The organism is Streptomyces cellostaticus (assembly GCF_001513965.1).
Lineage (GTDB): Bacteria > Actinomycetota > Actinomycetes > Streptomycetales > Streptomycetaceae > Streptomyces > Streptomyces cellostaticus.
The window spans coordinates 1-57,671 of the sequence record NZ_KQ948048.1; the positions used below are offsets into that span (position 1 = coordinate 1).

The 57,671-nt window shown below is 71.0% G+C and carries 43 protein-coding genes (1 of these 43 running past the window's edge); 15 read left to right on the forward strand and 28 right to left on the reverse strand.

Annotated elements, in window-relative coordinates; translation table 11 throughout:
• The first annotated feature begins 130 nt into the window (after positions 1-130).
• Positions 131-2,965 (forward strand): glycoside hydrolase family 3 C-terminal domain-containing protein, encoded by a 2,835-nt coding sequence (locus AQI88_RS37130; RefSeq protein WP_067008629.1) that lies wholly within the window; start codon positions 131-133, stop codon positions 2,963-2,965.
• Between the two features lie 243 nt (positions 2,966-3,208).
• Here AQI88_RS37130 and AQI88_RS37135 read toward each other — a convergent pair whose 3' ends face one another.
• The 6 genes from AQI88_RS37135 to AQI88_RS37160 form a co-directional block, all read right to left on the reverse strand.
• Complete coding sequence (locus tag AQI88_RS37135) at positions 3,209-3,541, reverse strand: hypothetical protein (protein ID WP_067008632.1); 333 nt, start codon at positions 3,539-3,541, stop codon at positions 3,209-3,211.
• 493 nt (positions 3,542-4,034) lie between these two features.
• Positions 4,035-4,229 carry a hypothetical protein gene (locus AQI88_RS37140; protein WP_067008635.1) on the reverse strand — a complete coding sequence of 65 codons (195 nt, stop codon included), beginning with the start codon at positions 4,227-4,229 and terminating at the stop codon, positions 4,035-4,037.
• Positions 4,230-4,389: 160 nt separating this feature from the next.
• A complete protein-coding gene (locus AQI88_RS37145; RefSeq protein WP_067008639.1) occupies positions 4,390-5,769 on the reverse strand; it encodes a S53 family peptidase in 1,380 nt (459 codons plus the stop codon).
• Positions 5,770-5,969: 200 nt separating this feature from the next.
• Positions 5,970-7,415 (reverse strand): aldehyde dehydrogenase family protein, encoded by a 1,446-nt coding sequence (locus AQI88_RS37150; RefSeq protein WP_067008642.1) that lies wholly within the window; start codon positions 7,413-7,415, stop codon positions 5,970-5,972.
• Positions 7,416-7,632: 217 nt separating this feature from the next.
• Positions 7,633-9,234, reverse strand: coding sequence for a PucR family transcriptional regulator (locus AQI88_RS37155; protein WP_067008645.1), 1,602 nt, complete (start codon positions 9,232-9,234; stop codon positions 7,633-7,635).
• A gap of 148 nt (positions 9,235-9,382) precedes the next feature.
• Positions 9,383-11,803, reverse strand: a complete 2,421-nt coding sequence (locus tag AQI88_RS37160) for an ATP/GTP-binding protein (protein ID WP_067008648.1) — start codon at positions 11,801-11,803, stop codon at positions 9,383-9,385.
• A 249-nt stretch (positions 11,804-12,052) separates the two neighbouring features.
• Here AQI88_RS37160 and gabT point away from each other — a divergent pair, with 249 nt between their 5' ends.
• Positions 12,053-13,387, forward strand: coding sequence for a 4-aminobutyrate--2-oxoglutarate transaminase (gabT, locus tag AQI88_RS37165; RefSeq protein WP_067008651.1), 1,335 nt, complete (start codon positions 12,053-12,055; stop codon positions 13,385-13,387).
• Between the two features lie 384 nt (positions 13,388-13,771).
• Entirely contained in the window at positions 13,772-14,521 is a 750-nt protein-coding gene (locus AQI88_RS37170) for a phosphatase PAP2 family protein (protein ID WP_067008655.1), read from the forward strand.
• A gap of 56 nt (positions 14,522-14,577) precedes the next feature.
• On the opposite strand, the gene AQI88_RS37175 is transcribed toward AQI88_RS37170, so the two are convergent.
• The 8 genes from AQI88_RS37175 to AQI88_RS37210 all read right to left on the reverse strand — a co-directional run bounded on the left by AQI88_RS37175 (position 14,578) and on the right by AQI88_RS37210 (position 22,840).
• Positions 14,578-15,030: a hypothetical protein gene (locus tag AQI88_RS37175; protein WP_067008658.1), complete on the reverse strand. Its 453-nt coding sequence runs from the start codon at positions 15,028-15,030 to the stop codon at positions 14,578-14,580.
• Between the two features lie 117 nt (positions 15,031-15,147).
• Positions 15,148-15,513, reverse strand: coding sequence for a hypothetical protein (locus tag AQI88_RS37180; RefSeq protein WP_067008661.1), 366 nt, complete (start codon positions 15,511-15,513; stop codon positions 15,148-15,150).
• A 143-nt stretch (positions 15,514-15,656) separates the two neighbouring features.
• Positions 15,657-17,087: an NAD(P)/FAD-dependent oxidoreductase gene (locus AQI88_RS37185; protein WP_067008665.1), complete on the reverse strand. Its 1,431-nt coding sequence runs from the start codon at positions 17,085-17,087 to the stop codon at positions 15,657-15,659.
• A 22-nt stretch (positions 17,088-17,109) separates the two neighbouring features.
• On the reverse strand, positions 17,110-17,910 hold the full coding sequence (locus tag AQI88_RS37190) for an ABC transporter permease (protein ID WP_067008668.1): 801 nt from the start codon (positions 17,908-17,910) through the stop codon (positions 17,110-17,112).
• On the reverse strand, positions 17,910-18,839 hold the full coding sequence (locus AQI88_RS37195; protein ID WP_067008670.1) for an ABC transporter permease: 930 nt from the start codon (positions 18,837-18,839) through the stop codon (positions 17,910-17,912). Before AQI88_RS37195 ends, AQI88_RS37190 begins: the two co-directional genes overlap by 1 nt.
• 2 nt (positions 18,840-18,841) lie before the next feature.
• Positions 18,842-20,008, reverse strand: coding sequence for an ABC transporter ATP-binding protein (locus AQI88_RS37200; RefSeq protein ID WP_067008673.1), 1,167 nt, complete (start codon positions 20,006-20,008; stop codon positions 18,842-18,844).
• Entirely contained in the window at positions 20,005-21,252 is a 1,248-nt protein-coding gene (locus AQI88_RS37205) for an ABC transporter substrate-binding protein (RefSeq protein ID WP_067008676.1), read from the reverse strand. Before AQI88_RS37205 ends, AQI88_RS37200 begins: the two co-directional genes overlap by 4 nt.
• 52 nt (positions 21,253-21,304) lie before the next feature.
• Complete coding sequence (locus AQI88_RS37210; protein WP_067008678.1) at positions 21,305-22,840, reverse strand: gamma-aminobutyraldehyde dehydrogenase; 1,536 nt, start codon at positions 22,838-22,840, stop codon at positions 21,305-21,307.
• A gap of 208 nt (positions 22,841-23,048) precedes the next feature.
• On the opposite strand from AQI88_RS37210, the gene AQI88_RS37215 reads away from it, so the two are divergent.
• The gene (locus tag AQI88_RS37215; RefSeq protein ID WP_067008681.1) at positions 23,049-23,606 is read left to right on the forward strand and encodes an NADAR family protein; all 558 of its coding nucleotides are present in this window, start codon (positions 23,049-23,051) and stop codon (positions 23,604-23,606) included.
• Between the two features lie 57 nt (positions 23,607-23,663).
• On the opposite strand, the gene AQI88_RS37220 is transcribed toward AQI88_RS37215, so the two are convergent.
• Positions 23,664-24,395 carry a DUF4190 domain-containing protein gene (locus tag AQI88_RS37220; protein WP_067008684.1) on the reverse strand — a complete coding sequence of 244 codons (732 nt, stop codon included), beginning with the start codon at positions 24,393-24,395 and terminating at the stop codon, positions 23,664-23,666.
• Between the two features lie 145 nt (positions 24,396-24,540).
• On the opposite strand from AQI88_RS37220, the gene AQI88_RS37225 reads away from it, so the two are divergent.
• Together AQI88_RS37225 and AQI88_RS37230 are read left to right on the forward strand one after the other, a co-directional pair.
• Complete coding sequence (locus tag AQI88_RS37225) at positions 24,541-25,662, forward strand: adenosine deaminase (protein ID WP_244184499.1); 1,122 nt, start codon at positions 24,541-24,543, stop codon at positions 25,660-25,662.
• Positions 25,663-25,724: 62 nt separating this feature from the next.
• On the forward strand, positions 25,725-26,411 hold the full coding sequence (locus AQI88_RS37230) for a glycerophosphodiester phosphodiesterase (RefSeq protein ID WP_067008690.1): 687 nt from the start codon (positions 25,725-25,727) through the stop codon (positions 26,409-26,411).
• 32 nt (positions 26,412-26,443) lie between these two features.
• Here the strand turns inward: AQI88_RS37230 and AQI88_RS37235 are convergent, their stop codons facing one another.
• The gene (locus AQI88_RS37235) at positions 26,444-28,132 is read right to left on the reverse strand and encodes an RNA polymerase sigma factor (RefSeq protein WP_067008692.1); all 1,689 of its coding nucleotides are present in this window, start codon (positions 28,130-28,132) and stop codon (positions 26,444-26,446) included.
• Between the two features lie 274 nt (positions 28,133-28,406).
• On the opposite strand from AQI88_RS37235, the gene AQI88_RS37240 reads away from it, so the two are divergent.
• Positions 28,407-29,552, forward strand: a complete 1,146-nt coding sequence (locus AQI88_RS37240; protein WP_067008695.1) for a serine hydrolase domain-containing protein — start codon at positions 28,407-28,409, stop codon at positions 29,550-29,552.
• On the opposite strand, the gene AQI88_RS37245 is transcribed toward AQI88_RS37240, so the two are convergent.
• Both AQI88_RS37245 and AQI88_RS48675 read right to left on the reverse strand, forming a co-directional pair.
• Positions 29,531-30,055, reverse strand: coding sequence for a hypothetical protein (locus AQI88_RS37245; protein ID WP_067008698.1), 525 nt, complete (start codon positions 30,053-30,055; stop codon positions 29,531-29,533). The genes AQI88_RS37240 and AQI88_RS37245 overlap by 22 nt on opposite strands.
• Before the next feature lie 57 nt (positions 30,056-30,112).
• Positions 30,113-35,935, reverse strand: a complete 5,823-nt coding sequence (locus AQI88_RS48675; protein WP_067008701.1) for a WD40 domain-containing protein — start codon at positions 35,933-35,935, stop codon at positions 30,113-30,115.
• A gap of 101 nt (positions 35,936-36,036) precedes the next feature.
• Here AQI88_RS48675 and AQI88_RS37255 point away from each other — a divergent pair, with 101 nt between their 5' ends.
• Entirely contained in the window at positions 36,037-37,314 is a 1,278-nt protein-coding gene (locus AQI88_RS37255; RefSeq protein WP_067008703.1) for an ArsB/NhaD family transporter, read from the forward strand.
• Here the strand turns inward: AQI88_RS37255 and AQI88_RS37260 are convergent.
• From AQI88_RS37260 to AQI88_RS37270, 3 genes are read right to left on the reverse strand one after another with little or no spacing between them, the layout of a single operon-like run.
• Positions 37,265-38,158, reverse strand: a complete 894-nt coding sequence (locus tag AQI88_RS37260) for an inositol monophosphatase family protein (protein WP_067008706.1) — start codon at positions 38,156-38,158, stop codon at positions 37,265-37,267. The two genes, AQI88_RS37255 and AQI88_RS37260, sit on opposite strands and share 50 nt — an antisense overlap.
• A complete protein-coding gene (locus tag AQI88_RS37265; protein WP_067008709.1) occupies positions 38,142-38,813 on the reverse strand; it encodes a hypothetical protein in 672 nt (223 codons plus the stop codon). Before AQI88_RS37265 ends, AQI88_RS37260 begins: the two co-directional genes overlap by 17 nt.
• 28 nt (positions 38,814-38,841) lie before the next feature.
• Positions 38,842-39,804, reverse strand: a complete 963-nt coding sequence (locus tag AQI88_RS37270) for a hypothetical protein (RefSeq protein WP_244184500.1) — start codon at positions 39,802-39,804, stop codon at positions 38,842-38,844.
• Positions 39,805-39,984: 180 nt separating this feature from the next.
• Between AQI88_RS37270 and AQI88_RS37275 the strand changes: the two genes are divergently transcribed.
• The 3 genes from AQI88_RS37275 to AQI88_RS37280 all read left to right on the forward strand — a co-directional run bounded on the left by AQI88_RS37275 (position 39,985) and on the right by AQI88_RS37280 (position 43,209).
• Entirely contained in the window at positions 39,985-41,001 is a 1,017-nt protein-coding gene (locus AQI88_RS37275; protein ID WP_159050485.1) for an effector-associated domain 2-containing protein, read from the forward strand.
• A 102-nt stretch (positions 41,002-41,103) separates the two neighbouring features.
• Positions 41,104-41,301 (forward strand): hypothetical protein, encoded by a 198-nt coding sequence (locus AQI88_RS46265; RefSeq protein ID WP_159050486.1) that lies wholly within the window; start codon positions 41,104-41,106, stop codon positions 41,299-41,301.
• A gap of 39 nt (positions 41,302-41,340) precedes the next feature.
• On the forward strand, positions 41,341-43,209 hold the full coding sequence (locus AQI88_RS37280; RefSeq protein WP_159050487.1) for an HEXXH motif domain-containing protein: 1,869 nt from the start codon (positions 41,341-41,343) through the stop codon (positions 43,207-43,209).
• A 52-nt stretch (positions 43,210-43,261) separates the two neighbouring features.
• On the opposite strand, the gene fxsT is transcribed toward AQI88_RS37280, so the two are convergent.
• The 7 genes from fxsT to AQI88_RS37315 form a co-directional block, all read right to left on the reverse strand.
• Positions 43,262-47,035 (reverse strand): FxSxx-COOH system tetratricopeptide repeat protein, encoded by a 3,774-nt coding sequence (gene fxsT, locus AQI88_RS37285; protein ID WP_067008717.1) that lies wholly within the window; start codon positions 47,033-47,035, stop codon positions 43,262-43,264.
• 325 nt (positions 47,036-47,360) lie between these two features.
• Positions 47,361-48,872 carry a VMAP-C domain-containing protein gene (locus AQI88_RS37290; protein ID WP_159050489.1) on the reverse strand — a complete coding sequence of 504 codons (1,512 nt, stop codon included), beginning with the start codon at positions 48,870-48,872 and terminating at the stop codon, positions 47,361-47,363.
• Positions 48,873-48,951: 79 nt separating this feature from the next.
• Positions 48,952-49,260, reverse strand: coding sequence for a trypco2 family protein (locus AQI88_RS37295; protein ID WP_067008723.1), 309 nt, complete (start codon positions 49,258-49,260; stop codon positions 48,952-48,954).
• A gap of 622 nt (positions 49,261-49,882) precedes the next feature.
• Positions 49,883-50,146, reverse strand: coding sequence for a hypothetical protein (locus AQI88_RS37300; RefSeq protein ID WP_067008725.1), 264 nt, complete (start codon positions 50,144-50,146; stop codon positions 49,883-49,885).
• Between the two features lie 56 nt (positions 50,147-50,202).
• A complete protein-coding gene (locus AQI88_RS37305) occupies positions 50,203-50,958 on the reverse strand; it encodes a hypothetical protein (protein ID WP_067008728.1) in 756 nt (251 codons plus the stop codon).
• A 242-nt stretch (positions 50,959-51,200) separates the two neighbouring features.
• The gene (locus AQI88_RS37310) at positions 51,201-52,346 is read right to left on the reverse strand and encodes a polyamine ABC transporter substrate-binding protein (protein WP_067008730.1); all 1,146 of its coding nucleotides are present in this window, start codon (positions 52,344-52,346) and stop codon (positions 51,201-51,203) included.
• A gap of 235 nt (positions 52,347-52,581) precedes the next feature.
• The gene (locus tag AQI88_RS37315; RefSeq protein WP_067008733.1) at positions 52,582-54,021 is read right to left on the reverse strand and encodes a gamma-aminobutyraldehyde dehydrogenase; all 1,440 of its coding nucleotides are present in this window, start codon (positions 54,019-54,021) and stop codon (positions 52,582-52,584) included.
• A gap of 178 nt (positions 54,022-54,199) precedes the next feature.
• Between AQI88_RS37315 and AQI88_RS37320 the strand changes: the two genes are divergently transcribed.
• The 4 genes from AQI88_RS37320 to AQI88_RS37335 form a co-directional block, all read left to right on the forward strand.
• The gene (locus tag AQI88_RS37320; RefSeq protein ID WP_067008737.1) at positions 54,200-54,718 is read left to right on the forward strand and encodes an Lrp/AsnC family transcriptional regulator; all 519 of its coding nucleotides are present in this window, start codon (positions 54,200-54,202) and stop codon (positions 54,716-54,718) included.
• Positions 54,703-56,085, forward strand: coding sequence for an aspartate aminotransferase family protein (locus AQI88_RS37325; protein WP_079058051.1), 1,383 nt, complete (start codon positions 54,703-54,705; stop codon positions 56,083-56,085). The genes AQI88_RS37320 and AQI88_RS37325 overlap by 16 nt, the downstream gene beginning before the upstream one ends.
• Positions 56,086-56,340: 255 nt before the next feature.
• Complete coding sequence (locus AQI88_RS37330) at positions 56,341-57,084, forward strand: ABC transporter ATP-binding protein (RefSeq protein WP_067008743.1); 744 nt, start codon at positions 56,341-56,343, stop codon at positions 57,082-57,084.
• On the forward strand, positions 57,066-57,671 hold the 5' end (the start) of the coding sequence (locus AQI88_RS37335; RefSeq protein WP_067008746.1) for a hypothetical protein. 819 nt of this gene lie beyond the right edge of the window; only the first 606 of its 1,425 coding nucleotides appear in the window; the start codon lies at positions 57,066-57,068; the stop codon falls past the right edge of the window. The genes AQI88_RS37330 and AQI88_RS37335 overlap by 19 nt, the downstream gene beginning before the upstream one ends.

Consider the following 57,671-nt stretch of genomic DNA (forward strand, 5'->3'; position numbering starts at 1 on the left):
ATTCCCCCTTGCCATGTAGGTGAGAAGTCGGCTTTCCTTCCGCACAGCGCCTTGACAGCACAAGGGGCGTCGAATGAGCATCGAAGCGCTTCGAAAACGTCTCGTCGTTCCATCGCAAGGGGAACCGCCCGTGACCGTTCACTCGCCGACCACGCCGCCTTTCCGCGATCCGCATCTGCCCTTCGCGAAGCGCATCGACGACCTGCTGGCGCGGCTCACCCTGGACGAGAAGGTCTCCTTCCTCCACCAGTACGCGCCCGCCGTGGAGCGCCTCGGCATCGCCGCGTTCCGCACCGGCCAGGAGGCACTGCACGGCGTGGCCTGGATGGGCCCGGCGACGGTCTTCCCGCAGGCTGTCGGCCTCGGCGCGACCTGGAACCCGGACCTCGTACGGCGCATCGGCGAGGCGGTGTCCAAGGAGGCCCGGGCCATGCGCGCCCGCGACGACCGGGTCGGCCTGAACGTCTGGTCTCCCACGGTCAACCTCCTGCGCCACCCCCTGTGGGGCCGCAACGAGGAGGGCTACTCGGAGGACCCGAAGCTGACCTCGGCCATCGCCACGGCATACACGCAGGGCCTGCGGGGCGACCACCCGACCTACTGGCGCACGGCCCCCGTCCTCAAGCACTGGCTGGCGCACAACAACGAGACGGACCGCGCGACGTCGTCCGCCTCCGTCCGCCCGCGCGTGCTGCACGAGTACGACCTGCGTGCCTTCAAGAAGACGGTCGAGGCGGGCGCGGTGGCCGGCGTGATGCCTGCCTACAACCTGGTCAACGGCCGCCCCAACCACCTCTCCCCGTACCTGCGCACCCACCTGCGCGCCTGGACCGACCAGGACCTGCTGGTCTGCTCGGACGCGGGCGCGCCGACCAACCTGGTCGACGCCGAGCACTACTTCGACACCCACGAGGAGGCGACCGCGGCCGCGCTGCTGGCCGGCGTGGACAGCTTCACCGACCACGGCACGGACGCCGCACAGATCACGGCACGGGTCAAAGGCGCCCTGGAACAGGACCTGTTGGCGGAGGCGGACATCGACACGGCGGTCCGCCGCCACCTGTCGGTCCGCTTCCGCCTCGGCGAGTTCGACCCGCACTACGACCCCCACCGGGGCACCGGCGAGTTCGACACCCCGGCTCACCGCGCCCTCGCCCAGGAGGCCGCCGAACAGGCCGTGGTCCTCCTGAAGAACGACGACGACCTGCTGCCCCTCGCGCCGGACACCCGGCTCGCCGTGGTCGGCCTGCTCGCCGACGAGTGCAAACTCGACTGGTACAGCGGCAGCCTCCTGCACCGCTCCACTCCTCTGGAGGGCCTGTACGACCGCTTCGGCGCGGAGCGGGTCGACTTCGCGGAGGGCGTGGACCGGATCCGCCTGCGGACACCCTCCGGCGCCTTCCTCCACGTACCGCCCACGGACGCCCCCGACGAGGCACGCGGCACGGAGGCCGCCCTCGATCCGGCCCTCCTGTCCGGCCGCACCGACCTGCCCCCTCTCACCACGGATCCGACGGGCACCGAGTTCGCACTGGCCGACTGGGGCGAGGGGATCCTGACCCTGCGCTCCCCCGACGGCCGCTACCTCTCCGTCGCCGAGGACGGCTACGTCCGCGCCTCCGCGGACCAGCCCGGCGGCTGGGTCGCCCAGGAGACGTTCCGCCTGGAAACCCACCAGAACGGTCACCTCCTCAAGCACCTCGGCACGGGTCGCCACATCTGCGTCGCCGCCGACGGCGTGAAGGTTGCCGAAGCCGGCGATTTCTTCGAGGTGATCACCATGGAGCGCGGCGAGGAGGCGGTGGCCCGGGCGGCCGCCGAGGCGGACGTGGTCCTGGTGGTGGCGGGCAACGACCCGCACATCAACGGCCGCGAGACCGAGGACCGTACGACCCTGTCCCTCCCCGCCCACCAGCAGCGGTTGCTGCGCGCCGCACGAGCGGCCAACGCGCGCACGGCACTGATCCTGGTCTCGGCGTATCCCTACGCGGTGGACGTGTCCCGGCTACCGGCCGTCCTGTGGACCGCGCACGGCGGCCAGGCGGCGGGATCGGCCCTGGCCCGGGTACTGGCCGGTGACGTCTCCCCGGCGGGCCGCCTCCCGCAGACCTGGTACGAGTCGGACGCCGACCTGCCCGAGCTGCTCGACTACGACGTGATCGGCGCCCGCCAGACGTACTTGTACTTCGAGGGCACCCCCCTCTTCCCCTTCGGCCACGGCCTGTCGTACGCGTCCTTCTCCTACGCCGACGTATCGGCCCGGGCGGCGGACACCGCGGTGCACGTGTCATGCACGATCACCAACACGGGCGACCGGCCGGCCGCCGAGGTCGCCCAGCTCTACACCCGGGCGGCGGACCCTTCCGTGACCCGGCCGCGCCGCGAGCTGCTCGACCACCGCCGAGTGACACTGAGCCCCGGCGAACGAGCGGAGCTGGCCTTCGAAGTCCCGCTGCCGGCTTTCGGGTTCTGGGATGTGCGACAGGGGCGGTGGCGCCTGGAGAACGGCCCGTACGACCTCCTCCTCGGCGCATCGAGCGAGGACATCCGCCTCCACACGACCCTGATCCTCGACGGCGAGCCCCCGGCGCCCCGCGCGGTGACCCGACGCGGCCTGGAGGCGGCGGACTTCGACGAGCAGTCCGGCATCGCGATCGTCGACCGCACGAAGACGGCGGGCGACGCGGTGACCCCGACGGAGGGCGGATCGGCCGAACTGGTCTACCGATCCTGCGACTTCGGGAACGGCGTGTCCGAGGTGACAGCTCAACTGGCCGGCGAGGGAGTCCTGGAACTGTCCCTGGACGGCGGCCCGGCACTGGCCGAGCTGACGCTGCACACCCCCACGGCAGACGCCTACGCCTACACCACCTTGGCCGCCGACCTGGCCACCAAGGGCCTCCACGACGTCCACCTCAGACTGCGCGGCCCCTTGCGGCTCGCGCACGTCGGCTTCTCCGGTTGAGGGTCCGGAGAAACCGACGCAGGGAAGGGGCCCGGCACCGGAAGGCAGCGGTGCCGGGCCCCTTCGGAGGGGAGGCTGGCCTGCGCCAAGGCTCACGATATATGGAAATGGTTCCCATTACCAGTGGGGCGCGCCGGGGACGCGGCTGCCCTTGGCGTACATGGGGACCTCGCAGCCGGGGCCACTCTTCACTGAGCCCTCGGGCAGTTGCTCCCAGTCGGCCCAGAGGCGCTTGCCCCACACTCAGCGAGCGCGAAAGCTATTGAGCGTCTTCCCTGCGCCGCTGGCCGACTTCAGGTACTCGTTCTCCGCTGCCAACTCCGCTACCTGTACCACCAGTCCGGCAGCCAGAGACTGGAGTGCCTTGTACTGGACTGTCTTGTAGTTCCAGGCGAAGACCCCGGTGGCGAAGGTGAGAAGGCCCACGCCCACGCCGATCCCAGCCGCGACCCTGCCCTTGCCGGACTTGCCTTCGGTTGGCCCGGCCGGGTCGTGGCCCGTCTGGATCGAATGCTGTCGAAGATCATCGAGATCCTCGCTCCCATAGGAGCACGACCCGCATCGGTAATCAGTCACCGTCAATCCTCTCCCTCAGGAAGACCAAACTGCCACAGATCGCGCGCTTCCGGCGGCCACTTGGTCAGCTCCGTCCGGTTGCGCTGGACGGCACGTCTGGTGGCGCCGGGCTGATCAGCCGGATGGGCCGCCGGAAGTCTGCCCGGTACCGGAGCTCTTCCGCTGACATCCGAGTTCATGGCCTATCTGTGGACCGGGACCGGCCGACTCCACCCTGAGCGGGCCCTCACCAGCGAGTTCGGCAGATCGCAAAGGGCCTCCAGAGCCGTTTCAACGACAAGCCCGACGCGACAATGCAGGCACAACTGCTCGACCGAACCCGTGCCTCTCACTCCGGACAGCCGTACGCGGCAGCCCACCAGACCCCTGGTCGAAGCCCTGCAACACGAGGGCGCCAAAGATCAGCAGGGTTCCCGCCCCTCGTGCCAGCAGGGCACATCCCCGCTCGTCGGCGCCTTCTCCAACCCGGCAGGATGAGACAGGCGCCGGATCGCTACCCCTCCCCCGAAGGAATCCGCACCGCCAGTTCCGCTGCGAAGTGCCGGGCCCGCGCGCCCCAGTCGTGGTCGGTCGTGCCGAAGTGCTGGAGGACGTCCAGCAGTTCGTGTGCCTCCGGCAGGGTGAAGAGTGGCAGACGCGGCTCGCACAGCTCCGGCACTCCGTGTGCGGGATCCAGAAGTTCGCCCATGTCGAGGGCAACGGATATCGGCGGCGCAGGTTACGGGCACTGCGACCAGGGGCCGCCCTGAAGCCATGGCTTCGGCGGACGGACAAGAGCGGACGGCCCGGGTGTGGAACCCGGGCCGTCGTAGGGGTCGTGGCAGCAACCCCGTTGCAGCAGCGCCGCGTCAGCTGTGGTGGCCGGCCGCTGCGAGGGCGGGGACGAAGCGGGTGGCGTCCACGGTGCCTACGCCGGTGGCCATGTCGTAGCCGTTGACGGCCTTGTAGCCGGTGACGTCCTTGTAGCTGTTGTTCGTGCCGTCGTTGACGTCGACGATGCCGGTGCGCCCGGTGTGGCGGGAGGACAGCTCGTACAGCGCCTTGTTGATGTTGCCCAGGCGGTGGCCGGCCGCCTGGTCGGCGAGGGCGACGATGCCCGAGAAGAGCGGGCTGGCCTCGCTGGTGCCGCCGGAGACGTCCCAGCCGGTGGCGGTCGGGTCGTAGCTGGAGTAGACCCAGGCGCCGCCGTTGACCGCGGCGGCCATCGAGATGTCGGGGGTGCCGCGGCGGGCGCCGACGATGTTCTTCACGCCGTTCTGGAAGGCCGGCCGGGTGAAGACGTGGGACTGGCCGCCGCCGCCCGCGCCGTAGTCGTTGTAGACGCTGTCCGGCTTGACGCGGTCGCCCTTGTCGTTCAGGTGGAGCTGGGTGCCGCCGATGGAGGTGACCAGCGGGTCCGAGGACGGCCAGGAGTTGACGCGCTTCTTGTAGTAGGTCTTGCCGTCCGCCTCGAGGTCGGTGGCGCCGCCGTCGCCGGAGGAGGCGAGGACGGTCACGTTCTTGCGGTTCGCGGCCTGGAAGGCGTAGCGCAGGTTCTTGATGCTGGAGAAGTCGCCCCGGGAGAAGCCGGGGAACGTGTTCTCCGTGGCGCCGAAGCTCTGGGTGATGACGTCGCCGACGCCCTGGTCGATGAGGTGCTTCTCGGCGCTCATCATCTCCGGCAGACCGGTGGTGCCCTCGGTCTCCGAGACCGCCGTCTCCACCAGGACGATCTTGGCGCCGGGCGCCACGGCGTGGGCCATCTCGACGTCCAGCGTGGTCTCGCCGGCCCAGCCGGTCATGTCGGAGTTCTTGGGGTCGAAGGCGGGGACGTGACCCCACTTGACCACCTTGACCTTGGTGCTGGGCAGGCCGAACTGCTTGCTGTAGACGTCGAGGTCGTGCTGGACGGTCGGGGAACCGAACGAGTCGACGATGACGATGGTGCGCCCCTTGCCCGTGATGCCCTTGCGGTACAGCGGGTTGAGGTTGTACGCGGTGCGGTACTGGAGCGGGTCGTAGCAGTTGATGTGCCACTTGGTCTGGCACTGCGCGATGGGGAGCGGGCTGGACACCCCATGGACCAGGGTGTGTCCGGCGATGGCCGGGACCGCCTTGGTGTGCGGTACTGCGGCGGGCGCGGCGGCGGTGACGCCGGCCTGCGAGGTGGTCGCCAGTGCGGCGGCGACGAGGGCGGCAGTGGCTGCGGCGGATGCCGCGACGCCGCGCCCGGTGCGGGATATGTGCATGAATTCCCCTGAGTGGCCCTGAGACGTCCTGAGTCGGACGAAGTGGTCATGCGCATCCCACCGGGCGAGTCATGCACAGGACAAGGTTATTGAACTGTCGATGTCGAATCCTTTACCAGGTCAGTACCACCGGAGAACACGAACGGCCGCAGCCCCCGCACAGTGGGCTGCGGCCGTGGTGCTGACCTGTCCGTGGCAGGTCAGAGCGCGAGGCCGGTGAGGACCAGCACGCGCTCGTATGTGTAGTCGTCCATCGCGAACTTCACGCCCTCGCGGCCCACACCGGACTGCTTGGCGCCGCCGTACGGCATCTGGTCGGCGCGGTAGGACGGGACGTCGCCGACGACGACACCGCCGACCTCCAGGGCGCGGTGGGCGCGGAAGGCGACCTGCAGGTCGTGGGTGAACACGCCTGCCTGGAGGCCGTACTTGGAGTCGTTGACGGCGGCGAAGGCCTCGGCCTCGCCGTGGACCTTCTGCACGGTCAGCACCGGGCCGAAGACCTCCTCGCAGGAGATCGTCGTGCCGGCCGGTACGTCGGTGAGGACGGTCGGCGCGTAGGAGGCGCCGTCGCGGTCGCCGCCGGTGTGGAGGGTGGCGCCCGCCTCGACCGCTTCCTTCACCCACGCCTCGACGCGCTTGGCGGCGTCCTCGCTGACCAGCGGGCCGACGTCGGTCTTGGCGTCGCTCGGGTCGCCGGTGACCTGGGCCTCCACGGCGGCCACGATGCGGGGCAGCAGGCGGTCGTAGACGGAGGCGTCGGCGATCACGCGCTGCACGGAGATGCAGGACTGGCCGCCCTGGTAGTTGGAGAAGGTCGCGATGCGGGTCGCGGCCCAGTCCAGGTCCTCGTCGGTGGCGAAGTCGGCAAGGACGACGGCCGCGCCGTTGCCGCCCAGCTCCAGGGTGCAGTGCTTGCGCGGCACCGAGTCCATGATCGCGTAGCCGACCTTCTCGGAACCGGTGAAGGAGATCACCGGCAGGCGCTCGTCCTGGACGAGGGCGGGCATGCGGTCGTTGGCGACCGGGAGGATCGACCAGGAGCCGGCAGGCAGGTCGGTCTCGGCGAGCAGGTCGCCGAGGATGAGGCCGGAGAGCGGGGTGGCCGGGGCCGGCTTCAGGATGATCGGGGCGCCGGCGGCGATGGCCGGGGCGACCTTGTGGGCGCACAGGTTCAACGGGAAGTTGAACGGCGCGATGCCGAGGACGACGCCCTTCGGGAAGCGGCGGGTGAGGGCGAGGCGGCCCTGGCCGCCGGCGTCGGTGTCGAGGCGCTGGGCCTCGCCACCGTTGAAGCGGCGGGCCTCCTCCGCGGCGAACCGGAAGACGGAGACCGCGCGGCCGACCTCGCCGCGGGCCCACTTGATCGGCTTGCCGTTCTCGGCGGAGATCAGCTGGGCGATCTCCTCGGTGCGCTCGACCAGGCGCTTGCTGACGTGGTCGAGGGCGGCGGCGCGGACGTGGGCGGGGGTCGCGGCGAAGTCCTCGCGGACGGCGTACGCGGCGGCCACGGCCTCCTCGACCTGGGCGTCGGTCGGCACGCTGACCTTGCCGACGAGCCGGCCGTCCCATGGGGAGGTGACGTCGAAGGTGTCCTCGCCGGTGACCTGGCGGCCGGCGAGCCAGAAGGCGTGGGTGGAAGTCATGTTGTGAGTCCCGGCCCTTCCGCGTTGGGGGTGTTCTTACGGTTCGTGGTCCACGGTAGGGCGGGGGCGGGCGGGGGTCGCTTGTCCGAGTCGTAGTGGTGGGGCTGGGTGATGCTCCGGTTTGGCGTGGTGAGGTTACTTCTCCTGTGCCGGAGGGGCTGAATTCTCGCGGCGCCTCTCAGCCCACCGAGTCGGGGGTGGGCGGGCTGAGGTGTGGCTACTCCGGCGACGTCGCCTTCAGAGCCAGCCACAGCTCCATCCGGACGTCCGGGTCGTCCAGGGAGCGCCCCAGGATCTCCTCCACCCTCCGCATCCGGTACCGCAACGTGTGCCGGTGCACCCCGAGATCGGCCGCGGCCGCGTCCCACTGACCGTGCCGGGACAGCCACGCCCTCAGTGAGGCGACCAGGTCCCCGCGCCCCGTCGCGTCGTGCTCGTGCAGTGCCCGCAGCAGACCGTCGGCGAACGCCTTCACCGCGTCGTCGGCCAGCAGCGGCAGCACGGACCCCGCCGCCAGCTGCTCGTGCTCCACCAGGACCCGGCCCCGCCGCCGCGCCACCGACAGCGCCTGCTCGGCCTGCTTGTAGGCCGCGGCTGCGGCGATCGGTCCGGCCGGGGCCGACAGGCCGACGACCATGTCGTCCTCGTCCCCGGCCGGCTGCTCGGGCACGGACCGCGCCGCCTCCAGCGTCGCCGCGTACGCGGCACACGCGGCCACCGCCGCACCCCCGTCCGCGGCCAGCACCACCAGCCGCTCCCCCTCGGGTACGACCAGCACGGCCTCGCCGGCCCGCGCCGCCGCCGACTCCGCGGCCTCCGCGATCCGGCCCAGCGCATCGCTGTCCGCCTCGGCCTGGGCCCGCGCGGCCGAGCCGGGCAGCGACTCCGCGACGATGATCCGGAAGGGCGCGTCGAGCAGCCCCCCGTACAGGTCCCCGGCGACGGCCCGGGCGTGGTCCGGCTCGGCGGCGAGCAGCATGCGCAGCACCGCCGCGCCGACCCGCTGCTCGGCCGCGTGCAGGGAACGGGAGCGTTCGGTGGTGAGGGTGAGCAGGGCGATAGCGGAGTGGACGGCGTAGCGCTCGGCGGTGCCGAGGGCGGCGGCCGTGCCGACGGCGAGCGCGGCGCGCGGGCGCCGGCCCGTCCCCAGGGAGTGCAGCTCGATGCGGTCCTCGTTGTCGGGTCCGCCGACCACCGCGGAGGCCGGTGCGGGCCGCTCCCGAAGCCGTTCGACCTCGGCGGTGAGCCGGGCGGCCCGGCGCCCGGCCCACTCCGGTGCGGTGGCGACCACGGCGCCCGAGGCGTCGTAGAGCGCGGCCCACCCGTCGACCTGCACGGCGAGCGCAGTGAGCAGGCCCTCCGGGCCCGCGTTCAGGGCCTGCTTGGTCAGCTCGCGCTGAGCGGCGAAGCCCGCCGTGACAGCCCGGTACTGGTCGGCCGCGATTGCGGCGGACACGGCCTTGCTGATGGCGAGGAAGGGGGTGCGGCGGGGCACCTCCAGCAGCGGCAGCCGCTCCTCTTCGGCGGCGTCCACGAGGGCCTTGGGGATCTCCTCGTAGTTCACGCCGACCGCGAAGCCGAGCCCGACGACACCCGCTCCGACCAGCCGCTTCACATACCGCCGCATCGCCTCCGGATCCTCCGCGTCCAGCTTGAGCGCGGTGATCAGCAGCAGTTCGCCGCCTTCCATGTAGGGCACGGGGTCGGCCAGCTCGCTCACGTGCGCCCAGCGGACGGGCACGTCGAGACGGTCCTCGCCCGCGCGCACGGTCAGCTTGAGCGCGGTGTGATGGACGAGCGAGGCGAGGGTCGGGGGCATGAGGCCTTCAGGGAGGGGAGAAGCGGGACAGCAGGTGGGGAGATCCGGTGATCACTGTGATCAATTGGCCGCCGCGTATGAACAGCCTATGCCGATTCTGCCTCACCGTACGGTCCCGGGACGCCCCTTGCCCGGACGCGGCCCTGGGTCAGCCGCGCAGATCCACCAGCAGCGGCGGAGCGTGCTCCCCCTGCACGGTCGTCAGCGACAGCACCGCATGTCCCGCCGGCACCCCGTGCGCGAGCTCGGAGGCCGACCAGCGTTCGCGTTCGACCTTGCGCACGGTCACGGCGTCCGTGGTGACCGGCTTGCCCGTGCCCAGTTTCCGCACGGCGTGGATCAGCCGGGTCAGCGGCTGGTCCGCGAACACCGTGTGCTTGGCGATCTCGGTGGTCTCGACCCACTCGGTGCCCCACACCTGGGCGAACAGGGCGCCCTCCCAGGTGGTGACGCCCGAGAAGGCGACATGGCAGCCGACCGCGGCGAGCAGCGGCTGACGCAGCTGCTCCGGTACGTCACCCAGGGCCCGGAGGTTCAGCAGGACGCCGGCGTTGCTCTGCCGCAGCCGCCGCAGGGAGCGCACGGACTCGGCGGTGATCGCGTGCGTGGCGTCGTCCAGGACGAGACAGGCGAACAGGGACCGGTCCTGCCGAGCGGTCATGGCGGCCGTGAACTGGACCAGCAGCAGCCGGGTCAGCAGCTGGGCGGCCTCCGGGTGCGCCCGTTCCGGCAGGTCGACCCTGACCCGCAGCGGGTGGTCGAGGGAGCGCAGGGTGAAGGGCCGGGCGTCCGGGGAGGTGTCGAAGAAGCCCGCGAAGGCCGGGCGGTCGAGGCAGGCGATCCGGTCGGCGAGAACGATCCCCGGATCCCCGGGCAGGCCCGCCTGCCGTGCGCGTGCGTCGAGTTCCCGGTGCAGGGCCGGGTGCGTCTCGGGGTCGAGCATCGCCCTCAGCCCGTCCAGCGCCGTCGGCACCCCGTCCAGCAGCTCCCGCAGCTCGCCCACGGCCGGGAACCGGCCGTGGGCGGTCCGGAAGGGGCCCAGCAACTGGGCCAGTATGGTTCCGGCCCGGCGCAGATCGACCTCGCCCAGGTCTCCCACCAGGGCGTCCGCGAGGAGCGCGGCCGCCTCGTCCGGGTCCTCGGACCCGCCGTACAGGTCGAGGTCGTACTCCGACGTCTGGTCTCCCGGCCGCACCACGATGTCGTAGGCCTGGTCGGTCCCCAGGGGAGTTCCGGCGGCGGACACCACGACGAGCGCCGCCTGCCCGGCCAGCGCCTGGAGCGCGAGGGACTCGGCGACGGGCCGCACCAGGCGCTCGGTCTTGCCCGAGCCGGAGGGGCCGACGGCCAGCAGGGAGGTGCCGAGCGTGCCGGGGTCGACGGCGGCGCCCACGTCCCGGCGGGCCGGTGGCGTGCGCTCGGCGTCCGCGTACCGGCCGATGCGCACCTGGGAGGTCAGCAGGTCGTGGACGGCGGTACGGGCGGGCAGGTCCCGCTGCCCGGACGGGTGCGCACAGGCCTGGGCGCCCTCCCGGAGCACGGCCGAGCTGAACGCGTCCAGGCGCGAGGGGCTGGCCACCACGGAGGTCCAGGCGCGGCGGATCCGTGCGCAGTCCACGTCGTTCATCCGGCCGGTGCGCACGTCCTCGGCCAGCCGCTCGGCCGCCGCGTCCTGTCCGAGGGCGCGCAGCTCGGGCCAGTCGGCCGGGGTCGCGGCGACTGCTTCCCGAGGGGTCTCGGCCCCCGCCTGGGGACGGCGCAGTCCGCTCAGCAGCCCCCGCCAGCCGCCCGCCACGGCGAACGGCCACAGGCCCAGCAGGGTGAGCAGGGTGTTGAACACGCGCAGCCGGTGCACGGTGCTCACGTCGGTGGGCCCGAAGAGCCAGTCGGACGGGGTGAGGCTGACGGCGAGCCGCTCGTACGGCAGCAGTTCGCGCCAGACGACCAGCCAGACGACCAGTGCCCCGAGGACGGCGGCGCGCAGCGCGCGGGAGGGCTGCGGACGGGCGATCACATACCGCTGGGCGACCTCTTTCCAGTTGCCGACCCGCCCGAAGTAGTAGAGGGCCAGGGTGGCGAAGAGGCTGTCGTACACGGCCCGTGCCGTGAGCGCCGCCCGGGGCTGCTCCAGCCCCCACCAGTCGGACGGCGTCACGAGTTCCAGCAGGATGTTCTTGTGGGGGACCAGGTTGTTGTCCCAGAGCGACCACACGAGGAGTGCGGCGAGCAGCGCACCGACCGCCCCGGCCAGCAGTGCCCGGTCGGACACCCGGTCGGGGGCGTCCTGGCTTCGGGGACGGTGGCCGTAGCGCCACAGCCCCGGCTCGGCCTCGGCTCGCGGGGTGACCAGCCAGGCCAGCAGGCCGCCGGCCTCCGTGCCCGGTGCCGCTGTCTGCCCCGCGCCGGGCTTGTGGGTGGGGCGCGGCGGCAGGGACGGTGCCGGTGGATACGCGGCGGGTCCCGACGGCGGGAGGGCGGCCTCCCGGCCCGGGGCGCTCGGCGGCGCGGAGGGCCGCGGCACGCCGTGCCGCCGCGTGCCGCGTGTGTCCTGTGTGCCGTCCGAGTCCATCGAGCCTGCCCCTTGACCAGCCGTTCCGTGCACCGTCAGCGAGTCAATCTAACGCCCCGGCAAGGGGAGTTCACCGCTTACGCGGCCGAGAGGAGGGTGCGACTGGGCGCACTCCTGCCGCACTGCTATGTCCACCACGGACAACCGGCCTTCCCGACAACGCCCACATGGAGCATGCCCACCCCCCACACCCCGCCTTAGCCTGCGACAAAAGAAGGTAAGCGTCCGTAATACCCCCAGGAGCCCCGCATGACCGCACTTCCGCAGGAGCGCCGCGTCGTCACCGCCATCCCCGGCCCGAAGTCGCAGGAGCTGCAGGCCCGCCGCACCGCCGTGGTCGCGCAGGGCGTGGGCTCCGTGCTGCCCGTGTTCACCGCGCGTGCGGGCGGCGGCATCATCGAGGACGTCGACGGCAACCGCCTCATCGACTTCGGTTCCGGCATCGCCGTGACCTCCGTCGGCGCCTCCGCCGAGGCCGTCGTACGCCGCGCGAGCGCCCAGCTGGCCGACTTCACCCACACCTGTTTCATGGTCACCCCCTACGAGGGCTACGTGGAGGTCGCCGAGGCCCTCGCGGAGCTGACCCCGGGTGACCACGCCAAGAAGTCCGCGCTGTTCAACTCCGGCGCCGAGGCCGTCGAGAACGCCGTCAAGATCGCGCGTGCGTACACCAAGCGCCAGGCCGTCGTCGTCTTCGACCACGGCTACCACGGCCGGACCAACCTCACCATGGCGCTGACCGCGAAGAACATGCCGTACAAGCACGGCTTCGGTCCGTTCGCCCCCGAGGTCTACCGCGTCCCGGTCGCCTACGCCTACCGCTGGCCGACCGGCCCGGAGAACGCGGGCCCCGAGGCCGCCAAGATGGCCATCGACCAGATCACCAAGCAGGTCGGCCCTGACAACGTGGCCGCGATCATCATCGAGCCGGTGCTCGGTGAGGGCGGCTTCATCGAGCCGGCCAAGGGCTTCCTGCCGGCGATCAGCCAGTTCGCCAAGGACAACGGCATCGTCTTCGTCGCGGACGAGATCCAGTCCGGCTTCTGCCGTACCGGCCAGTGGTTCGCGTGCGAGGACGAGGGCATCGTCCCCGACCTGATCACGACGGCGAAGGGCATCGCGGGCGGCCTCCCGCTCGCCGCCGTCACCGGCCGCGCCGAGATCATGGACGCCGCGCACGCGGGCGGCCTGGGCGGCACCTACGGCGGCAACCCGGTGGCCTGCGCCGGTGCGCTCGGCTCCATCGAGACGATGAAGGAGCTGGACCTCAACGCCAAGGCGAAGAACATCGAGGCGATCATGAAGTCCCGCCTCACCGCCATGGCCGAGAAGTTCGACATCATCGGCGACATCCGTGGCCGCGGCGCCATGATCGCCATCGAGCTGGTCAAGGACCGCGCCACCAAGGAGCCGAACCCGGAGGCGACCGGCGCGCTCGCCAAGGCCTGCCACCAGGAGGGCCTGCTGGTCCTGACCTGTGGCACCTACGGCAACGTGCTGCGCTTCCTGCCCCCGCTGGTCATCGGCGAGGACCTCCTGAACGAGGGCCTCGACATCATCGAGCAGGCCTTTTCGCGCATCTGAGCGAGGGTTCCGCACCTGTGAAGGGCGCCTGCGGCAGGCGGTGTGAAGAAGGTGTGCGGGGTGGATGGCGGGACGCGATTCCGTCTGCCCAAGCGCCCCGGGCTGCCGTAGGTTCTACCCAGATGAGAGATACACCCCGCCCACAGGGGACTGTGGGCGATCTCAGGCCGGGGCCTCCCCAGCTTCGACCTGGTCGTGCCCTCGCGCACACAACCGGGGCCTGACGGCTCCGGGATCTCCTCACCGATCGGACGGTCGCCGCCCCAAACCCCCCGGGGCGCGCGACGTCCCGATCCGGTCGGCCGCCTCGGAACCACCCCCCCTGTTCCGGGGCGGCCGACCTCCTTCCTCACTTTCCGGTCCGGACCTGCGAAGCTGGGGCCCGTGTCGACCTCACCGGATCCGCGTCTCACACACGCCCTCCTGGGCCTCTTCCCGGCCGTCCTGCTCGCCCTGATCACCTGGCAGGTCGTCGTCCACGGCCCGCTCCTCGGCCTGGACGCGCGGCTGAGCCGGACGCTCGTCCACCCGGACCGGTTCTCCGAACTCCTCTCCGACCTCGGCAACGTCCAGATCGCCGTGCCGGTGCTCGTCGTCGCCCTGGCCCATTCCGCCTGGCGTGGCCGTGCCACCGGGACGGACCGGTGGTGGCTGCCGCCCGCCGCGGCCGCCGTACTGATGGCGCTGGTCCCGGCGATCGTCGTACCGCTGAAGGACTGGACCGCCCGGCCGGGGACCCCCGTGATGCCCCCGGCCGTCGGTTACGGCTACTTCCCCTCCGGCCATACGGCGACGGCGGCGATCGCGTACGGCTCCGCGACCCTGCTCCTCCTCCCCTGGCTCCGTTCACCCGCTGCCCGCCGGGTCCTCGTCGGCGTCTGCGCGGGCCTCGTGCTCGGGGTCTCCTACGGTCTGGTCCGCCGGGGCTGGCACTGGCCGCTGGACGTGATGGCCAGCTGGTGCCTGTGCACGGTGCTGCTGACCACCCTGTCCTTCGTGCTCAGCCGGAGCACGCGCCGGAGTTCTTCTCAGCCTCCCGGTCCGAGTACCGGCCCCGGTTCACCGGCCACGTCATCAGGCAGCGCAGAGCGGGCCACGTCCCGCAGTTCGTCTTCGTCGGCCGGGCAGGTGTAGCCGGACGCGGTGGCCGAAGTGCCGTTCGACATCCCCGTCGTCAAGGTGTGCGGGTGCTACCAGCTCTCGTCCCCGGCCGGCCCCGCCGCCGCCTCGTGCATCGCCAGTTCCAGCAGCGCCGGGTCGGTCAGCGTGCCGGAGCCGTCCGGCGGCACCAGCCAGCGCACACCCTGCGTCGCCCGGCCCGGGTACGGTACGACGATCCAGGTGCCGGGTCCGGCGGTACGGATACCGGTGCCGAGCCAGCGGGCCGCGGTGCCCGGCGGCACGAAGAAGCCCACCCGGTTGTCCCCGAAGTCGGCCAGCACCGGGCCGGGCTGGTCGAGGACGCGGGTGAGCACGTCGAGCGTGGGATAGCCGAGGTCGCCCGGCAGGATCAGCACGTCCCAGGCCTTGCCTGCGGGCAGCAGCGCGATCCCCAGGGGGTTGCGCTCCCACTCCCAGCGGCAGGCCTCGGGATCCGGTGCGACGGATGCCAGCCATTCGACCGCCGTCTTCGCCCCAGTCATGAGAAGGCCTCCCTTTCTCTCGTGAACACGGTCGCGTCACGAGGGAGAGGGAGGCCTTGCGGGGGCATTACGCGGGTTCCGGCCGCTCTTTCAGGTGAGCTGGGTCACACGATGCCGCTACTTCCCTACTTCGTGGCCGGGCCCGGTGCCACCGGGGGGCGCGGGCGGCGCCGGGGGCGCGGGCGGCGCCGGGGCCGGGGCCGGGGGCGCCTTCGGGTCCGTCTTGCAGTAGATGTCCCCCTTGTAGAGATGGCAGCCGGGCATGTTGTTGATGTTCTGTGGGTCGTTCTTGTGGGCGTGGCCGTGATGACTGTGGCTGACAGCCATGGTCACCGGCGCCGCCTGGGGCATCGGGGCCGCCGACGCGACCGCGGCCGGCAGCATGACCCCTCCGATGACGAGGGCCGCGGAGGCCACCGCGGTCGCCGGACCCAGACGACGCTTGGGACGAGATGCGTCGTGCGTGCGGATGATGCGAGTCATGATTGCTCCTGCCGATCCGGTGTGGAAGTCGGTGCCTCCCGGCGAGGCCCGTGCTTCCAGTACGCCGTAGCCCGGCAGAAGCGTCACGCTCCGTGAACTCGTGGCTTGACGGAGCCGTGCGGAGCGGGTAGAAGCCGGAGGCCTCAGCTGTCGAAGCCCAGCCCCAGCCGGTCCATCGCCCGCAGCCACAGATTGCGGCGGCCGCCCTGCGCGTCGGCACGGGCCAGCGACCACTTGGTGAGCGCGATACCGGTCCAGGCGAACGGCTCCGGCGGGAACGGCAGCGGCTTCTTGCGGACCATCTCCAGCTCCGTCCGCTCGGTGCGCTCCCCGTCCAGCAGGTCCAGCATCACGTCGGCGCCGAAGCGCGTGGCGCCGACGCCGAGGCCGGTGTAGCCCGCCGCGTACGCCACCTTCCCCTGGTGGGCCGTGCCGAAGAACGCCGAGAAGCGCGAGCAGGTGTCGATCGCGCCGCCCCAGGCGTGCGTGAAGCGGACGCCCTCCAGCTGCGGGAAGCAGGTGAAGAAGTGGCCGGCGAGCTTGGCGTAGGTCTCCGGGCGGTCGTCGTACTCGGCGCGCACCCGGCCGCCGTAGTGGTGGACCGCGTCGTAGCCGCCCCACAGGATCCGGTTGTCGGCGGACAGCCGGAAGTAGTGGAACTGGTTCGCCGAGTCCCCGAGGCCCTGGCGGTTCTTCCAGCCGATCGACGCCAGCTGGTCGGCAGAGAGCGGCTCGGTCATCAGCGCGTAGTCGTAGACCGGGACGGTGTAGGAGCGCACGCGCCGCAGCAGGCTCGGGAAGATGTTCGTGCCGAGCGCGACCCTGCGGGCGCGGACCGAGCCGTACGGGGTGCGTACGGTCATGCCGGCGCCGTACTGCTTCAGGCTCAGGGCGGGCGTGTGCTCGTAGACGCGCACGCCGAGCCTGATGCATGCCTGCTTCAGGCCCCAGGCCAGCTTCGCGGGGTGCAGCATGGCCACGCCCCGGCGGTCCCACAGGCCCGCCTCGAAGGTGGGCGAGGCGACCTGCTCGCGCACGGCGTCGGCGTCGAGGAACTCGATGCCGTCCGCGAGGCCCTTCTCCTCCAGCTCCCGGTGCCAGTCGCGCAGTTCCCAGGCCTGGTAGGTCTCGGTGGCGACGTCGATCTCGCCGGTGCGCTCGAAGTCGCAGTCGATGCCGTGCCGGGCGATCGCCGCCTCGATCTCGTCGAGGTTGCGCTCGCCCAGCTTCTGGAGCTGGTGGATCTCGTCCGGCCAGCGGGTGAGGCCGTTGGGCAGGCCGTGGGTGAGGGAGGCGGCGCAGAAGCCGCCGTTGCGGCCCGAGGCGGCCCAGCCCACCTCGCGCCCTTCCAGCAGCACCACATCGCGTTGCGGATCGCGCTCCTTGGCGTTGAGCGCGCTCCACAGTCCGCTGTAGCCGCCGCCGACGACCAGCAGGTCGCAGGTCTCGGAGCCGGTGAGGGCGGGCTCGACGGGCGGCTTGCCGGGGTCTTCCAGCCAGTACGGGACCGGCTGGGCTTCGGAAAGAGAGGCGATCCAGTTGTCTTTGCCACGACTCATGGCGCTTGGGGCCATGATTTCAACTCCCTACAGAGCTTTATGCCTTTTGGCTGTTACGGCGGTTGGTGATGAGCATCGAGACCAGGACGAACAGTACGGCGACCAGGAACATGGCCGTACCGATGACATTGATCTGAACGGGGGTTCCGCGCTGCGCCGAACCCCATACGAACATGGGGAAGGTGACGGTCGAGCCCGCGTTGAAATTGGTGATGATGAAATCGTCGAAAGAGAGCGCGAAGGACAGCAGCGCGCCCGCGGCGATTCCGGGTGCCGCGATCGGCAGGGTGACCCGCAGGAAGGTCTGCACCGGGCCCGCGTACAGGTCCCGGGCGGCCTCCTCCAGGCGCGGGTCCATCGACATCACGCGCGCCTTGACGGCGGTGACGACGAAGCTGAGGCAGAACATGATGTGCGCGATCAGGATCGTGTAGAAGCCCAGCTGAGCACCCATGTTGAGGAACAGGGTGAGCAGCGAGGCGGCCATCACGACCTCGGGCATCGCCATCGGCAGGAAGATCAGCGAGTTGACGGCGCCGCGCGCGCGGAAGCGGTAGCGGACCAGCGCGAAGGCGATCATCGTGCCGAGGACGGTCGCGCCGATCGTCGCCCAGACGGCGATCTGGAGGCTGATGGACAGCGAGCCGCACATGTCGGCGACGCCGCACGGGTCCTTCCAGGCGTCCGTGGAGAACTGCTGCCACTCGTAGTTGAAGCGCCCCTTCGGCTTATTGAAGGAGAACACCGTCACGATGACGTTCGGCAGCAGCAGATAGGAGAGCGTCAGCACTCCCGCGATGACGACGAGATGGCGCTTGAGCCAGGTGACGAAAGGCATCAGACCAGATCCTCCGTCCCGGACCGGCGGATGTAGACCGTGACCATGAACAGGATCGCGGCCATGAGGATGAAGGAAAGGGCGGCCGCCGTCGGATAGTCCAGGATGCGCAGGAACTGCGTCTGGATGACGTTGCCGATCATGCGGGTGTCGGTCGAGCCGAGGAGTTCGGCGTTGACGTAGTCACCGGCCGCCGGGATGAAGGTCAGCAGCGTGCCGGAGACCACGCCCGGCATCGACAGCGGGAAGGTCACCTTGCGGAAGGTGGTCCACGGCTTGGCGTACAGGTCGCCGGCCGCCTCGTGCAGCCGCCCGTCGATCCGCTCCAGCGAGGTGTAGAGCGGAAGGATCATGAACGGCAGGAAGTTGTACGTCAGTCCGCACACCACCGCGAGCGGGGTGGCGAGGACGCGGTCGCCGGCCGTCCAGCCGAGGAAGCTGGTGAGGTCCAGGATGTGCAGCGAGTTCAGGGTGTGCACGATCGGGCCGTTGTCGGCGAGGATCGTCTTCCAGGCCAGGGTGCGGATCAGGAAGCTGGTGAAGAACGGCGCGATCACCAGGATCATGATCAGGTTCTTCCAGCGGCCCGCGCGGAAAGCGATCGTGTAGGCCAGCGGGTAGCCGAGCAGCAGGCACAGGATCGTCGCGGCGGCCGCGTAGAAGACCGAGCGCAGGAACTGCGGCCAGTACTCGGACAGCGCTTGCCAGTACGTGACGAAGTGCCAGGTGACCTTGTAGCCCTGCTCCAGGGACCCCGTCTGCACGGAGGTGGAGGCCTGGTAGATCATCGGCAGCGCAAAGAAGACGACCAGCCACAGGAGGCCGGGCAGCAGCAGCCAGTACGGCGTGAACCGGCCTCGCTTGCGCGGGGACTTCTTGGCGGGTTCCGCGGGGGCGAGAGGCGGGGGCGCCTCAGTGAGTGTCGACATGTCTATGCGGCCTCTTCCTCGACGGTCTCCACGCCGGCGTCGATGTCCTGGGCCGCGTCCAGGCCGAAGGTGTGCGCCGGGCTCCAGTGCAGGACGACATCGGCGCCGGGGACGAGCCGGCCGTCGCGCTCGACGTTCTGGACGTACACCGCGAGCTCGTCGCAGACCGGGCTGTCGATCACGTACTGCGTGGAGACACCGATGAAGCTGGCGTCGGCGATCTTGCCGGTGAGGCGGTTGCGGCCCTCCGGGATCTCCCCCGCGTCGTCGGCGTGGGTGAGGGAGATCTTCTCGGGGCGGATGCCGACCAGCACCTTGCCGCCGGCCTTCGTCGGGGCGGAACAGCGCGCCTCGGGCAGCACCAGCTTGCCGCCGCCCGCCTTGAGGACGATGTCGTCGCCGGTCTTGGAGTCGACCTCGGCCTCGATGAGGTTGGAGGTGCCGAGGAAGTTCGCGACGAAGGTGGTGTTCGGGTTCTCGTAGAGGTCGGTGGGCGAGCCGAGCTGCTCGACACGGCCCGCGTTCATCACGGCGACCGTGTCGGCCATGGTCATGGCCTCCTCCTGGTCGTGCGTGACGTGGATGAAGGTGATTCCGACCTCGGTCTGGATGCGCTTGAGCTCCAGCTGCATCTGGCGGCGCAGTTTGAGGTCGAGGGCGCCGAGCGGCTCGTCGAGGAGGAGCACCTTCGGGTGGTTGATCAGCGCACGGGCCACCGCGACACGCTGCTGCTGGCCGCCGGAGAGCTGGTGCGGCTTCTTGCGCGCCTGCTCGCCGAGCTGGACAAGGTCCAGCATCTCCTCGACCTGCTTCTTCACGCTCTTGATACCGCGCCGGCGCAGGCCGAAGGCGACGTTCTCGAAGATGTCGAGGTGCGGGAAGAGGGCGTAGGACTGGAAGACCGTGTTGACCGGCCGTTTGTACGGCGGCAGGTGCGTGACGTCCTGGTCGCCGAGGTGCACGGTGCCGCTCGTCGGCTCCTCCAGGCCCGCGATCATGCGCAGGGTGGTCGTCTTGCCGCAGCCGGAGGCGCCGAGCAGGGCGAAGAAGGAGCCCTGCGGCACGGTCAGGTCCAGCGGGCGTACGGCGGTGAAGCCGTTGGCGTAGGTCTTGCCGATCCCGGAGAGGCGGACGTCACCGCTCTTGTCTGTCGTGGTCATCGTCGTCACGCCCCTGTGAGCTTCGAGAACTTCTGCTGGTAGGCCGTCTCTTCCTTCTGCGTCAGGGCGCGGAAGGCATGGGACCTGGCCTGCATGGCCTTGTCGGGAATGATCAGCGGATTGCTCGCCGCCGACTTGTCTATCTTGGCGAGATAGGACCCCACTCCCGCGACGGGGCTCACGTAGTTGATGTATGCGGCGAGTTCGGCTGCGGGCTCGGGCTCGTAGAAGTAGTCGATGAGCCGCTCGGCGTTCGTCTTGTGACGCGCCTTGTTGGGGATCAGCATGTTGTCGGTCGACGTCATGTAGCCGCTGTCCGGGATGACGTAGCCGACGTCCGGGCTGTCCGCCTGGAGCTGGACGATGTCGCCGCCCCAGGCGATGCACGCGGCGAAGTCGCCCTTGGAGAGGTCGGACGTGTAGTCGTTGCCGGTGAAGCGGCGGATCTGGCCCTTGTCGACGGCCTTCTGGAGGCGGGCGATCACCGCGTCGAAGTCGTCGTCGGTGAACTTCGCCGGGTCCTTGCCCATGTCGAGCATGGTCATGCCGATGCTGTCGCGCATCTCGGTCAGGAAGCCGACGCGGCCCTTGAGCTTGGGGTTGTCCAGCAGGTCGGAGACCGACTTCACCTCGACGCCGTCGAGTGCCTTCTTGTTGTAGGCGATGACGGTCGAGATGCCCTGCCAGGGGTACGAGTAGGCGCGGCCCGGGTCCCAGTCGGGGGCACGGAACTGGTCCGACAGGTTGGCGAAGGCGTGCGGCAGGTTGGAAGGGTCCAGTTTCTGGACGTACCCCAGCCGGATCATCCGGGCTGCCAGCCAGTCGGTGAGCACGATGAGGTCGCGGCCGGTGTCCTGGCCGGCGGCGAGCTGCGGCTGGATCTTGCCGAAGAACTCGTCGTTGTCGTTGATGTCCTCGGTGTACTTGACCTGGATACCGGTCCGCCTGGCGAACGTGTCGAGCGTGGGATGGCGCTTGCCCTTGTCGTCCACGTCGATGTACTCGGGCCAGTTGGAGAAGTTGACGACCTTCTCCTTGGCCGAGTGGTCGTCGGCGGACACGCCGCCCTGCGTCTTGGTCGCCGCGGGGATGCCGCAGGCGCTCAGCGCCCCGAGTCCGCCGACCGTGAGCGCGCCGCCGGCGGAGGCGCGCAGCAGCGACCGGCGGGGCATGGCTGCCCGGCCGTTACGCAGACTGCGCCGCATGGCGGCCGCTTCGGCCGGGGTCAGGCGGTCGGGCTCGTACTGCTCCATGCGCGTGGTGCCCTTTCGGGAGGGATGGGCCTGGTCGGTGGCCCGGTCTTCTCTAGCGGTCCCCGAAGATGGTGCGGTGCCAGTCCTTCCTCGCCACCGCGGTGTTGTCGAACATTACGTGCTTGACCTGCGTGTACTCATCGAATGAGTACGCCGACATGTCCTTGCCGAAGCCGGACGCCTTATAGCCGCCGTGCGGCATCTCGCTGATGATCGGGATGTGGTCGTTGATCCACACACAGCCCGCCTTGATCTCGCGGGTGGCGCGATTCGCCCGGTAGACGTTGCTGCTCCACGCGGAGGCCGCGAGGCCGTACGGGGTGTCGTTGGCCAGCCGGATGCCTTCATCATCCGTGTCGAACGGCAGTACGACCAATACAGGACCGAAGAGCTCGGACTGGACGATCTCGCTGTCCTGGGCCGCGTCGGCAATCAGGGTCGGCCGGTAGTAGGCGCCGTCCTCGAGGTCCCCCTGCGGGGCCTCGCCGCCGGTCACCACGCGCGCGTAGGCACGCGCACGGTCCACGAAGCCGGCGACGCGGTCGCGCTGGACGTGCGAGATAAGCGGGCCGAGGTCGGTGCCGGGAGCGAACGGGTCCCCGAGCCGCACGGTCTCCATCAGGGTGGCCGTCCGCTCCACGAAGGCCTCGTAGAGCGGCCGCTGCACGTACGCGCGCGTGGCGGCCGTGCAGTCCTGCCCGGTGTTGATGAGCGCGCCCGCGACCGCGCCGTTGACGGCGGCCTCCAGGTCGGCGTCGTCGAAGACGACGAAGGGGGCCTTGCCGCCCAGCTCCAGGTGGAGGCGCTTGACGGTGGCGGTGGCGATCTCGGCGACCCGCTTGCCGACGGGGGTGGACCCGGTGAAGGAGGTCATGGCCACGTCGGGATGCCCGACGAGGTGCTCGCCGGCCTCCTTGCCGGTCCCGGTGACGATGTTGATCACGCCGTCCGGGATGCCCGCGTCCGTGGCGGCCTGGGCGAACAGCAGCGAGGTCAGCGGGGTCAGCTCGGCGGGCTTGAGGACGATGGTGTTGCCCGCGGCGATCGCCGGGAGGATCTTCCAGGCGGCCATCTGGAGGGGGTAGTTCCAGGGCGCGATCGACCCGACGACACCGATGGGCTCGCGCCGGACGTACGACGTGTGGTCGCCCGAGTACTCACCGGCGGACTGTCCCTGCAGGTGCCGGGCCGCGCCCGCGAAGAAGGCGGTGTTGTCGATGGTGCCCGGCACGTCGAACTCGCGGGTCAGCTTCAGCGGCTTGCCGCACTGCAGGGACTCGGCGCGGGCGAAGTCCTCGGCGCGCTCGGCGAGCACGGCGGCGAAGCGGTGCAGGACGTCGGAGCGCTCGCCCGGGGTGGTGGAGGACCAGCCCCAGAAGGCCTCGCGCGCGGCGGCGACGGCCGCGTCGACGTCGTCGGTGCCGGCCAGCTCGTAGGTGTACACCTCCTCGCCGGTGGCGGGGTCGACCACGGCGTGGGTACGGCCCGAGGTGCCCTTCGTCAGGCGGCCCGCGATGAACTGCGCGCCGTCTGCAAAGCGCTCCTGCGCGGGGAATCGTTCCGGGGTGGCGGTGCCCGGGTTGTGCATGTCGCTCTCCTCCGCCGTTCGCCCCGTCCCGGGGGTGGGTGGCGTAGCTCCAGCTCGATTTGACTGCCGATCCTGACAGAGCAATAGGACTCCAACAAGTGATTCCGTTGTTGCCTTTTGGTTACGCGACGGAATCTGTCGACCAGGTGTCGAGTCGGCAGGGAAAAGGGCGGACGGAGTGTCAGTGGTGCGTGCCAGACTCGCGTGCATGGGGAAGATCGACGGGGTGGAAGCCCTGATCAGGGAGGTCCGGGCAGGTGCCCGGATCAAGTATCTGCACTTCTGGGGGCACCGGCCGCGGCCGGACGGCCGGATCGGCGCGAGCTGTCTGAGCCAGTGGTGGCCGTCACCGTTCGTGGTGGACGGTGTGGAATACGCGACGGCCGAGCACTGGATGATGGCCGGCAAGGCGCGGCTGTTCGGAGACGCGGAGGCCGAGCGGCGGGTGCTGGCGGCCAGGCATCCGGCCGAGGCGAAGAAGGCGGGGCGGCTGGTCCGTGACTTCGACGAGGCGATATGGGAGCGGGAGCGCTTCGGGATCGTCGTCGAGGGCAGCGTCCACAAGTTCGCGTCGGACGCCGGCCTCCGGGAGTTCCTGCTGGACACCGGTGACCGGGTCCTGGTGGAGGCGAGCCCCGTGGACCGGGTGTGGGGCATCGGCCTCGCCGCGGACGACGAGGCGGCCGCGGCCCCCGAGCGGTGGCCGGGGCCGAACCTGCTGGGCTTCGCGCTGATGGAGGCACGGGAGCGGCTGCGGCGCGCATGACAGCGGCCCGCCCGCTCGCGCCAAAGGGGGCGAGCGGGCGGGCCGCGCGGGCCGGGGTCAGCCCCGGGTCAGCACGGGTGCGGACACCCGGGGGGCCGAGTTGTAGGACGGGCCGGAGTCCGTGTCGTGGTTCTTGCCGTCCTTGATGGCGAAGGCGATGGCGACGGCAAGGAAGGCGATGATGGCGATGCCGAGGACGATCCCGATGATGCCCGTGATAAGGCCCGCCTGGGCCTGACCGTGGTTGGTGGCCTCGCCGCGCTCGGCCCGCCTCTTCCCCTTGACGCCGAGGATCACGGCTATGACGCCGAGCACGAGGGAGACCACACCGTAGAGGCAGAACAGGCAGCAGGACAGGATGCCGAGCACCATCGCCGCGGTGCCCGTGCCGTTCTGCGGGGCCATCGGCATACCGGGCCAGCCGTACCCCTGCGGGTAGCCGGGGTAGCCGTACCCGCCCGGCGCCGCCGGGCCCGCCGCGCCGGGGGCGCCGGGAGCTGGGGGCGCGACCGGCGGAGGCGGCACGGCGGATTCGCTCCAGCCCTGGCCCTGGCCCTGACTCTGGCCCGGGGCTGCGCCGGGCGGGCCGAAGCCGGGCGCGCCGAAGCCGCTGCCGGGCATGGACATCATGGTGGCCTGGTCGTGCAGGGACGGCGGCCGCACCGGGGGCTGCTGGTCCTGCACAGGAGGCTGCGGCGCGCCCTTGTCCAGCGACGGCTTGCTCTCGGGCGGCGCCCACGGGTCGAAGCCCGCTCCCTCGCCCGCGCCCGGCTGCGTCCGGTCCGTCACGTCCCCATCCCCCTCGGTCGATCGTCCGGTCATGGTAAAGCCTCGCCTCCGCAGCTCCGCGGCCCGCCCCGGGTCCGTCAGCGACGCCCGCAGGCCTGTCCGGGCAGCCCCGGCGCCACCGCCGCCGCACCGGGCCCGGCCTAGGATGATCCCGCATCACCGATCAGCCGATCACCTGCGCCCGCACCACGGAGCTCGCTCCGCGGGCGCCGTTCCCGGGGAGGAACCCTTGACCGACCGCGATCTGCACACCTTCATCGCCGGACTGCCCAAGGCCGAGCTGCACGTCCACCACGTGGGCTCCGCCTCCCCGCGCATCGTCTCGGAGCTGGCCGCCCGCCACCCCGACTCCAAGGTCCCCACCGACCCCGAGGCGCTGGTCGACTACTTCACGTTCACGGACTTCGCGCACTTCATCGACGTGTACCTGTCCGTCGTGGACCTGATCCGCACCCCGGAGGACGTACGGCTGCTGACCTACGAGGTGGCCCGTGACCTGGCCCGGCAGCAGGTGCGGTACGCCGAGCTGACCATCACCCCGTTCTCCTCGACCCGGCGCGGCATCGACGAGCTGGGCTTCATGGCCGCGATCGAGGACGCGCGCAAGGCGGCCGAGGCGGAGTTCGGGACCGTACTGCGCTGGTGCTTCGACATCCCCGGCGAGGCCGGTCTGGAGGCCGCGGAGGAGACCACCCGCCTCGCCACCGACGACCGGATCCGCCCGGAGGGCCTGGTGTCGTTCGGGCTCGGCGGGCCCGAGATCGGCGTACCCCGGCCGCAGTTCAAGCCGCACTTCGACCGGGCCATCGCCGCCGGTCTGCGCTCCGTCCCGCACGCCGGGGAGACCACCGGCCCCGAGACGGTGTGGGACGCACTGACCGAGCTGCGCGCCGAGCGCATCGGGCACGGCACCAGCTCCGCGCAGGACCCCAGGCTGCTCGCCCACCTCGCCGAGCACCGCATCCCGCTGGAGGTCTGCCCGACCTCCAACATCGCCACCCGCGCGGTGCGCACCCTCGACGAGCACCCGATCAAGGAGTTCGCCGCGGCCGGCGTGCTGGTCACGATCAACTCCGACGACCCGCCGATGTTCGGCACCGACCTCAACACCGAGTACGCGGTGGCCGCCCGCCTCCTCGACCTGGACGAGCGGGGCCTGGCCGACCTCGCCAAGAACGCCGTCGAGGCGTCCTTCCTGGACACGGCGGGCAAGGCCCGGATCGCGCAGGAGATCGACACGTACACCACCAGCTGGCTCGCCCCCTGAGCCCTGCGCGATGATCTGAGCCCTGCACAATGATCACGGGTGCCATGGCCACAATGGGGGTCATGCAGACCGTGACCGCCGTGGCCCACCGCGGCGACCCCTACCGCTTCCGAGAGAACACCGTCGGCTCACTGCGCTCCGCGCTCGACCAGGGCGCGGACGCGGTGGAGATCGACGTACGGCTCACCCGCGACGGCGTCCCCGTGCTGCTGCACGACGAGACGCTTCAGCGGCTGTGGGAACACGACCGGCCCCTGCTCTCGCTGTCGGCCGACGAGGTGCGCGGGCTCACGGCGGGCGGGGTGCCGACGCTGGAAGAGGCCCTGGCCGCGACCGACGGCAGCCGGGTGATGGTGGACCTGTGCGGCCGGGTGGACCACCGGAGCGTGCAGAAGATCATGGACGTCGTACGGCAGGCCGGGGCCCGCGACCGCGTCTACTACTGCGCGCACGCCGAGGCCATGCTCGCCGTCCGCGCCGCCGATCCGTCCGCCGAGATCGCCCTGACCTGGACCAGCCTGGCTCCGCCGCGCCCCGCACTGCTGGCGGCGATCCACCCCCGCTGGCTCAACTACCGCTTCTCCCTGATCGACCACGACCTGGCGACCCGCGTCCACCACGACGGCTACCTCCTGTCCGTCTGGACCCCGGACACCCGCCGCTCCCTGCGCCGCCTCCTCACCCTGGGCGTCGACTCGATCACCACCAACCGCATCGACGCCCTGCACGCCCTGCGCAACGGCGGCTAGCCGCCCCAGGTGGTCATGGCCGCGCAGGAGCGCTACACGCGTGAGCGCTGCGGCACGGTCGCCGGGTCGGCGGGGGTGGTGCGGGTGACGTACTGCGGGACGGGTGCCGAGTCCCTGCCGGTGTCGCGGACCAGGCCGTAGCGCTTCGCGCCCTGGGCGGGGCCGGTCGTGATGTCCTTCTCCACGGCGTCCCGGGTGGTCGGGAAGACGCTCAGGCCGTAGTCGGCGCCGCGCTCGTTCTGGGTGAGGGTGACGCTGCCGTCGAGGTAGAAGTACTCGTTCTGCCACATCTGCTGGGTGCCGGCCGGCAGGACGGCGTAGCCGATGGCCGGGTTGCCCATGCCGGTGGCGGTGGAGTCGGTGCTGCTGACGGGGTCGTCCATGCGGCGGCCGCCGCCCGAGGCCACGTGGAAGAGCTTGCCCTTCAGTCCGGTCCAGCTCGGCATGACGACGCTGCCGGCCCGGTACTGCGGCGAGATCTGCCAGCGGACGAGCACATAGCCCTGGCCGCTGAGCGTCACGCTCTCCCCACGGTGGTTCATGACGGCGTGCGCGCCGCCGGTGCTGGTGATGCGGGTCTCGGGCCGGTGGGGCAGCGCCGCCGGGGGCGTGTCCGGGTCGGGCGCCCGGTCGACGGCGTCGACGACCGTGCCGTAGGCGTCCGCCTGCCGGGTCGGTGACGGGGTGGGCGAGAGGGCGGAGGGCGAGAGGGCGGAGGGCGGGGAAGCCGAGGCGGCCGGGGGCCGCAGGGTCGTGGGTGCCGCCGTGGGGGCCGGTGCCGTTCGGGCGGGCGGTGTGCCGGGGGTCCGTACGACGACGTAGGCGCCGCCCGCGACGAGGGTCGCGCCCGCCGTCACGGCCACGGCGGGCTTGGTCAGGGCACCCAGCACCTTGGCGGACCAGCCGACGGTGGTGGCCACGGCCGCCGTCTTGCCGCCGAAGGCCAGCGACAGGGTGAAGCCGGCCGGTACGGGCACGAGGGCGATCCCGGCGATGAGCCGCTCGGCGGGCACGACGGGCTCGTGGGCGTCGCCGCAGTAGCCGCAGCCCCGGATGTGCCGGGCGAGCCGCTTGCGCCACACCGAGTCGGGCCGGCCCGGCCAGCGGGCGGTCAGCTCGCGCAGCTCGGGGCAGGCCCCTGCCAGGGCGCGCACGATGCCCCGGGAGGTCTCCAGGCGCGCCTTCATCCGCTGGACGCGGACGGCGGCGTGCTGCCGGCTGATGCCGACGGCCGCCGCCAGCTCGCGCCGGGTCAGTTCGCCGGCCACCTCCAGCCACCACAGCGACAGCAGCTGCCGGTCCTCGGCGTCCAGCCAGCGCACGGCCTCCGCGACCTCGCGCCGCTGGCCCTCCAACTGGAGCCGTAGCACGGCCAGTTCGGCGAAGTCACCGGTGTCGTGCGGGGTGCCCTCGACCGGCCGGCGCGCCTTCCCCTTTCGCGCCCGGTCGCGGATCTGCCGCATGGCGATGGCCATCAGCCAGGACCGGAAGCTGTCCGGGTCGCGGAGCGTGCCGAGGCTGTCGACGGCGCGGAGCATGGTCTCCTGGACAACGTCGTCGACGTCTGCGTGGCCGTTCAGGGCGCGGCCGACGACGTTGTAGACCAGCGGCAGCCAGCCCTGGAGCAGTTCCTCCAGCGCGCGCCGGTCACCGGCCTGCGCGGCCGCCACGGTGGCATGCCACTGCCGCCCGTCCAGGTCTGCCCTCGTGCCCGCGTTCATGCCCGCACCCTCTCAGCCGGGGCCGGGCCGCCTGCAATGTCGGGGATCACACTCCGGAGACGGATCGCGCGGCCCACGGATAACACTTTTTGCGCGCTCCGGGGGGTGTCAGAACCGCTGCAGTAGGGGGCGCCCCTGACAACTCCCGTATTTTCCCGGCGCATTGCCCGGGGGCCGCTCAGGGTCGGCTCCCCTCCTCACCGACGATCCGGTGAGCGCAGCGGAGCCGGAGGGTGATCACGAACCTTCACCGCGATCTCCTCGAGGAGCCAGAATGCGCCGCACCGACCGCGCCACCCTCCTTGCCGCCGGTCTCGTCCTCGCTCTGGCCGCCGGCCCGGTGGCCGCCCCCGCGTTCGCCGTGCCCCAGCGGACCGCGACCGCCACGGCGAGCAGCACGACGACTGGTCCGGACGCCGAGGCCCTGGCCGCGGCGATCTCCGGGCTGCCCGACCATGACGCCACCGCCGCGGTCCTCCGCGTCGGCGGCACGGGGACGTGGCGCGGGACGGCCGGAGTGCGGGACGTGCGGACCGGGGCGCCGGTACTGGAGAACGGACGCTTCCGGGCCGGTTCGGTGACGAAGGTGGTCACCGCGGCGATCGTGCTGCAACTGGCCTCGGAGGGCCGCATCGACCTCGACGGCACCGTGCAGCAGTATCTGCCGGGCCTGCTCACCGAGGGCTTCCGGCCGATCACTGTGCGGGAGTTGCTGAACTACACCAGCGGCCTGCGGCCCGGTGCGTCCCTCGGCGACACGGTCGAGGACGGGTACCCGCACCGCTTCGAGAAGCTGACACCCCGGCAGGTCGTCGCGGCTTCCGTCGCCCAGGGTCCGGCGTACGAGCCGGGCACCCACCAGGAGTACGACAACATCCACTACACCGTGCTCGGCATGCTCATCGAGAAGGTGACCGGCGACTCGTACGCGCACCAGGCCGCGGTGCGGATCTTCCGGCCGCTCGGGATGCGGGACAGCTCGTTCCCCGTCGGAGCCGACCCCCGTATCCACGGACCGCACAACCACGGATACGACTGGATCGACGGCAGGCTGACGGACGTGACCGACTGGAACATGTCCGACCGCTGGGCGGCCGGCGACATGATCTCCACGACCGCCGACCTGGAGAAGCTGCTGGTGGGGCTGTTCCGCGGCCGGGTCGTGCCCGAGCCGCAGCTGAAGGAGATGTTCACGCTTCCCGACGTGCCCGGTGCGCGGTACGGCGCGGCGCTGGAGCGGTTCGAGCTGAACGGCAAGGTGATCTGGGGCAAGACCGGCTCACGGCCCGGCTACGCCACGGTGATCGCCGCCACCCCCGACCTCACCCGCACCCTGGTCTACTCGGTCGACTCCACCGACGCCAAGGGCGACGGCCAGGGCGTCGCCCAGCGCTTCGGCTACCCCGCGTTCAACCGCTGACCCGTCCCCTGGGTCAACGTCTCCAGCCGCTTGATCTTCTGCCGTACGACGTACAGCGGGACGACCCCGAACACCCCGAAGGACATGTCGATCAGCGACCACCAGAAGGGGATCCCGCGGATCGGGCCGCAGATCAGGGCGAGCGGGATGATGCCGGCGCAGGCGATCATCGCGAACTCGACGACCCAGATGTTGCGGACCGGGTCGCGGTACGGCCCGTAGAAGGCGACCGCGATGACGAGGTGGGCGAACGCCAGCCAGTCCGTGCCGTACAGCACGAAGGGGTACTTGGCGTCGACGGTGTCCAGCCCCTGCCGCACCCGCGAGATCCAGGCCATCAGTCCCGGCAGGTGCTCCGGCACGGAAAGGGACCGCAGCACGTCCTCGGTCCAGCGCAGTTCGTGCACCAGCGGGAAGGCGGTGGCCCCGCTGAGCACCAGGCACACCACGAAGGAGACCAGCCAGACGCGAATGCCCTTGAGCAGGGCGGCTCTGTCGCTCATGGCAGGAGCGTACGCCTGGAATTGAACATGTTCAAAACCGGTTTCCCCGGTGCGTGATCACCCCAATGGCTCGTCCAGTGGGACCTGCCGCACGCCCGGCAGATGCCCGTCGAGTTCACCGGGCTCGAAGCGGCACATGCCGACCGCGTGCCAGAACTCGCCGGTGACGTCTCCCTCGTACTTGTAGCCGCCGGAGGGTGACAGGGCGGCCCAGCCCCCCGGCATGCCGACGAGGGTGACGCGCAGGGTGGGCGGGGCGTCGGCGGGGACGTTCCACAGCCGTACCGTGCCGTCCTCGCCACCGCTGGCCAGCAGGGAGCCGTCGGGGCTGAAGGCGACGGCCAGCACACGGCCCGTGTGGCCGGTGAGCACGGCGACCGGGGTGCCGGTGCGCGGATCCCACAGGCGGACCGTCCGGTCGTCGCCCGCCGTCGCCAGCAGTGGCCGCAGCGGATGCACCGCGGCCGTCCACAGCTTGCCGGTGTGACCGGTCAGGCGGTGGTCGATCCCGCCGTCCCGCCAGATCACCGCCGTACCGTCCCACGAGGCGCTGGCCAGCCAGGAGCCGTCGGGTGCGAACGCCACGGCGTACACCCGGTCCTGGTGTCCGTCGAGGACGCCGGCGATCCGGCGGTCGGCCATGTCCCAGATGCGCACCTTGCGGTCGTCGCACCCGGTGGCGAGGACCGCGCCGTCATCGCGGAAGGCGATCGCGCGGACCCGGCCGTAGTGCTCGGTGATGGTGGCCACGTGCGCTCCGGTCGCCCGGTACCAGAGCCGTACCGTGTCGTCGTCGTTGGCGGTGGCCAGCAGTTCGCCGTCCGCGCTGAACGCCTCGGCCCACACATGGTCCGTCTCCACGTCCAGCTCACGCTGGTACTCGCCGGTGGCGGCGTTCCACAGGTAGATGTCGCCGTCGCTGCTCGCGGTGGCCAGCAGAGGTCCGGCGGGGCCGAACGCCGCCGACACCAGGCGGTCGCTCTGCCCGGTCAGTTCGCGCAGCCGCCGGCCGGAGGCGGAGTGCCACACGCGGACGACGCCGTCGTTGCCGCCTGCCGCCAGCATCGAGCCGTCGGCGCTGAAGGACAGGGTGCCGATGCGGCGTCCGTGGCCGCGCAGGATGCGCCTGCCCTGGCCGGTGGACGGATCCCAGAGGCGGACGACTCCGTCGTTGCCGCCCGTCACCAGCAGCGGGCCGGCGCCCGGGGCGGGCGTGTCGCCGTGCGGCCGGAACTTGCACACCCAGACCGAGCCGCGGTGCTCGGCGGGCTGCCGGTTCAGCGGTACGGCGACCGGGTCGGACTCCGGGTCGATCCGCCACAGCCGGACCACTCCGGCGCTGTCCCCGGCGGCGAGCTGTGTCCCGTCGGGGTCGAACAGCACCTGGTAGACGGCGCCGCGGCAGCCGCCCAGCAGCCCGGCGCTGCGCCCGGCGGCCAGGTCCCACAGCCGCACCTCGCCGTCGGTGTCGCCGCTGACCAGGAACCGGCCGCCGGGGTGGAAGTCCAGCGTGTAGACGCGCCCGGAGTGGCCGGTGAACTCGTGCCGCTGGGTCCCCGTGGCGAGGTCCCACACCCGGACGGTGCCGTCGCGCCGTTCGTCGCCGCGGTCGCCCGTGGCCAGCAGGGTGCCGTCCGGGCTGAACCGCGCCCGGTACACCGCGCTGTGGTGCCCGGGCAGTTCGCCCGTCTGCCGTCCGGTGCTGAGGTCCCACAGGCGTACGGCGGTGGAGGCGTCCCCGGTGACCAGGGTGGTGTTGCCCGGCCCGAACGCCACGGTGTAGACGGGCGCGGTGTGTCCGGGCAGCCGGTGCAGGGGGGTGCCGGTGGCCGGGTCCCAGACGGTGACCACGCCGTCGGCGTCCCCGGTGGCCAGCAGCAGTCCGTCGGTGTCGAGGGCGACCGGCCAGACCCCGCGCGGATGGATCTCCAGCCGGTGCAGACAGCGGCCGGAGACCGGGTCCCACAGTCGTACGGTGCCGTCGGAGCTGCCGGTGGCCAGCACCCGTTCACGGAACTTGACCGCGTAGACCCGGCCGGTGTGACCCTCCAGGGTGCGCAGGGCGAGGCCGGTGGCGGCGTCGCAGACCAGCACGCCGCCGTCCTCGCTGCCCACGGCGAGCAGTTCACCGTCGGGGCTGTACGAGATGGGTTCGGGCAGCCGGCTGGTCTGCATGTCGAAGCCGTACGGGACGCCGACCGCGGAGGGCCGGAAGCCGGAGTCGACGGCCAGGCCGGGGGCGAGCGCGGCGGCGGCCAGTTCGGGGGTCCGGGCCAGGGGCCCGGTGGTCGCGGAGATCAGGGCCGCCTGCCGCCACCGCCCGCCGTCGACCCGGGCGCCGGTCAGGTCGGTACGGATCAGCCGGGCCCGCCGCAGATCGGCGCCGCGCAGGTCGGCACCGGTCAGATCCGCGCCGTCGAGCCGGGCGCCGGTCAGCCGGGCGTGCCGCAGGACGGCGCCGGAGAGGTTGGCACCGACCAGCCGGGCGTCGGTGAGGTCGGCCCGGGTGAGGTCGACGCCGGAGAAGTCGCGGTGCGAGAGGTCCTCACCGGCCAGGGCGGCGCCGCGCAGATCGGTGTGGGCGGGCACCCGCAGCCGGGTGAGGATCTTCACGGCGTTGGCGCGGCCGGCCTCGGTCCCTTCCGGTTCGTCTCCGGCGCCGCCCAGCTGCCGCTCGGCCCACTGCTGGCAGACCCGGTGGTCGGCGAGGTCGCACAGGAACTCGACGGCCAGCTGGCTCAGTTGCCGCCGGACCAGCAGCGCGGCATCCCCGGCGGTGAGCCGCTGGGCGCACTCGCGGGCGACGAGCCACTCCACCACCGAGCCGTGGATGAACCGGAACAGGCCGTCGTCGCTGCGCACCAGCAGGCTGCCGGAGCCGATGGCGTGCGCGGTCTGCGGCACCGAGAGGCGGGTGCCCGCGAGCCCGGTCAGGGTCTCGGCGACATCGGTCAGCTCGTCCAGGCGCAGCGCGTCCTGGCCGCTCTCCCACAGCCTCACGGCGAGCGCGGTGACCGCGTGCCACAGCTGGTCCAGGCTGAGTCCGGGTGCCCGGCCGGGGCCGGCGCCGGTGCGCTGTTCCTCGAAGCCCAGCCAGGCGGTGAGCACTTCCAGGTAGAGGCCGGCGGGGCTGAGCGCGCGGCCCGCGCCGGCGACCGCGCGCAGCTGGTCGTCGTCCAGGTCGGCGACGAAGCCGAGCAGCCGGGGGTTGCGGCACAGGGCGAGCAGGTCGGGGATGGCGTCGAGGAGCCGGAGCCGGCGGTCGGCGGCCTGGGCGTCGCCGTTGTAGCGGTTGACCAGGTAGGCGCGGATCTGCTGGGGGCTGAACTCCTGGACGGCCAGCACCCGGCGGTGCGGGAGCAGGCCGACGCGTTCACCGAGCGCGGTCAGCACCTGGCCCTGGGAGCGGAAGTGCTGGGTGCGGCTGCTGACCAGGATCTTGGCGCTGTCCACGGCGGAGTCCAGCAGCACCTGGAGGCGTTCGGCGGCACGGTCGTACGTCACCTGGTTGACCAGTTCGTCGAAGCCGTCGAAGAGCAGCACGATCCGGCCCTGCTGGAGCATGTACCGGAAGGCGCGCAGGTCGATGTTGTCGACGCCGTGGGCGGCGAGGTGGGCGGCGACGAGCCCCTCGAAGGAGTAGGCCCGGTCCAGGGCGTGCAGTTCCACCAGCAGCGGGACCAGGTGCGGGAGTTCGCCCGGGATCCGGCGGGCCAGCTCGCGCAGCGCGAAGGTCTTGCCGTGACCGAAGTCGCCGAGGAGCAGCAGGAAGCGCCCCTGGTCGGAGTCGAGCAGCCGGAGCATTTCATCGACCAGCCCGTCGCGGTCCTCGGCGTCGAGGCGCTCCACCTCCCGGTACCGCTGCGGCAGGTACATGCCCGGTGGATAGCGGGGGTCGGTGCGCAGCCGGTCGCTCTGCCCGGCGACGTATCCGCGCAGGTCGAGCAGGCCCTGGAACTCGGTGAAGCTGCGCACCCTGACGCCCCTGCGGCGGGCCGCGTCACGCAGCTCGTGGGCGGGCGGGCGGCCGTCGTGGACGAGTTCGGCCTCGGTCTCGGAGTCGGCGGCGTGCACGAGGGCCACGAACCGGTCGATGTCCTGCGCGGTCGGGGTGCCGGTGTGGACCGCGACCCGCTGCTGCCGCACGAAGCCCGACTGGCTCCAGGTGACCAGGAGTTGCGGCACCGGTCCGTCCACCTGGCGGATCTGGGCGCCTTCGTGGCGGGTGCGGCAGACCTCGGTGACCCGGGCCAGCAGGATCTCGGCCGGGGTCTGCAGGGCGCGCAGTTCGGGCTCGGGGAGGAGGGGGCTGTCCGGTTCCCCGGCCGGGCCCTCGGGTCCGAAGGCCCGCTGGGCCCGCCGCCACTGCACCGGGCGGCGCTGCGGCTCTCCCGGGCCCTGCCAGGTCGCGAGGCCCTCGCGGGTGACGCGGAGCAGCTGGTGCCGGCCCGGCCCGACGGCGCCGATGACCGGCACCTCGCCGGAGGCGGTGGTCAGGGCGGGCAGCGCACCCGGGTCGGTGGGGCCGTGCAGCAGAAGGTGCAGGCGGGGTGCGGTCAGCCGGGTGAGGACATCGGTGTCGCGCAGCGGTCCCGCGCCGTCGGCGGCGGTCGTGGTCCGACGGGCGCCCACCGGGCGGGCGGTGGCGCCGGGCGAGTGGCGCAGTACGCCGATGCGCAGCCACCCCTCGGTCTCGTGCGGGCGCAGGGCCTGGGCGAACCAGGCGGCCTGCTCGGGGCCGACCAGGCCGTACTGGTCGTCGCGGCGGTGGCTGTAGGCCATCGAGGAGTTCAGTCCCGCGACCACGGTGTGCAGTTCGGGCACGGGGAAGAGGGTCCAGGGCTGGTCGCTGTCGAAGACCACGTCGAGGCCCTGGTACAGCTCCTGGAAGAGCCCGGCGAAGTGCCGCCACTTGGGCCAGTACGGCGGCCGGGGCGGCATCTCGTCGGCCTCGCAGGTGCTGAAGTAGGCCTGGCAGGCCGCCTGGTTGACGTCCTGGCCGCCCGGGACGAGGGCGACCCGGTGCGGTTCGAGACCGAGCAGGGCCCGCAGCCCGGTGAGGAAGGACAGCGCCTGTTCGAACTCCCGGCGGCTACCGCTCGCGGTGAGGTCACCGGTGACCACCAGCAGATCGGGCGAGGGCGCTCCGGCGTCGGTGAGCTCCACCAGATCGCCCCAGATCGCCGCCTGCAGTTCGGCGGGGTCCTGCCCCCGGCCGAAGGCGGGCCCGGCCAGATGGAGCAGGGTGACCGCCTCCCGCCCCCGGGCCTCTCCGGAGACCCGCGGGTACGACGGCGGGGCGGCGGGCCTGCGCCGCCCGCCCCAGCCGGACTGGCCGAGCGGCCGTCCGGAGGACGGAAGGGACGGCACGGACGGCGCCGACGGGAACGGCCGGCCGTTCCCGCCCGGGTAGTCGGGGCGCAGGGCGGGCCGGGCGCGGCCGTCGAGCGCCTGGCGGACGCGGGTGAGCAGCAGATCGCGGGCGGCCGACGGGTCGGCGACCGGGACCAGGTCGACATAGGTGATGGTGGCCAGCAGCCCCTCCACCGGAATGTCCTCGACCCGCACGGTGAGCAGTCTTCGCTCCGGCGCGTCCGGATCCGCCCGCAAGGCCGCCTGCCACTCCATCCGGCCGTACCGGGAGCGCTCGTAGTTGCGCGAGAGTACGGCGATGACGGCGGCGGACTCGCTGACGCCCCTGTCCATGAAGTCGACGAAGTTCGTGCCCGGCACGAAGTCCCAGGCCTGGAGGACGGTGCGGTATCCCGCCTCCTCCAGTGTCCAGGCGATCCAGGACGCCCAGCGTTCGTCCGCCGGTGAGTAACTGATGAAGAAATCCAATGGCCCGGTGTCCCCCGGGGTGATCTGACGAGCCACCATGTATCCATTGTGCCGTGAGAAGACAGGCCGATACCGTTCGTTTCCAGGCGTTCGACAGCGCTCCCGTTACAGCAGCGCACAGATGTGCGAGGCTTCCAGCCGTGCGTGTCTTTCTCCGTCTGCATGTCCTCGACCGGGTGGCGATCGGCCTGTTGGCGACCGGGCTGCTGTGCGTGGCCACGGGGTTGCTGCCCACCGGGCCGGCGTCCGACGCGATGACCCGCATCGCACCGCTGCTGGCGTTCCTGGGTACGGTCATCGTGCTGGCCGAACTGACCAGCAGGGCCGAGGTGTTCGACGTACTGGCGGCACGCGTGGCCCGGGCCGGACGGGGCAGCTATCCCCTTCTCTTCCTGCTCTGCGTCGCTTTCGCCTCCCTCACCACCATCGCCCTGAACCTGGACACCACAGCCGTCCTCCTGACCCCGGTGATGCTGGCGCTCGCCTCCCGGGTGGGCATCGCTCCGGTGCCGCTGGCGATGACCACGGTCTGGCTGGCCAACACGGCGAGCCTGCTCCTGCCGGTCTCCAACCTCACGAACCTGCTGGCCGCGAACCGGGTGGCGCTGTCACCGCTGGGCCTGGCGGGACGGATGTGGGCACCGCAGCTGGCCGCCGTCGCGGTGACGATGGCTTGTTTGTGGCTGTTCTTCTGGCGGCGGGGCAAGCGGGGCGCTTCGCGTACGAGCAGGCCGGACCTGGTGGCCGTACCGGCATCCGGGCCCGGCGCGGCCCGCGCCGACGACGTGCGCGCGGACGCCGCTGACCGATATCAGCCGCCCGGGGTGCACCGCCCCGCCGACCCGGTGCTCTTCCGTGCCTGCGCGTTCGCCTGCGGTGGTTTCCTGCTGGCCATCCTGGTGGCCGACGTACCGCTGTGGATGGCCTCCGCGACGGCAGCGGCGGTGGCCGTGGCGGCGTTCGCGGTCCGCCACCGGTCGGTGCTGCGGCTGTCCCTCGTCCCCTGGCGGCTGCTCGTGATGGTGCCGGGGATGTTCCTGGTGGTCGAGACGGTCAACGCGCACGGCCTGCACGACCTGCTGGCGGCAGCGGTCGGCCACGACGGCGGCACGCTCGGCCTGTTCCGGGCGGCAGCGGTCGGCGGCGGCCTGTCGAACGTCCTCAACAACCTCCCCGTCTACCTGGCCGGGGAGGCTGCCGTCCCGGCCGCCAACCACGACCAGCTCCTCGCCCTGCTGGTCGGCACCAACGCGGGGCCGGTGGTGACGCCGTGGGCTTCCCTGGCAACGCTGCTCTGGTACGAGCGGTGCCATGCGTACGGGGTCCGCGTGCCGGTGGCGCGCCTCATGGGCACGGGCGCCGTACTGGCTACGACGGCGGTGGTGACGTCGGTGACTGTGCTGGCGCTGACCCGCTAGCGGCGACGAGGTCGAGCAGGTACGGCAGCACGTCCGGCCGCCCCGCCACGAACGAGCGCCCCGTGTCCGGCCCGCGGAAGCCGCCGCCGAACTCGGCGCCGTCCAGGTGCCGTACGGCCATACCGGCCTCGCGGGCGAGCAGCGCACCGGCGGGCAGGTCGATGGCCTCGGCGCGGTAGCCGACGAAGCCGTCGATGTCGCCGCGGGCGAGCATGGCCCAGGCGACCAGGGGCGCCCACAGCTGGAGCAGGCGCCGGGAGCGGAGTTCCAGGGTGTGTCTCAGTGTGCAGGCCGCGGGGTCGTCGCGGCGCACGGCGTGGCCCTGGGTCCAGGCGAGCAGCGGTCCGGCCGGGGGGAGCGGCCGGCCGTGGGCGGGAGTGGCGAGCCGTCCGTCCGGTCCGTGCGCCCCGCCGCCCCGCCGGGCGGACCAGGTGCGGCCGGTCGTCGGGTCGTGGACGACGCCCACCACCGGGGCGTCGTCCACGCACAGGGCGATGCCGACGACGTAGACGGGCAGGCCGATGACCACGTTGTTGCTGCCGTCGAGCGGATCGACCAGCCAGGTGCGGCGGCCGCCGTCACCCTCGCCGTCGAGCTCGCCGGACTCCTCGGCGAGGATGCGGTCGCGCGGGAAGCAGCTGCGGATGCGGCCGACGACAAGCTGTTCGGCCTGGACGTCCAAGTCGGTGACGACATCGCCGAGTTCGCCCTTGGGGCGGGCGGCGAAGCCGTCCGGGTAGCGGGACCGCAGAAGATCCCCGGCCTCCACGGCGGCGGCCACCGCCGTACGGTGCTCGGGGGCGAAGCCGGGCTGCGGGGGCGAGGCGTCAGGGTTCGGGCTCATGGATCCTCCTGAGGGCGGCCCGAGCGATCCGGGCGGTCTCGGTCGCGTCGCAGGTCCGGCGGACCATGCGGTGGCCCGGGGCCGACAGCGGGCCCAGGGACAGGTCCACCCGGCCGGGCAGGGTCCGCCCCAGTACCAGGGTGGCCGTCGGGCGCCCGTCCGGCACCCTGGTGGTATGGAATTCACCCGCCGGAAGGGCGTAGATCTGGCCTCGGGCGCTGGTCTGTTCCGCGCCGGGCAGACAGCGCACGAGCCGCTCGGTCGGCCGGAGTTCGTCGACGCCCGAGGCTTCGCTGAGCACCTCGAACACGCGGTGGGTGGCTTGCCCGGCCGTGTCGTCGTCCACGTTCATGCGCCGGTTGCCGAGCCGGCCGTACAAGACGGTGCTTGTCAAGTCCCAGCTGTGGCAGTGCACTTGAGCCACCGCCGCCTGGGCGGGCTCGGATCCGAAGACCCCGAACACCCCGAAGACATGCACGCAGACCCCGTCGTCGCCGTCGCGCAGGATCGGCAGGCAGGCGAACCCCAGAGGGTGGCGCACCGCGCGCAGGTCGCGGCGGCCCGAGACGATCCGGTCCAGTTCGGATGCGGCGTGCCGCATCAGCTCGGCGCTGGCTTGCCGCCGGGCGGCCCGTTCCAGGGCCGGGTAGTCCATCGTGTCCCCCTTGGCCGGAACACGGCGCTCACCTGCGGTAGGGGTTCTCCGCGCGCAGCGCCTTGTCGATGATGTCGCCCACGTCACGGTCGGTGAAGCTCGACGGCAGTGGCAGGCCGAGCCGGTCGAGCAGACGTCTCACCTCGTCCACGGTCGGTTCGTCACCCAGCGGGAGGGCCTCCCGCAGGTCGAGCTTGACCGCCTGTTCCCTGTTCTGGTGCAGCTCGGTGACGTAGTAGTCGTACAGCGGCCGGTCCCGCTCGACGTACAGGCTGACCCGGCGCGGGTCGTCCTGGGTGATGATCAGGCAGGTGTCCGAGAGGTCGAAGCGCAGCGCCGGTGCCACCGAGGACAGATGGACGTCGATCTCCAGGGTGTCCAGCCGCTGCCGGTGCCAGGCGGCGGCGACCACGGTGGCGTACGACTCCTTGCGGGTGCGCTCGGTGGTCCACTCGGCGAAGTCGAGGGCGTGGTCCTGGCCGAAGGTGCGCCGGAACCGCGCGTAGGCGGCGCACGCCTGGTCGTCGGCCGGGTTGACGATGTCGATCTTCATGCTGAGGGAGCGGCGCTGCCGCTGCGCCTCCAGGACGCACTCCGGCAGGGTGACGGCGCGCAGGTAGGTACCGGTGCCGCCCTTGAACACCCAGCGGGTGGTGTTCCGCCGGGCCCGTTCGTGCGCCAGCGCCACCTCCGGCCCGGTCAGGGTCCGCACCATCGCCAGGTCCTCGACGGCCCGGCTGGTCTCCTCGGTCGCCTTGTGGATGTCGGCGACCCGGCGTCTGCGCTCGGTCAGCGAGCCGAAGACCAGGGCGGCGAGGACCAGCAGGGTGGCGCCGGAGACGATGTTGGGGTCCATGTTCTGGTTGAGGACGTCCATGATCCCGACCACCAGGGCGACCCCGATGGCGACGACCCCGTCCGCGTTCCTGACCGCCCAGGCGATCGAGTCCTCCAGCCGGTGCCCGGCCCCCTGCGGTGTCCTGCGCGTCACGTCCACCCTCCCCCGACGGTGGCTTCCATCGTAGGAGGAAGAGCACTCCGGCAGCCATGGGGCAATCGGCCTTCCCGGCAGGCGCATTTACCCGGCCACGCCGTGGGGTAGATGCCTCGTGTGAGTGAACGGCAGCGGGGGACTGCGGGGTTGGAGATATCCCGGGTCGCAGAGGTGATCGTGAGTCGCCCCCTGGGCGCGCCGGGCCGCCGTGGCTCCGGTTACCGCGTGGGCGAGCGGTACGTCCTGACCGCCGCTCATGTGGTCGAGCCGCCCCTGACCACGCTTGTGGTCCGCTTCGAGGCCGACCAGCCCGGCGAGTGGGTCGCCGGCGCCCAGGTGGTCCTTCACTCCGCCCGCGCCGACCTTGCCCTGCTGGAGATGACCGACTGCCCCGCCGGGACCCCGCCCGTCCACCACACGCCCCGTTACGCGGTCCTCCCGGAGACGGACGTCACCCTGCCTGTCACCGCCGTCGGCTTCCCCCGCTTCAAGCTGCGCGAGGACTCCGCCGAGGGCGCACTGAGCCGGTACCGCGACTCCTGCCACGTCGAGGGCACGGTGTCCGTCCTCTCCAACCGGCGGGAGGGAACCCTGGAGGTGGCCGTCCCGCCTCCGGCCGATGAGGCGGGACCGGAGCGCTCGCCCTGGGAGGGCATGTCCGGCGCCGCTCTCTGGTCCGACGGCGCGGTCATCGGTCTGATCACCGCCCACCACCGCTCCGACGGCCTCGGACGGCTCGCGGCGGTGCGGGTACAGCGCTGGTACGACGTGCTGGTCCCTGCCGAGCTGGAGCTGCTCCAGGCCTGCGCGGGCCTCCCCGCGCGGCCGGGACCGGTCCGCTCCCCCGACGGCACGGCCGTGCCGTCACCGCGCTCCCCCAGCCTCGCCTCGCTGCCGCACACCTTGACGATGAGCGAACTCAAGGACCTGGTGGATGCGTTGACGGCTCTGCCGGCGCTGCGCCGGCAGAACGGCCTCGACACGGTCCTGGAAGGCGTCGACCCCCGGGTGGCCGCTCACCGGCCCCGCGACGACCGGCTGCGGTACGAGGTGTACGGAGTGCTGCGCACCTGCCTGCGCTATCCCGGCACGCTCGACAGGTTCATGGAAGTGCTGCGGGATTGGGAGGAGGACTCGGAGGAACTGCGCAAAGTCGACCGCGTGGCGGCCGAACTTGCGGTGCGGCACAGCTGACTCGTACGGCAACTGGCCGGTACGCAGGGTTTCGACCCACCCCCGCCTGGGCCATCATTAGGTGAGGAATGACGGCTCAAACGATCGTGCAGGGGAGGGGACTTGGCAGCCGTGGAGCGGTCGACGCCGGCCTTTGAATCCGGACTCATGGACCTCTCAGGAGTGTCACTTCAGGCGCTGCGTTCTCTGGACGGCCCCACCTTGTCCGAGTCGCTCGAGCGGTTGCTGGAGGATGTCGACGATCCCCATGCCATCACGGTGGCCGGCGTCAATACGCCGTACGGAGTCACTGAGAAGTAGGGCAGTAACCGTGGTGCGGGGAGAATGCCGGTGCGCTCTGTGAGCAGCACACCTGACGATCGATCCGCTTGTCACAGTATCTCGGCCGTCGGCCTTGACGGGCTCCTTCGCGGGGACGGCGACGGTGCCGTCGTAGACGAGCTGCTCGGTGCGGAACGCAGCCGTCGACTGCTGCTTCTGCGGGCCCTCTTCGACTGCAGCATCGGTGTCGCCTCCGGTTCCGGGGACTTCCCGGTGTCCCTCCACGACGCCTGGGAGACGCTTGAGCGTGCACAGGTCAAGGCACCCGGAGTGGTCGAGGAAGTCCTGATGGCTCCGGGGACCGGAACATGGGTGTCCTCCGCTCTCCGGCGCCTGCGGGGCACGCTGCACAGTGACATCCCGCTCTGGGCGACGCTGGGGCACTTGGCCTCTCTGGCCGCCGCCGCGGCCGCCGCAGCCCGCATCGAGTTCACTCTGAGGGTCCCGGCATGCAAGGGGACAGTGTTCCTTCCCGGACTGGGATGCGCGGTTCTTCCGGCGCAGGAGGACTGGACGACCGCGCGCGTCGCCGGGGACCAGTGGAGCGTGCGGATCACCGGTGGCGGCGGCGAGGTCGTCGTAGGACCCGACTGGGAGCGACAGGCACCGGGCTGGCGGCCCACACGCCGGCTGACGCTGGGACAGGGCGCCGCCGCCGGGTCCGTGGCCCTTGAGGAGCACGACCCCTATCGCACCTTCTCCGGGCCCACCGCCCCACACGTCCTCTCGGAGTCCGAGGCGCGGTCCTGGCAGTGCTCACTTGCCGAGGCATGGCACATACTGCTGCGCGACGCACCGGCCCATGCGGACGCGATGCGGCGAGGCCTGATGTCCATGACGCCCATGCCCAGAGGGGAAAGGTTTCGGCCATACAGCAGCTCCTCCGCAGAGGCCTTCGGAGGGATCAACGCCTCGCTGCCCGACGAGGATTCCGAGCTGGCCGCGACCCTGGTGCACGAATTCCAGCACGTCAAACTCGGCGCGCTGATGCACTTGTCGCCGCTGGTGCGACGGGCCGAGAAGACGCATGAACGGCCGGAGTTGTTCCATGCGCCGTGGCGGGACGACCCAAGGCCACTGGAGGGCGTTTTACAGGGGATCTACGCCTTCCTGGGAGTGACCCGGTTCTGGCGCGCCAACCGCCGTGCCGCCGACGCGGCGCACGCGCCGTCGGCGCACTTCGAGTTCGCTCTGTGGAGGGAGGCGGTGTGGTCGACGCTCAGCAGCGTCCGGGGCCATGAACGGCTGACGCCCTTGGGGCACCGGCTCCTGGAATCGCTGGTGCAGAGCTGTGCCGGATGGCTCGGCGACGACGTTCCCGACGCGGAGTTGCGGCTCGCCCGTGAAGCGGCGGCCGGTCATCGTGCCCGATGGCGCGAGCACCATCTGCGGCCGTCGCCGGACCTGGTGGACGAGGCGGTGCGTGCGTGGCGGCGGGGAGAGTCCTGTCCCCCGTTGGCTCACACCGCGTCGTCCGTGGTACCGGACAGCGATGCCCACTTCCTCGACACGGCGGCGGTCCTGGCCAGACATCGCCTCACCGACCCGGACGGCTCCTGGCGGGATCCCGTCGCCACCGGCGACCGGGTGCGCGGAGCCGGCCCGGTCGACATCCTCCTGGCCCGTGGGGAGCGGTCGGCTGCCCGACGGGAGTTAGCGGATCAGCTGCTGTACGGGGATCCCCCGGTGGGCTCGTGGGCAGCGCTGGGCCGGGCCTTGGCCGACCGTCCCGAACACCGGGCCGCGAGCCGGTTCCTGACGCGGTCACCGGAGTGGGCCCGCGCCCTACGGGAGACTCTGCACGAGGAGCACGGACAGCGGCCCGATCCGCTGGCACTGGCCGCATGGCTGGGTGTCGCCACGAGCCGGCCGGGGCCCTTCGACTGAGGGACTGCCCGAACGTCACCGCGCAGCCCCTTCGGCCTCTTGACGCCTGGTTTCACAACGGCATGGGGTCGATGTCGCAGTTCAGGCGTGTGCCGTTCACGAAGGCCACGGTCGCCGGGTGGGGTGTGGCCTCCTCCTGACCGCCGCTCTGGGTGTCCAGTACGCGGCGCATGCGCTCCTCGGTGTCGAGCCGCAGCACCGCGGCCTCGCTCTCGAGCCCCACGGACGTCAGATCCAACGACAGGTTCGCGGCGCAGGCCAGGGTGGTCGGGTGGTCGGGGCCGAAGGTCTCCTGGCACCGGGTCAGCGTGTCGCGCCCCTTGGCCTTCGCCGCCTCGTGCTCCCCGAGCGCCGCCAGGTCACTGGCCAGGTTCACGGCGGCCACCAGGGTGAAGGGGTGGTCGGCTCCGAGGGCGTCGGACAGCGCGACGAGTGCCGCGTCGTCCAGACGGCGGGCCTCCTCCGGCTTGCCGAGCAGCCGCTCGGACACCGCAAGACCGACGTCGGCGGACAGCGCGTACGGGTGCTGTGGGTGGAAGACCTTGCGATATCCGGCGCAGGCCTGGGCCCCGCGCGCCCGTGCCGCCTCGAGGTCGCCGTTCTGGCGCAGGGCGGTGGCGAGGGGAAGGGCTGTGGCCAGGGACTGGGGGTGGGTGTCTCCGTAGCGCCGGGTGAAGGCTTCGTGGGCCTTGATGGCCAGTTCCAGCGCGCGGGGGTGCAGGCCGGCCTTTCGGCATGCGATGCCCAGTTCACGCTCGGTGCCGATGGTGGCCGGATTGTCGTTCCCGAAGACGTCCCGGGAAGCCTCCAACGCGGCTTCCTGGAGCGGGAGCGCACCGACGTAGTCCCCGGACTCGCGTACGTCGATGGCGATCGAGTTCTCCGTGATGAGACTGCGCTGGTCATCGCGTCCGAACACGCGCAGCTTCAGATGCCAGGTCTTCCTGTCGAGTTCCAGGGCTTCCCGGATGGCTCCGGTGAGGCGGAGACTGACGCCCAGGTTGTGGGCCATGTTCAAGCTGGCCGGGTCGTCGTCGCCGAAGGCCCGGTGCGCCCGCTCGTAGACGATCCTGTCCAGTTCGGCACCGTCGAGGAAGCGGCCTTGGAAGCGGCGTACGGCAGCTTCCATCTGGACTGCGTTCAGCGCCTCCTCGTTGTCCGGCGTGGAGACGCGCTCGTGGACACCCCTGATGCGCTCCGCCAGGGTGGAGGCGTCGTTGTACCGGCCGACCATCAGGTAGACGAAAACCAGCCACCGGCCCATGACGAGCGTCTGTGCATCCTCCTCGCCGAAGATGTCCACCCAGGCGTTCCAGGCCGTGTCCGAGAAGTCCAGGCAGACTTCGTGATCTCCCCAGTAGTACAGGTACTTGGCGATGTTCATCACCAGCTGGCGCACCCAGGGCTGGTCGGAGGTGATGGCGCCAGAGGCGATGACGTGCGTGTACAGCTCCGCGTAGCGAGGCCAGCTCTCCGGGTCGGTGGGTGTCCTCGGATCGGCGGACGCCATCAGGGCGTGGGCGCCTTCGCGCATGCGGTTCTGCTCCTCTGGGCTCATTCGGTTGATCAGGACATGCTGGACCAACCGGTGCATCTCGATGGAGTTCGTGCGGTGATCGATACGGGCGAGGGAGTAGCGATTGATCTCCCGTATCGCGCGCGCGAGCTTCATCGGATCGTTCAGAGCCGCATCCAGCTCGGAAAACGTGGTGTTGTATCCCGGGCCGGAGAGGATTTGCCTGGAGATCGGGTCGGGGGCGAAGTACGAGCACAGCTGCAGAAGCCGCAGCGCGCCGGGGCTGCGCGTCTCCAGGTGGTCGAGGGAGACGTTCCATGCCGCGGCCACCGGCAGTTGGTAGTCCGGCGGCGGAGCCGTCTCGAGGAGTTCGTTCTGCTTGCTCTCGAAGAGCCGTAGGTACTCGGATGCGGGCATACCGGTCTCCGCCCGCCAAGCGGCTGCCTGCACCAGGGCCAGCGGCAGGTCGCCCAGCGCCTCGGCCAGCGCCTCGGCCTCCTCGTCCGCGAGCTCGGGTCCTGAGCCGCGCAGCAGTTGCTTGCTCTCCTCGCGGGTGAACACGTCCACTTCGAGGGAGCCGCCCACGAGCCCCCAGCGGCGGTTCCGGGACGTGACCAGAATCGTGCCCGTGCCGCCGGTCGGAAAGTACGGGCGCACCTGTTCGGGGCTGTCCGCGTTGTCGAAGATCAGCAGCCACCTGGAGTACGGGCGTCCCTCGCGCAGGGCCTCCCGGACCGCCGGGCCGGCGATGTTCGCCTCGGACGTGGTCACCAGCCCCAGCCGCTTGGCCAGCTCCACCAGCGACTGGCCGACCTGGCCGGGTCGCTCCGAGGGGATCCACCACACGATGTCGTACTCCGACTGGTGCCGGTAGGCGTACTCGATCGCCAGCTGCGTCTTGCCGACGCCGCCCATGCCGTGGATCGCCTCGGGCAGAACCGTCGTCGTGCCCTCCCGCAGCCGTTGTCCGAGCAGGTCGAGGAGCTCACTGCGGCCCGTGAAGTTCTGGTTGCGCGGCGGCAGGTTCCCCCAGACGCGTGGCTGTACGGCGCGCTCTCCCTCCACAGTGCGCTGGGGCGTGGTGGACATCGGCGGGGCTCCTTCGGTGGATCCTGAAGCGGTGGACGGGGCTATGGCGGCTCCGGCAGGCGGGACCTTGGCAAGCGAGACTGCATACCGCTGATCGTGCCATTTCAGCGCATGTCGCAACAATCGGGCGCGCTGAAGGTGTGACCCGGACAATGCATCCAGCGCCGTCAGCTCGATACGGAGAAACGGGGCGCTCTTCTGGGTCACCCGCGGCTGTGACGCCTTGCTCAACGGTTCTGCGGGGGGCGGCAGGAGCGACGCGGTCGACGGATCCGAGGCCAGCACCTCGCGGACGTCGCGCAACGTGCGGAGGGTGGCGCTGCGGCGGCCCAGCGCGAGCAGTTGCTCGCGGGCCTCGGGGAGGAAGTCGTAGACGACCGCCCCCGGGGCATCGAGGTGAACACCGGTCGGCTGGACCAGGCCGCTCATGAAGAACTCGGAAGCGTGCACCGGCCCGGCGCCGGGAGTCGACCGGATCAGCCGGCGGACGATCGGCAGACTGAGCGGTGCCGCGGCCAGGCGAGTGCCCAGCCGGAAGGCCGTGGGGGAGGCCGCTGCGCGGAAATCGAAAACACGGTCGGCGGCGGACAGTGGCCCATCGGAATCGTCGAACTCGGTCGCCCACGGGAAGCTCCGGGCCGCGTCCGGCCGTCCCTTCCACGCGTTGGCCAGCGTCGCGGGCAGATCCAGCTCGTGCGGCTCGGTCCCGTCCAGCATGCCGGACAGGGCACGCGCGCCGTGATGCGTGAGAGAGAGGACGGGTACCGCGACCGGGGGGACTTCGTCGTCCGCGTCTGTGACTGGTTGTGCCGGGTCGACCTGCGCGCCCCCCGGCGCGGCAGGGACCTCTCGCTCATGCCAGTCCCAGTCGGCGTTGGCGGCCCAGGGGCTGAGTGCCCCGACCCGCACGTGCAGCACGCCGAGGCCGGTGCGGAACCAAAGGTGGGGCGGCAGCGGGTTGATCACGGCGACCGGCTGGGACTGCCCCCAGCGCCTCAAGAGGGGCTGCACCGCACCCAGATGCCAGCCGACCGCCAGGCCGTCCGTGACCACGAGGATCACGCGGCGCGTTCCGTCCGGCGGCATGTCCAGACCGGGCTCGGTGCGGACGGAGGCCGGGAGCATCTCGTCCGTGCCGAGCAGAGCCACGTCGTGCACCGCGGCGAAACTCCCGGCGAGGGCTCGGGAGAGGCCGTCGATCGCCTCGTCCCACACGCGCATGGTCACGTGGGAGTCGACGACGAGGAAGGCTTCCCTGGGTAATGCCTCGCCCCCGAAACGCCAGTCGCTCCACAGGTGCGTCAGGTCAGCTCCGGACCCTGACCGGTCACGCCGAGCGTTGTCACTGGCCATGGTCACTCTCAAGGCATCGCTTTGGTCGCGGAAACAGGGACGGAAAGCCTCCGGTTCCACTTCTGGTTCCTGTTGCGACCACCCCGTAGGAGGGCCAGCCTACCCACAGTCCGGGCGGGTGGCCGTGCTCTCCGGTCGACGCACTTGACATCACAGAGGCCCTCCCTTCTGTCCCCCGTCTGCGGTCAACGTCTCACCTGGCGCTATGCGGATCGCTGCCCGAGCCCGAGGGGCCGGGCAGGCGTTCCGGATCGTCAAGAAGCAGGGCCAGATGGCGGCCCACATGTCTGTGCCAGTCGTCAGGTCCCAGCGCCAGCGCGTCATTGCGCCATCGGCGGATGCGTTCCAGAACCCCGGCCAGGCCGCGTTCCTGGACTATGTCCGCGGCCGCCTCGCGGAAGGCAGCACCGAAGTCCCCCCGGTCCCAGAGGATGGCCGGGATGCCGGCACGCAGGGCCGCGACGAATTCCTGGCGGGCGGCGGGCGAGTCGGTGCCCGGTGGTTCGCTCAGCACAAGGCAGACGATCTGCTGGTCGTCCTTGAGCTCCCTCTCGAGCTGGAACGCGGACTGGTTCGGCGGGCTCCAGTGCGAGCGGCTCTCCGCGGGCCTGTCCTTCAGCTGCCGCCAGCGGTTGTTCCACGGCCGGTGCCAGGCCACCCTGCGCAACCGTTCGAAGCTTCGGACAACGACGGTGTAGTCCATGACCAGAGGGGTGGGTACCTCCGCGTCGCTCTCCTTGTGCCACCACTCCACGGACTCTCCCAGAAGTGCCCAAGGAAGGATGAACTCGATCACGACGGGCTGACGCAGATCCCACCAGCGTTCCTCGGCCTGTTCGATGAGGCGGTCCACAGCCGCCGGAAGTTCGTCCCGGTGCAGCTTGAGTGTCTCGCCGGGGATGGGGTGCCAGCCGTCGGAGTCGGACTGCCGCCAGTGGGCCACCCAGAAGCTGTCGGGGTCCACACCGTCCGGTTCGAACTGGATCAGAAGGTACGCCGGATGTAACGAGGCTTCGCCGGGAGAGACGAACTCACCCTGCTGCCAGATGGCCATCTCCTCGGCCAGTCCCCGGAGTTGGGCCTGCTTACGGTTCCAGCGGCGTAGGTGCTCCGCCTCCTCGGTGCGGCCCTCTTTCACCAGATACTCGGAGACGAGGGAGAGGAAAGCCATGGACGGGGGCAGTTCCTCCGCCGCCGTGTTGTCCCCGGCCAGGTGCAGGAAGACCTCCCAGCCCGTGTCGCACCACTCCTCCAGCTCCTGGGTGCGTGAGTGGCTGGCCCGGCGGGCGAGGGCGGTGAGGAGTGCGGTGGAACGGATCTCCCGGAGGACGGGCCGAAGAGGATGCAGATCCGTGTCCTTGAAGAAGGCGGCGGCCTCCCACTCGTCCACCAGACGCCACAGCGCGAGCACGCTCACCGACGCCTGTTCCGCGTAGCCCAGGCAGCGGGCCAGGGTCTGGAGTCCCTCGTCGGTCTCCGCGCACGCCTTGACCACCCGCCGCGACCACAGGCCGAGCGGTTGGTCCTGGGGTGGGTCCACGGACAGCCGCAGTTCTGCGGACAGGTCCTGCACCAGCATGTCCGCGCCGGTCTGCCGCCGCACTGTCTCCGTCGCCGCGAGCACACCGGCCATCTCGGCCATGAGCTCGTTGCGAACGCGTGCGGCGCTGCGCCCCTCCACCTCGTGACCCCCTCCGGCCGTCATCGAGTTCGTCCGCAGTCCGGTCCGGACAGCGTACGACTAGCCTTCCCGCTGCGTCATCGGCGCGAACAAGGCGTAATCCTCAACGTTCCCCGTCCGCCTCGTCGTCCGCGACCAGAACGCGGTGGTGCGTGCCGTCGGGTGCCACCAGGGTGGGCTGGAACGTGAGCGTGATGCGATGGGTCCGGGAGTTGGTGACGGACGCCTCGCCGTTGGCCTCGATGACCCAGAAATTCACCTTGCCACCGGCACCGCCGGTGCGGTCGACCGCAACGGCCGCCTCGACCTCGACCGACCCCAGCTCGAAGCGGACCGGCCCGGGTCCCGTCTCGGCCATCGCATGGTTGAGCTGTTCCCTCAACTCACGCACCATCGCGGCTAGTTCGATCAACAGTCCTCCCCCGGCTGCATCACAGGGTTGTGATGGTACCGAGGAATGGGGGTGCGGCGGGCCAGTCTTGACCTGCCCTGTGGCCAGGATCGCCGGTTGGCACCGGACAGGGCTTGCGACCTGCGCCGACGCCAACGGCCGCCTCAGCGAGGTCCGTCTCTTCTCCGGCGCACTGCCGCCGGCGGGCGCCGCGGAGTCCTCCAGCAGCTCCGCCCCCGTGAACCGTGTGGCGAACGACTGCCACGCCCCGTCAACGACGAGGAGGAATCCGTCGCCCTCCCGAAGGAGCCGACGGCGCCTGGGGCTTCTGGGGTGGATTGCTAGTTGGCACCAGGCAACGTTCGTGACCTGCGCTGATGCCAAGTAGCTTCAGCAGCCGGAGGCGCGGTATCAGAGAGAGGGTTGGCACTTTGGTACAGCGCAGGTCGCAGGGCGCGTCGCCGCAGCTGGTCATCCACTGTATCCACCAGCCGCAGTCACGGTGGTGTCCCCTGATGCTCTCGACGCGCTGGGTCCCACGGCGGACGGCCCGTCATCCACGTGCGCGTACCCTCACCGGATCCGGGCGGCGTCGTGCCGCCCGTTGTCCGCGTCGTTGCCATGGGCGGGGCAGGCCGGTGGTTCACGGCTTCTGCCCGGTCGGCCGGTCGGCGTAGTCCTCGATCAGGTTGCTGATGAGCGCAAGCAGGGCGTCGGCTCGGTGCCGGTCTTCGTGCTGGTTGTGCAGGGCCTCGTCGAGCGCCCGGAGACGGGCCAGGGTGGCCGGATTCCGGTTCCTCACCTCGTAGAGCAGCGGGGTCGTGATCAGGTCCAGGCATTCGGTGAGCAGCCGACGGGTGGCGGGAGAGGGCGGGTTGGGATCGGGGGCGGCGGACTTCGTGGTCAAGCACGAGTCTCATCGCTCGTCACCGTACGAACCGTCCACCGTCGGCCGGTTCACCATCACGTTGCGTAGTCCTCCACGTAAGTGGCGATCAGGTTGAGCAGGGCGTCAGCCCGGTGCCGGTCCTCGTGCTGGGCGCGCAGGGCCTCGTCGGCGGCCCGCAGGCGGGTCAGGGCGGCCGGTTCGCCGTCCACCACGTCGTCGACCAGCGGCGAGGTGACCAGGTCCAGGCATTCGGTGAGCAGGCGGCAGGTGGCGGGCGAGGGCGGGTCGGGGTCAGGGGCAGCGAACCCAGGGGTCAAGTACCGGGCCGGGTCGGTCAGGCTCCAGCCGACGACTGCGCCCTGCTGGACGAGGAGCGCCACGTCGGGGGCGATTCCGATGCGGGCCTCCAGCGGCTCGTCGAGGACGTCGAGGTCGCGCAGACAGGTCAGCATGGCATCACCGGGGGCGCGGCACAGCACCGTGCACATCTCATGCCGGAAGTTGCTGACCTCGTCCGCGCGGAGCCCGCCCGGGCGTACTGCGGGCCTGACGGGAAGGCGGGCCGAGTCCTCGGCGGAGGCCGACTCTTCCGGCATCTGAAATTCAGCCCCGACCAGCTGTCGGCCGCTCGGGTCGAAGCGGAAGACGTCAGGGTCGTCCCACAGCCAGTCCTGGCTGCCGAACGTTTCCGTGAGGAACTTCTCTCGTTCCACCCTGTCCACATAGGGGGAAACGATCACGAAAGTACCCAGGAGCCGGGGAACGAGGTCGAGCGGTTCGTCCGTCACAGTCGCGCACCAGCAGCCGTCGAACTTCAGTTTCGTCGTCATCGCTGCCTCATCTGATCCGTACTGCCGGAGGCTGGAAGCCGCCGCCCTTGGCGGGAATCGTGAATGTCCCGGCCGTGCCCGCACCATGCAGGCGACGGTAAACGGACCACACAACCTTGCTGTCCTGCGAAGCCCACGCGGCTTGCTTGAGCCGGATGCGGGGACAGCCTGCACGTCCGGTTCTGAGGGGGCCGGAGATCAGCAATGGTCTCCGGCTGCCCGACCACAGGAACAAGCCCCCCCTACAACCCCACGATCCTGTTCCACCGCTTCGCGAACTCCACCCGCTCCGACGACGTGATGTCCCGGGCGATCGCGAGCCGCCCCCGCATGGTGGTGTCGGGGAAGATCAGCGGGTTGTCGGCCAGGGCGGCCGTGTCCTTGTCCTTGGAGGCGGCCAGGATCTCCTTGGCCGCCGGGACCGGGCAGACGTAGTTGACCCAGGCGGCGAGGTTCGCGGCGACCTCGGGGTCGTAGTAGTAGTCGATCAGGCGCTCGGCGTTGGTCTTGTGGCGGGCCCGGTTGGGGATCATCAGGGAGTCCGACCACAGCTCGGCGCCCTCCTCGGGGACGACGAAGCGGATGTCGGGGTTGTCGGCCTGGAGCTGGATGACGTCGCCGGAGTAGGCCTGGCAGGCGAGCACGTCCCCGCTGACCAGGTCCTTGGTGTAGTCGTTGCCGGTGAAGCGGCGGATCTGGCCCCGGTGGACCTCCCGCTCCACCTGGTCGCAGACCTGGTGGAAGTCGTCCGCCGTCCACTTGGTGATGTCCACTCCGTTGCCCTGCATCAGCAGCGCGAACGACTCGTCGAGACCCGACAGCAGCGTCACCCGGCCCTTGAGGTCGCTCGCCCACAGGTCCCGGACATGGCGTATCTCGCGGCCCAGTTTGCGGCGGTTGTACGCGATCCCGGTGATGCCCGACTGCCACGGCACCGTGAACCTGCGGCCCGGGTCGAAGGCCGGTGAGCGCAGGAGCGGGTCCAGGTACTTCGCCACGTCGGGCTGGTGGGCGCGGTCCATCCGCTGCACCCAGCCCAGGCGGACGAACCGTGCGCACATCCAGTCGCTGATGACGATCAGATCGCGGCCGGTGGACTGGTGGTTCATCAGCGCGGGACTGATCTTGCCGAAGAACTCGTCGTTGTCGTTGATCTCCTCGGCGTAGTCGACGGAGATGCCGGTGCGCTTCTCGAAGGCGTCCAGCGTGGGCCGCTTGTTGGGGTCGTTGTCATCGGTGTCGATGTACAGCGGCCAGTTCGCCCACGTCAGCTTCCGGTCCGCGGCGGACTCGTCGGGCACGGCACGGTCGCCGGGCCTGACGTAGGCGGCGGGCACCCCGCAGCCGGCGAGGGCACCGAGCGCGGCGGTGCCGCCGAGCGCGCGCATCAGGGAACGGCGGGAGACGGGACGCGGAAGCGGGGTTGTCTGGGGCACCACGGCAGCATGCCGTGACGCCCCGCGCGCGGACAATCGACGCTGCGTCGAGCCCGCCGAGTGGGACCCGACACCTTGTCGATCAGCGCCCGTACAAGAGGGTCGATCAGCGGCCGTACCAGACAACAGCGCGGCCCCGGACGGGGAGGTGTCCCGTCCGGGGCCGCACACGCCGGCTCTGAGACTCCTACGAGTTCAGCGACGTCATCACGTGCTTGATCCGCGTGTAGTCCTCGAACCCGTACGCCGACAGGTCCTTGCCGTAGCCGGACTTCTTGAAGCCGCCGTGGGGCATCTCGGCGACCAGCGGGATGTGGGTGTTGATCCACACGCAGCCGAAGTCGAGCTTCTTGGACATGCGCATCGCGCGGCCGTGGTCCTTGGTCCACACCGAGGAGGCGAGGGCGTACTCGACGCCGTTGGCCCACTCGACGGCCTGGTCCTCGTCCGTGAAGGACTGGACGGTGATGACCGGGCCGAAGACCTCGTTCTGGATGATCTCGTCGTCCTGCTTCAACCCCGACACCACGGTCGGGGCGTAGAAGTAGCCCTTCTCGCCGACCTGGTGGCCGCCCGCCTCGACCTTGGCGTGGGCGGGCAGGCGCTCGATGAAGCCGGAGACCTGCTTGAGCTGGTTGGGGTTGTTCAGGGGGCCGAAGAGGACGTCCTCGTCGTCCGGCTGGCCGGTCTTGGTCTCGGCGGCCGCCTTCGCGAGCGCCGCCACGAACTCGTCGTGGATGGAGTCCTGGACGAGGACGCGGGTCGCGGCCGTACAGTCCTGGCCGGCGTTGAAGAAGCCCGCCACCGAGATGTCCTCGACGGCCTTGGCGATGTCGGTGTCCTCGAAGACGACGACCGGCGCCTTGCCGCCCAGCTCCAGGTGGACCCGCTTGAGGTCCTTGGAGGCCGACTCGGCGACGGACATGCCGGCGCGTACGGAGCCGGTGATGGAGGCCATCGCCGGGGTGTCGTGCTCGACCATCGCGCGGCCGGTGTCACGGTCGCCGCAGATGACGTTGAAGACGCCCTTGGGCAGGATCGAGCCGATGATGTCGGCGATCAGGACGGTCGAGGCGGGGGTGGTGTCCGAGGGCTTCAGGACGACCGTGTTGCCCGCGGCGATGGCCGGGGCGAACTTCCACACGGCCATCATCATCGGGTAGTTCCAGGGGGCGACCTGCGCGCAGACGCCGACCGGCTCGCGGCGGATGATCGAGGTCATCCCGTCCATGTACTCGCCGGCCGAGCGGCCCTCCAGCAGCCGGGCCGCGCCCGCGAAGAAGCGGATCTGGTCGACCATCGGCGGGATCTCCTCGGAGCGGGTCAGCCCGGTCGGCTTGCCCGTGTTCTCCACCTCGGCCGCGATCAGGTCCTCGGCACGCTCCTCGAACGCGTCCGCGATCTTCAGGAGGTACTTCTGCCGCTCGGACGGGGTCGTGTCGCGCCAGGCCGGGAAGGCCGCGGCGGCGGCCGCCATCGCGGCGTCCACGTCCGCCTGCCCGGACAGCGGAGCGGTGGCGTACGCCTCGCCCGTCGCGGGGTTGACCACCTCGGTGGTCCGTCCGTCGGCGGCGTCCCGGAACTCACCGTCGATGTAGTTGCGCAGACGACGCAGCTCGGTGCTCACTGCCGGCCTCCTGGTCTGGTTCAAGGGTTCAAGCTGTCCAATCACTGAGACACCCACCCTAGTCGCCGGACCCACGTTTTCAACACCCCCACCGCCACCACATCTGCGAAATCCGCAAGTCTCGGAGTCGTAAACAACGAATTTCATCGATACGGCCTTGCGAAACTGTCGAGACGTCGTGCACAGTGAGGTCGTGGCCAGTCGAAGCGCAGACCAAAGGGACTCCTCCCGCGAGTCCAGGAACGGCACCCCCCAGCTGGATGCCGTCTCCCTCGCCATCATCCAGCAGCTCCAGGAGGACGGCCGCCGGCCGTACGCCGCGATCGGCAAGGCCGTCGGCCTGTCCGAAGCGGCCGTGCGCCAGCGCGTCCAGAAGCTGCTGGACCAGGGCGTGATGCAGATCGTCGCCGTCACGGACCCGCTCACCGTGGGCTTCCGCCGACAGGCGATGGTCGGGATCAACGTCGAGGGCGATGTCGAGTCCATCGCGGAAGCGCTGACCGCCATGTCGGAAGTCGAGTACGTGGTGATGACCGCGGGCTCGTTCGACATCCTCGCCGAGATCGTCTGCGAGGACGACGACCACCTGCTGGACGTCATCAACAAACGCATCCGGGCGCTGCCCGGCGTGCGCTCCACCGAGAGCTTCGTCTATCTGAAGCTCAAGAAGCAGACCTACATGTGGGGAACCCGATAACCGTGAGCCAGAAGGACCTCAGCCGTACCGCGTACGACCACCTGTGGATGCACTTCACCCGCATGTCCTCGTACGAGAACTCCCCCGTCCCGACCATCGTCCGGGGCGAGGGCACCTACATCTACGACGACAAGGGCAAGCGCTACCTCGACGGTCTCGCGGGGCTGTTCGTGGTCCAGGCCGGTCACGGCCGCACGGAACTCGCCGAGACCGCCTTCAAGCAGGCCCAGGAGCTCGCCTTCTTCCCGGTGTGGTCCTACGCCCACCCCAAGGCCGTCGAGCTGGCCGAGCGCCTGGCCGACTACGCCCCGGGCGACCTGAACAAGGTCTTCTTCACCACGGGCGGCGGCGAGGCCGTCGAGACCGCCTGGAAGCTTGCCAAGCAGTACTTCAAGCTCAAGGGCAAGCCGACCAAGTACAAGGTCATCTCCCGTGCGGTCGCCTACCACGGCACCCCGCAGGGAGCCCTGTCCATCACCGGCCTGCCGGGCCTGAAGGCCCCCTTCGAGCCGCTGGTGCCGGGTGCGCACAAGGTGCCGAACACCAACATCTACCGCGCCCCGCTCTTCGGTGACGACCCGGAGGCCTTCGGCCGCTGGGCCGCCGACCAGATCGAGCAGCAGATCCTCTTCGAGGGCCCGGACACCGTCGCCGCGGTCTTCCTGGAGCCCGTGCAGAACGCCGGCGGCTGCTTCCCGCCCCCGCCCGGCTACTTCCAGCGGGTGCGCGAGATCTGCGACAAGTACGACGTGCTGCTCGTGTCGGACGAGGTCATCTGTGCCTTCGGCCGCCTGGGCACGATGTTCGCCTGCGACAAGTTCGGCTACGTCCCGGACATGATCACCTGCGCCAAGGGCATGACCTCGGGCTACTCCCCGATCGGCGCCTGCATCATCTCCGACAAGCTCGCCGAGCCGTTCTACAAGGGCGACAACACCTTCCTGCACGGCTACACCTTCGGCGGTCACCCCGTGTCGGCCGCGGTGGGCCTGGCGAACCTGGACCTGTTCGAGCGCGAGAACCTCAACCAGCACGTGCTGGACAACGAGGGCGCCTTCCTCTCGACCCTCCAGAAGCTGCACGACCTGCCGATCGTCGGCGACGTCCGCGGCAACGGCTTCTTCTACGGCATCGAGCTGGTGAAGGACAAGAACACCAAGGAATCCTTCAACGAGGAGGAGACCGAGCGCGTCCTGTACGGCTACCTCTCCAAGGCGCTGTTCGAGAACGGCCTGTACTGCCGTGCCGATGACCGCGGTGACCCGGTCATCCAGCTCGCCCCGCCGCTGATCTCCAACCAGGAGACCTTCGACGAGATCGAGCAGATCCTGCGCGCGACGCTGACGGAGGCCTGGACGAAGCTCTGAGCCTCGTGCCTCTGATCAGCTGATCAACACCGGCCCCGGTGCCGTCCGTTCGAGTGAGAACGGCGGCCCGGGGCCGTGTGCTGTCCTGGCTCCCCGCCCCGGCTGCCTAGCGTTCCAGTGACCGATCGGCCCAGCCTTCGTTCCCCCGGAAGGCCCTGTCGTCACATTCCCGTCGCGGGGCAGGCGGGAATGTGACGACAGGGCCTACAGGTGGATCAAGTACGGGGAAACGGATCAGAACCGAGGTGTACGCCCATGGAGGCCCCGCCGGACAACGACGTGCTCTGGGCACGTGCGCTGCACTTCAGGCACCAGGACGGCTCGCCCGGTCTCACCGGGGTCTCGCTCGGCGTGCGCGAGGGCGAGATCCTCGCCGTCAGCGGCCCGCGCGGCAGCGGCAAGACCACGCTGCTGCGGTGTCTGTCCGGGCAGGTCACGCCGGAGCGCGGCGAGGTCTGGTTCAACAGTGCACCGGTGCACACGATGGGGCCGGTCGCCCGTGAGCAGCTCCGAAGGGACAGGTTCGGCTGGATCGACCCGGCCCCCGCGCTCGTCCCGGAGCTGAACGGCTGGGAGAACGCCGCCCTCCCCCTGATGCTGCGCGGCACCAGCCGCAGCCGGGCCAAGGCGGCCGCCCTGGAGTGGCTGGAGCGCCTCGACGTCGGCGACCAGGCCCGCAGGCGCCCGCACGAGCTGCTGCAGGCCGAACGCCAGCGCGTCGCCATCGCCCGTGCGCTCGCCTCCGGGCCCACGGTCCTCTTCGCGGACGAGCCGTCGGCCCCGCTGCACCGCGCGGACCGCACGCCGGTGCTGCGCACCCTGACCACGGCGGCCCGCTCGCACGGCATCACCGTCGTCCTGGCCACGCACGACTCCGAGACCGCGCCCCTCGTCGACCGCACGGTCTGCCTGCTGGACGGGCGGTGCGTGAAGACCGTGCACCTGCCCGACACCCCGGAGGCGGAAGGCCGGGCCGCCGCGTGCTCGCTCTACGTCTGACCCACGCGGCCCGGCCCGCCGTCCAGCTGCGCCGCCTCCTGGTGGCGGCGGCCTCGGCCGGCACCGGCTTCCTCCTCCTGTCCGCCCTCGGCTACGCGATGAGCCACCCCGAGACACCGGGCGCCGCCGCGCTGCGCCTGGCCTGGTGCGTGGTCCCGGTCGCCGCTGCGGTGCACCTCGCGCTCGCGGTGGCCCGCACGGACCCCGGCACCAGACCGCGCCCCGGCCTGTCGGCGGTCGGCCTCGGCCCGGCCCGTCTGATGGCGGTCTCGGCGCTGACCACGGCCCTGTCCTGCACCCTGGGCTCGCTGCTGGCGCTGCTGCTCTTCCTGCACCTGCGCGGCGACCTGACGGGCCTGCCCTTCTACGGCACGGCAGCCGACTTCCTGGCGGCGGACCAGTCTCTCCCCGTCCCGGCTGCGCTGACCCTGCTCACGCTGCTCCCGGCGATCGCGTCGGCGACGGTGGCCCTCGCCCTGCGCCCGAGAGACCCCCACCCGACCACCGGACGGCCCGCCCGCACCTTCGGCCGCTTCGGCGCGTACGGCCACTCGCCTCGGAAGGAGACGTTCGGGGCGTACGGGAGG

What these genes read in the sequence shown, in the direction of transcription:
- AQI88_RS37140 (WP_067008635.1), bottom strand. Translation starts at nt 4,229, where the DNA reads ATGGGCGAACTTCTGGATCCCGCACACGGAGTGCCGGAGCTGTGCGAG.
- AQI88_RS37145 (WP_067008639.1), bottom strand. Translation starts at nt 5,769, where the DNA reads ATGCACATATCCCGCACCGGGCGCGGCGTCGCGGCATCCGCCGCAGCC.
- AQI88_RS37150 (WP_067008642.1), bottom strand. Translation starts at nt 7,415, where the DNA reads ATGACTTCCACCCACGCCTTCTGGCTCGCCGGCCGCCAGGTCACCGGC.
- AQI88_RS37155 (WP_067008645.1), bottom strand. Translation starts at nt 9,234, where the DNA reads ATGCCCCCGACCCTCGCCTCGCTCGTCCATCACACCGCGCTCAAGCTG.
- AQI88_RS37160 (WP_067008648.1), bottom strand. Translation starts at nt 11,803, where the DNA reads ATGGACTCGGACGGCACACAGGACACACGCGGCACGCGGCGGCACGGC.
- gabT (WP_067008651.1), top strand. Translation starts at nt 12,053, where the DNA reads ATGACCGCACTTCCGCAGGAGCGCCGCGTCGTCACCGCCATCCCCGGC.
- AQI88_RS37175 (WP_067008658.1), bottom strand. Translation starts at nt 15,030, where the DNA reads ATGACTGGGGCGAAGACGGCGGTCGAATGGCTGGCATCCGTCGCACCG.
- AQI88_RS37180 (WP_067008661.1), bottom strand. Translation starts at nt 15,513, where the DNA reads ATGACTCGCATCATCCGCACGCACGACGCATCTCGTCCCAAGCGTCGT.
- AQI88_RS37185 (WP_067008665.1), bottom strand. Translation starts at nt 17,087, where the DNA reads ATGGCCCCAAGCGCCATGAGTCGTGGCAAAGACAACTGGATCGCCTCT.
- AQI88_RS37190 (WP_067008668.1), bottom strand. Translation starts at nt 17,910, where the DNA reads ATGCCTTTCGTCACCTGGCTCAAGCGCCATCTCGTCGTCATCGCGGGA.
- AQI88_RS37195 (WP_067008670.1), bottom strand. Translation starts at nt 18,839, where the DNA reads ATGTCGACACTCACTGAGGCGCCCCCGCCTCTCGCCCCCGCGGAACCC.
- AQI88_RS37205 (WP_067008676.1), bottom strand. Translation starts at nt 21,252, where the DNA reads ATGGAGCAGTACGAGCCCGACCGCCTGACCCCGGCCGAAGCGGCCGCC.
- AQI88_RS37210 (WP_067008678.1), bottom strand. Translation starts at nt 22,840, where the DNA reads ATGCACAACCCGGGCACCGCCACCCCGGAACGATTCCCCGCGCAGGAG.
- AQI88_RS37215 (WP_067008681.1), top strand. Translation starts at nt 23,049, where the DNA reads ATGGGGAAGATCGACGGGGTGGAAGCCCTGATCAGGGAGGTCCGGGCA.
- AQI88_RS37225 (WP_244184499.1), top strand. Translation starts at nt 24,541, where the DNA reads ATGATCCCGCATCACCGATCAGCCGATCACCTGCGCCCGCACCACGGA.
- AQI88_RS37230 (WP_067008690.1), top strand. Translation starts at nt 25,725, where the DNA reads ATGCAGACCGTGACCGCCGTGGCCCACCGCGGCGACCCCTACCGCTTC.
- AQI88_RS37235 (WP_067008692.1), bottom strand. Translation starts at nt 28,132, where the DNA reads ATGAACGCGGGCACGAGGGCAGACCTGGACGGGCGGCAGTGGCATGCC.
- AQI88_RS37240 (WP_067008695.1), top strand. Translation starts at nt 28,407, where the DNA reads ATGCGCCGCACCGACCGCGCCACCCTCCTTGCCGCCGGTCTCGTCCTC.
- AQI88_RS37245 (WP_067008698.1), bottom strand. Translation starts at nt 30,055, where the DNA reads ATGAGCGACAGAGCCGCCCTGCTCAAGGGCATTCGCGTCTGGCTGGTC.
- AQI88_RS48675 (WP_067008701.1), bottom strand. Translation starts at nt 35,935, where the DNA reads ATGGTGGCTCGTCAGATCACCCCGGGGGACACCGGGCCATTGGATTTC.
- AQI88_RS37260 (WP_067008706.1), bottom strand. Translation starts at nt 38,158, where the DNA reads ATGAGCCCGAACCCTGACGCCTCGCCCCCGCAGCCCGGCTTCGCCCCC.
- AQI88_RS37265 (WP_067008709.1), bottom strand. Translation starts at nt 38,813, where the DNA reads ATGGACTACCCGGCCCTGGAACGGGCCGCCCGGCGGCAAGCCAGCGCC.
- fxsT (WP_067008717.1), bottom strand. Translation starts at nt 47,035, where the DNA reads ATGCGCGTGTGGGACGAGGCGATCGACGGCCTCTCCCGAGCCCTCGCC.
- AQI88_RS37290 (WP_159050489.1), bottom strand. Translation starts at nt 48,872, where the DNA reads ATGACGGCCGGAGGGGGTCACGAGGTGGAGGGGCGCAGCGCCGCACGC.
- AQI88_RS37305 (WP_067008728.1), bottom strand. Translation starts at nt 50,958, where the DNA reads ATGACGACGAAACTGAAGTTCGACGGCTGCTGGTGCGCGACTGTGACG.
- AQI88_RS37310 (WP_067008730.1), bottom strand. Translation starts at nt 52,346, where the DNA reads ATGCGCGCGCTCGGCGGCACCGCCGCGCTCGGTGCCCTCGCCGGCTGC.
- AQI88_RS37330 (WP_067008743.1), top strand. Translation starts at nt 56,341, where the DNA reads ATGGAGGCCCCGCCGGACAACGACGTGCTCTGGGCACGTGCGCTGCAC.